Below are 57,671 nucleotides of genomic sequence, written 5' to 3'. Positions count from 1 at the left end.
ATAGATAAACGGCAGGAGCAAAAGCAACACCTTTGGAGTTAAACACTTCTGTCCCCACCTTTTCTATCGTTCTTCAAAATTGTCTTTTTTATATTTTGTTTATGTGTGTCTCTTAGCCAATTTCTTTATAAACAGTTAATTTAAGGTTAACGCATTCACAGCCACCACTACTGTACTTAGTGACATTAAAATTGCGCCAACTGCTGGACTTAAAATGAAACCAAGTGGTGCTAGAACGCCTGCAGCTAAAGGAATAGCCAAAATATTATATCCAGCTCCCCACCAGAGATTTTGAATCATTTTTCGTCTCGTTTGCTTGGCTAAATTTAAGAAATGCAAAATATCTTTAGGATCACTATTCGTTAAAACAATATCCGCGGAATCAATCGCAATATCTGTTCCTGCGCCAATTGCCATCCCAATCGTTGCTTTTGCTAAACTAGGAGCGTCATTGATGCCGTCGCCAACCATAATCACTTTTTTTCCTTGATCAAGATAGCTTTGGACAATCGCTTCTTTTCCATCTGGTAACAAACCACCATAATAGTCATTGATACCAAGATATTCAGCTACAGCTTGGGCCGCTGTTTGATTATCTCCCGTCACCATCACTGGTTTAATCTTTTGTTCTTTTACTGCTTGAATCAACGATCTTGCTTCAGGTTTTATCACATCACCCAATGCAACCATTGCAATTAATTTTTCTTCAATGACTAAAAAACTAATCGTATTTCCTTGTTCTTTATAGACGTTTAAACGAGTAGCATCAACTGTAAATCCTAATCTTTCTACTTCCTTTTCATTAATAATTTTAGTTTCTTTTTTTTCAACAAATGCTTCTAATCCAATGCCTGTTAAACTTTTTTGATCGTATGCTTGATAAGGAGTAATCTTTTTTTCTCTTAGCTCGTTCATAATACCAATTGCTAATGGATGATTGGCATTTGCTTCTAAAGCACCGATATATTTTAAGGCTTCTTCTTTAGTATAATTTTTGTTTAATACTTCGATCCCCGTCACAGTAAATTTCCCTTGAGTAAGCGTTCCCGTTTTGTCTAGCATAATGACGTCTAGTTTATTGGCTTGTTCCAGTGCCTGACGATTTTTTAAAAGTAAGCCATTTTTTGCGGCAATTGAAGTAGAACGTGCAACAACTAGCGGAATCGCTAATCCGAGAGCATGTGGACATGCAATGATAAATACAGTAACCATTCGTTCTAACGCTTCAGGCAAATTTGTTAAAAAAAACCAAAGAACGAACGTGATGATACCAACTGCTAAAGCGACATAAAATAGCCATTTTGCAACTTTATCGGATAAAAGCTCTAACTGAGATTTTTCTGCTTGTGCTTTTCGTACCATCGCCATTACTTTAGCGAGGTAACTATTCTCGCTTGTAGCTGTGACAGTGATTTCAATAGTGCCGTTACCGTTAATTGATCCACCAATGACTGAGTCACCTGTTTTCTTTTGAACACCTTTTGATTCGCCAGTCACCGCTGATTCATTGACAATTGTTTGTCCTTTGATGATGACGCCGTCTGTTGGCATCTGATCACCTGCACGTACAACCAAATCATCCCCCTCATTTACTTCTTTCAAAGAAATTGATTCTTCTGATCCGTCTTTTTTCAAACGTTTTACCGTTTCAGGTAATAATTCTGCTAATTTTTGTAAAGCATTGCTTGCATTAGAGACCGCACTCATTTCAATCCAATGTCCTAAGAGCATGATCACGATTAATGTCGCTAATTCCCAGAAAAAATCCATGACGTGCGCATGAGGGGTGATGAAATTCACTACAAAAGAATAAAGACTATAAATATAAGCGACGGTAATTCCCATTGCAATCAGGGTCATCATGGCAGGTCTTTTTTGTTTTAATTCCATTAAAGCTCCACTTAAAAAAGGTTGACCGCCATAAACAAATAAAATAGTTGCAAGAAGCAATACAAGCCAATTAGAACCGGGGAAAGTGACTTGAAAAGGAAATTTCATGCCCATCATAGGTGAAAAAAACAGAATTGGAAGCGCTAAAACAACTGAAATCCAGAACTTTTGTTTAAAATTTCCCATGTGCATGGAATGATCCATTCCATGCATTTTTCCATGTATGTGGCTGTGTTTCATAATTTCATGATTGCCGTGACTAGAGATAGGCAAATGTTCCAGCGGTTGTTGACTCATGTGGTTATGTGTAGAAAATTGTGCCGTTGGATGATTCTCCTGTTTATGCAAAGAGCCGTTAAAAACCAAAGAGCTTTCTTTTTGCTTCTTCGCTGACTTTTTTACAGATGTTTCCTTTTTATTGCTTTTATCTTCTTCGTTTGCTTCTTTTTTCATCTTTTTCATTCCTTTCTTCAGGGAATAATTATTTTATTTGGTTTCGATTCAAGCTTAAAGAATTTAAAAAAACGCTAACAGAACTAAAGGCCATGGCACCTCCAGCAAGGATCGGATTTAAAAAGCCAAGGGCTGCAAAAGGTATGCCAACTGTATTATAAATGAACGCCCAAAATAAATTTTGTTTGATCTTTTTTAATGTCGCAGCAGACAAAAGAATCATTTGGTAAATCGCACCTAAATTGCTGTTCATTAATGTGACGTCGGCTGTTTCCATTGCGATATCAGTTCCATTGCCCATAGCAATTCCTACATTTGCTAAAGCTAGTGCAGGCGCATCATTAATCCCATCTCCAACCATTCCTACTTGTTTGCCTTCTTTTTGAAGTTGTTGTACATATTTTGCTTTTTCTTCGGGCAATACTTCTGCAAAAATATGGTCAGGAGCAATGCCAACTTGTTTGCCAATTGCTTGAGCGGCTAAACAATTGTCTCCTGTAACCATAAAGACCTCAATTCCTTTCCCTCGTAATTGAGCAATCGCTTGTTTGGCATCTGCTTTGAGTTGATCGGCTACTGCAATCATTCCAAGAACTTGTTCTTCGTTTGCTAAAAACATCACCGTTTTTCCTTGCTGCTCTAATTCTACCGCTCGTTCTTGAAATTTATCAAATGAAAGGTTCATTTCTGCTAGACGTTTTCTAGTTCCAGCAAAATAAAGAACGCCGTTTATCCGCCCACTGATTCCTGCACCAGGATGAGCAGTAAAATCAGTCAATGGTTCAGGTGTGATTCCTCTTTTTTCTCCATAACTCACAATTGCTTTTCCTAAAGGATGTTCAGAACCATATTCAAGTGAATAAAAAAGCGGTAAAACGTCAGTATTTCCTACTACATCTGTTACTTCAGGTCTTCCTTGTGTAATCGTTCCTGTTTTATCTAAAATGATACTATTTAAATGAGCGGCTGCTTCTAATGCTTCTCCTCCTTTAATTAGTATGCCATGTCGTGCTCCTAAACCTGTTCCTACCATAATGGCTGTTGGTGTTGCTAGTCCAAGTGCACAAGGACAGGCAATTACAAGAACAGAAATACTATGGATACAGGCTAATTGCCATTCTCTAGTAACTACTCCAGTAATTAATAAAGTGCAAATTGCCAAAATTAAAACAATGGGTACAAAAATGCCAGAAATTTTATCGGCAATTTTTTGAATAGGCGCCTTGCTTCCTTGCGCATCTTCTACCATTTGAATGATTTGTGCCAATATAGTATTTTTCCCTATTTGAGAAACTTGCATTTGAATGAGACCGTTTGTGCTAATCGTTCCGCCAAAAATTCTGTCATGTTTATTTTTTTCAACAGGAATGCTTTCACCGGTTAACATACTTTCATCCATTGCACTGGAACCTGCAATGATCCAGCCGTCTGTTGGTACTTGTTCGCCGGGGCGAATCACTAAAATATCATTTACCTTTACCTCATCAATTGCTATTGTCTGTTCTTGACCGTTTTTTAAAATCTGAGCAGTTTTGGTTTGAAGAGCCATCAATTGTTTGATGGCATTTCCTGTTTTATTTTTTGCGCTGTATTCTAAATATTTTCCTAGTAAAATTAAGGTAATAATCATACTGCTACTTTCAAAATAAATATCTTGAAAATGATGAACAAAAAAACTGTTATAAATGCTTAACGTAAAAGCGGCAGTCGTTCCGGTTGCAACAAGAACATCCATGTTGGGGGCTTTTGTCTTTAACGCATGATATGCTCCTTTGTAAAAACGCCGACCGACATAAAATTGAATCGGCAGTGCTAACAACAATTGAACAATCGGTTGATGAAAAAAATAAATGATTGCTACATGACTTCCTAACATCATTGCAAACATAGAAAGCACAAGTGGCGAAGTCAAAACTATACTTAAAATTAGATCACTTTTTAATTTTTTTAAATAAGCTTGTTTTTCTTTCGCAATTTTTTGTTTGTGTGCTTCATCATATAAAATTGCGCCGTACCCAATTTTTTCAATGCTTTTTATCAATTGGTCTGCTGATGTATGGTTGTATTCCACCGTTGCTTTTTCAGTAGCCAGATTTACTGTAGCGGAAACAACACCGGATTGTTGGTTTAATTCTTTTTCAATTCGAGCGGCACAATTGGCACATGTCATCCCTGTAATCATAAATGAGTCCAATTTTGTTTTTGATTCCATCAAATCACCTCAGCTTGATAACCTAATTCATTGATTGTTTGACAGATTTCTTCTAGTGGAACACTTGTTTCATCAAATTTCACTAGTCCTTTTTCTTTTTTTAAGTGAATTTTCACTTTTTTCACACCTTCTAAATTCCTTAATGCTTCTTCTACTCTCGCTACGCAATGATTGCAGTGCATACCTTTAATTAAAAACTCTTGTTTCATTGATTGTTTCCTCCTAATTAAAATACTCTATATGTTCTTTACAGTCGCATTGTCCGGGAATACAGTTACATTCAATGGCTGTTGCTGGTTCTTTTTTCTCTAGTTGCTCTAAGATGTACTGAATATCTTCTTGTGTCAATGCAGCTTCTTCAATTAAATCAACAATCGTTGCACCAATTTTTTTAGCACAAATGTGTGAGAAAAGATTTTCAGTTGCACTTTTCACTGTTTTTCTTTCAGAAACTGCTGGGTGATAAATAAATTTCTTTCCTACTTGTTCCGTCCAAAGCGCTTCTTTTTTTACTAAACGTCCTAAAAGTGTTTTTACAGTTGCAGGTTTCCATCCCATAGAATTGGCTAATATTTGAGTAATTTCTTGAGCATTTACTTGATTTAATGTCCATACTACTCGCATAATTTCCCATTCGGCATCGCTAATTTTTATCGGAAAAGTTTCTTTCTTCACCATTTTCTCCCCTTTTGTTTACATGTGTAAATGAAACGTTGTTAATAGATTACAATTGTAAACATAAATTGTCAAATAGTTTGTTTTTAACCAATTGATTATCCTTGTTTACTAAAAGAACCCGACTTTTAACAGATGATTCAAATACCGCTTTTTAAAAACTCACGTTATTTTAACTAAAGAATACTTTTTATTCTTCCACTTCTGAAAATTGCTTTTTATTCATCTGACCACAAAATACAAAAAAGCGTGGAGCAAAAGTAAAGAATACTTTTACTCCACGCTCTAAACATAGAGAAATGGTGGAAACAGAAACAACTCCTTCGGAAATAAGCCGAAATTTACAAAAATTTGAAAAACAATTTTCATGAATTCTTTTTTATTCCTCGAAGTTAAACGCTTCTATTCCAGCCTCTTATCAACAAAATTTTGTTAAACTTCTATCGTTGGTTCGTTCACCTCTTTATTTTTATCCCGACGGGCGATAGCTGGTAAGATCATTCCTAATAAAATCAAAATAATCGGTGTAACTATGTTTAAAGTTAATTGGAACCACCAAGCCTTAGAATCTGTTGCATAATCCACTTTGGGTACCATTCCAAGGATGCAGGCAAAAGCTGTAAATGCAAAACACCAAGCCCCAAAAATAAAACCGACTTTCGGATTTTTCACGAATTTATATTCAGAGGTGAATTTTTTGTACGCTTTATTCAACATCATGTAAGCTAAGAATACCCATAAATAACGCATAGGCATTACTACTGAATTTAGATTCGTTAACCATTTGACTAGTTCATTCATGTCTTTAATACCAAAAATTGGTAATAAAATGATGATGCTTACTAAGATTCCTGTCAACAAGTATCCATTGACTAAAGTTCCTTTACGATTGCGTTTACGTAACCATCGTGGCACAAATTCAGGATCTGCATCTGCTAATAAAATCTTCAATGGCGCATCAATTGAAAAGGCCAAAGCAGAAATTTGTCCCACCATATTTGTTAAAGCATAGATAATCATCAATGAATTGCCAATACCGTAATAATTTCCTAATATTTGAAAGGCACTGTACGCACCATTTGCCATCAAGTCTTTTGGAATATTGTTGCTGGCAAATAGCATGCCCATTGCCACAGAACCTAAAACGGCACATACACCTACCATTGCAGCTAAGAAAATCATTCCTTTTGGAAACTCTTTTGCTGGGTTTCTTGTTGAATTTACATAAGGAGAAATTTTTTCTGCTCCACCTACTGCAAATACCAGCATAGAAACGGTTGTAAAATAACTAAAATCAAATTTAGGAATGTACGTTTTTACTTCATTCATGTGGGCAGTTGCAAATTCCATCGTTGAATTGATAAATGGAGCCGTCACTGCCAACAAAATAAATAATAGTGACATCACAAACATTGCAGTTCCTGCTAAACCGCCAATCACTTTCAAAGTAGATAACCCTTTAGTTGATAAATATAAGAAAGCTAAGAAAATAATTAAGGAAATAACGGCCACCATTTGAACGGTCATAGTATTTACAATATCACCATTTCCTTGAACTGCCCAGCCAGCAGCAATTAAAATAGCTTGAGGTTTTTGAGCAAGATATGGAACATGCACTACCCAATATGTCCAAGCAGCATAATACGCTAAGCGCTTATTAGACGTTGTGTTTTCTACCCATGAACTAACACCGCCTTTACTATCTTTAAATGCAGAACCCAGCTGCCCTACGATTAGCGCATAAGGAATAAAATAAATAGCAAGAATCAATAGCCAAGAAGTAACAACTGAAATTCCTTGCTGGGCGTAATTGTTTACGACGTTTCCCATGCCCCATACCATGTTAAAGGCAATGAGCGCCACGGTAAACCAACGTAATTGTTTATCGTTCATCTGTTCTCTCCTTTTACATTTTTTGTTTAATAAAACGATTATGTACATGTAATCATAAACAAATTCTTATTTGTTTACAATAGTTCGTTATTTTAATTGTGGATATTTTTACTCAATACACATTGTTTTTACATTTTTTTGCCATTTCTATCAGAAGGTCATTGGATGTAAAAGAAAAAAATATTTTCATATTTTTACACCATAGCAATTAACACTGAAAGTTCATTTAATGTAAATATATTGGAAACAAAAAAAACTGTAAACTTCATTGTCTTTGAGACTCCTAAGACAAAAAGTTTTCATTTATTCGTTTATTGAATAAATGAAAACTTTTTTTGTGATTCGCACACTTTGTTCATTTTAATGATACATTTACTGATGGTCTCCTATCAATAAATATAAAGCAATAGTCAAAAATTACCTTTCTACCTGTAAGCATCTCATTGCATTTAGTACAGCCAGCACGGTTACACCTACATCTGCAAACACGGCATCTCCCATAGAAGCAATACCAAACGCTCCCAAAACTAGCACAAGAATCTTTATTCCAATGGCAAAAATAATATTTTGTTTAACGATTTTTAGGGTTTTTCTTGACAAACGAATAGCTTCAGCAATTTTTGAAGGTTCATCATTCATAATGACTACATCTGCAGCATCAATTGCCGCATCGCTACCTAAACCGCCCATCGCAATTCCTACATCTGCTCTGGCTAATACAGGCGCGTCATTAATGCCATCACCAACAAACGCTACTTTTGCATGATCCATCAGCTGCTCCAATTTAGTCACTTTATCTTGAGGCAAAAGTTCACTATATACTTTATTCATTGCAAGTTCTTTTCCAATATGTGCAGCAACTTCTTTTGCATCTCCTGTAAGCATCATAGTTTGTTTGATACCCACTTTTTTAAGTTTTTTCAACGCTTCTTTTGCATCATTTTTTAATGTGTCAGCAATAATCAAACAGCCTACATACTTCTCATCAATCGCTACATAAATCAAGGTACCCATTGCGGTATTTATAGGAAAATCAATATGATAACGTGTCAAAAGCTTAGAGTTACCAACTAAAATCCTTTGATTATCTATAGTAGATCGAATGCCTTCTCCTAAAATTTCTTCTGTTTGATCACTCGACAACAGCGGTCCTTTATAGGCAGCTAAAATAGCTTGAGCAATCGGATGAGTTGAAAACTGTTCAACACTTGCTACATATTGCATAAATTGTGACTCATCCATTGCTGTTTCAACTTTTTGAACTGAAAAATCGCCTTTTGTTAATGTACCTGTTTTATCAAATACAAACGTATCCGTATGGGCTAATTGCTCAAGGTAATTGCCACCTTTTACTAATACGCCTATTTTACTTGCCCCGCCGATTCCAGCAAAAAAACTAAGCGGCACAGAAATCACTAACGCACAAGGACAGGAAATCACTAAAAAAGTCAACGCACGATAGATCCAGTCATAAAATTCTTTATTTGACAAAATCAATGGCGGAACAATCGCCAGTAAAACAGCTAAACCCACCACAACTGGTGTATAATAGCGAGCAAATTTTGTAATAAAGTTTTCTGCCGGCGCCTTTTTATTACTTGCATTTTCTACCAATTCGAGCAATTTACTAACGGTTGAATTTTCATAGTTTTTTTCTACTTTTATTAATAAGGGTTGCGTTTTATTGATAAAACCACTTAATACAGTTTCGCCTGCAATCACCTCCTTGGGAACAGATTCTCCAGTTAAAGCAGACGTATCAACTAATGATTGGCCTGTTATTACTTTGCCATCTAAAGGAACACGTTCACCGGGTTTAACCAATACTCGTTCGCCAATTGCCACATTTTCTGGTTGTGTCGTTACAATCCCCTCTTTTGTTTCTACATGAGCAACTTCTGGACGAATTTCCATTAAGGCTCGAATAGATTTTCGTGATTGTTTAACAGCAAAACTTTGGAAATATTCTCCTACTTGATAAAATAACATAACTGCAACTGCCTCTGGATACTCACCAATCACCATCGCTCCAATCGTTGCAACTGCCATTAAAAAATTTTCATCAAATAATTGCCCTTTTATGATATTTAGTCCTGCTCGCTTGATCACATCAAAACCAATTAATAAATAAATTAGCAAAAATCCTATAAAACGAATAGGCTCAACTGGTTCTCCTATAAACAATACCATCAAGCCAATTGTCGAAAAAACGATTCGAACAAGTTCTTCTTTTCCATCTTCCTTTTCTTCTGATAAATGGTTTCTCTCTTTTTTTATTTCTGTGACTTTTACTTCCGGTTCTACCTCATTAATGGCTTTCATTACTTCTTTTTCAATTGCTAAGCTATTTTTTTCATCAATTTCGATGGTTAACTTACCAGTCGCAAAATTCACATTTACCTGTTTTATACCTTTAATTTCATTAATTTTTTTTTCGATTTTCATGGCACAATTCGCACAGTCCAATCCAATCAAATGATAACTTTTCATCTTTCTCACTCCCTACTTAAACATATGAACAATTATTCATAAGTTATTATATATGAATAAATGATCATGTGTCAACACTTATAACAGTAAACATCTCATCGTGAAAGAAAATGATTCTCTAGAAATAGTCAATTCATTTTTCTATGTATTAAGCCTCTAATCTTTTCAAAAGAGACTGCTTTTTAAAAAAAAAAGCAGTAGGATACGCCAATAAACCAAATAGCCTTGAAAACATACTACATTATTTCCAGACCATTCGGTTTATTTTTGCACTAAGTATACTCTTTTTATGGTTCCATACAAATTAATCTAAAAATTAGTTCCTTCCCTCTCAAACAATCAGTTTGATGCAGTACTTTTTCCTTTATCTAACTCTACCATGATACTTTTCTCCTTTATCTCTAGCACAGACGAACAATTATAAAAATCTATTTAAACAAACTTTAAGAATCGCTCTCTTGGTAAGATTACCCATGTCCATTCATTAATCCTAAAATCATCTAATTTTTGCTTGTTTTTACTTGCATTCTTTCAATTGCTTATGGAGGTAATTTCTTAATAAGAGTTACACTAAATCTTTTTCTACTATATAAGTTTCCAACAGTTTTGGATCAGTTACAAAATCGCCCGGTATTCCAGATGCAGTGTAAACTTCAATTTTACTTCCTTGTTTGCCATCAAAAGCTTTATATACTCTAATTCTATCTTCTTCCTCTGATTTTTTTGCAGCATAATAAGCATGTCCACTATAAGTTTCAAACCAATATTGACCATCTACATAAACGATAAATCGTTCTTTGCTGTAAAATTGTTCCTTGCTTAAATTTAAATAGACTAAAGGTTGTTGGTCTTTTACACCAACAGAAAGTAACGTATTTTTTTGAGCATCAATATTTTTAAAAGTAGCCCAACCAAATCCTGTAGAAGCAAAACGAATAGCATAGGTATCTTCTATTTGATGCGTACTAAAAGTAAATACATATTTTTCCCAGCCATATTCATTATTATGAAAAACTTCTTTTAATGGATGGAATAATTCTCCATAATTTAATGTACCTAGTTCAACTTTTCCTGGATAAATTGCACTTGCAGCTACTTCATACGAAAAAATATATTGGGTATTTGGTTTTAACTTCAAAATTTGATGAATACTTTCCCCATCAGTTGATTTTACATAGCGTTCCCCATCTTCAGTTATTAGCTTTGGATTATTAGATCCAGGATTTGAAACAATCCAATAATCTAATCCTGAACTAAAATCACCATTTTTAATTATTGGTTCTTTGAAGACATGCGGATTCACAAGATTATTTAACACATCTGTTTGATTCATTATTTCTATTGCACCTACATTTACTGAAGTTCCTAAAAACATATATACTATACTTACTGTAACCCATTTTCCTAAAGTAATTCGTTTCATTTTATCCTCTCCCGTTATACTTTTTTTATGCTACATCATTAGTTTAGCGTATAGGAATATTTCTTTATATGAATCCCCTTACTTTTTCATAAATGTCTTAATTTAAATGTGATTTCTTATTTAAAAAAACTCATCTTATATTATTTTAATATATTTAATTAACCATTATTTCGGTTATACTATATAAAATAGAAAAAATCCATTACATTTTATTTATTTTTTAAAAAAATGTAATATTTTTTTAAATTTTTTATATAAAACTTCATAATAAAAAAGGAGAGCATTTATGAAAGATATTTTAACAATGAAGCAGCAAGTCCAATTAACCATTTTAGAGACTTTTATAGAAGAACAACAAGTGATGCTACAACAACTTGAAAAAAAAACTGGCGCTACAAAACAAACCATTATCAAATGGATAAAAGAATTAGAAAATCATACAACGTTTTTTCAAGTAAAAAAGCAACACAGCAAATGGTATTTACAAAGTAAAATGCGTATCAATCACCAAATCGTCTATAACTATTTCTATCAACATGCGATTCAATTGCAGCTAATCGAATATATTTTTCTTCATCCTTTTACAACAACAGTAAATATTTTACAAACTTTTGATTTGAGCTATTCAAAATTTCGGAATATAAAAAAGCAATTGATCAATGCTCTACGTCTTTACGATATTTCTATTTCAAATTCACCTTTTTGCTTTACTGGCGATTTTAACAAATTATGTCGATTTTTTATTCTTTTTCTTTCCGAAAAATATTATTTTGTCGATGAATATATTCTTCCAAAAGAACAAGTACTCATTGAACAAATTTTGCAAAGCTTTACCAGTTTACCACTAATATTTCCTAATCAGCAACAAGTGAAAAGCTGGATTTGGGTCATCATTAAACTGAGTGCTCATTTTCCAAAATTAATAAACGCTACAATGCCTTTTAATTCTGAGAATTGTCAGATCATTGTAAACTATGAATATTTTAAAAACGTGTTTAATGTATCCTACACGGGTTTAGTGCAGATGAAACTTGCAGAATTATATTCAACATTAAAAAAACCAATCCTTTCATCAAAAATGAAGCAAAAAAAAGAGGCTTTACGGGCTTTTTCTGTTCGAATTTATCAATTATTTGGAGAATCGCAAGACATAAAAATTCCTCCTATCATTGATCTAAAACTTGCCTTATATGAAGGAAGAAGTTACTTATTGAGCCCAGCAAAAAAACGTTTCATTCTTAAATTTTTTAAACAAAATAGCAATTTTCCATTAAATATTTCCAAGGCATTGCTAGAAGAATTAAGTATACTTAAAAAACGTCTCAACAATCGTCCACTGTTTTACGAATTACTTTATTTATTATTTATCTATGATCCCAATTTAACACAATTGCTTATTCAAAATCAGCAGAAACAAAAAGTCGCTCTTCTTTTTACTTACGGTAAAGCATACAGCAACATCCTAGCGACATTTCTCCAAAAAACGTTTAAAAATCTGTCAGTTGAAGTGCTGGATTATCAACAGACAACGCCAAGCAGTCTAGCATTGGACGCCTATGATTATTGTCTTACGAATCTCCCTACACTTACATTCAAACAAAATCGCTGTCTTCTTTTAGACATCTATCCTTCAGACCAAGAAATTTATTATTTAACTCAATTATTTCAATCTTCTAGTTTCATTCATTGAAAGATTTTAAAAAAACTTCTAATGAAAGCGTTTAATAAATCGGCACAAAAACTAATAAACATTGGTCATTGATTTCCTCCATTACATTCATGTCTTCAGTAAACTCAAACTCACGACTCTCTTAAAACAAAATGAAAACCAGTCCAACTCTATTTATTAAATTTACATCAAATTAGTAAAATAAATTCTTTGAAAAAATAAGAAGAAATTCACCGAAAATTTGAAAGATCATTTTCGGCAATTTCTTCTTATTTCTTGAAGCTAATTTTAATACACTCTAAAAATCTATATAAAGAATACAGTTTGTTCGTTTAACTGAAATAAATGAAGCAAATTGTTCATTTCAATCACAGAATTTATTTTACTTCAAATGTTGATAATACTTGCGAAAAACTATTTGAATAAATGACATCTCCCGGTTTACCGCCAACTAATTGAACAGAAAGTATGTTTCCGGGAAGCAATGAGGTGTCGTAAGTCAATTGAACGACGCCATTTTCTTTTTTAGCAGAAGCATAATAAGCTGTTCCAGCATAAGTTTCGGCGAGATACGAACCATTTTTACTAATGACCAACCGATTTTTTTGTTCAAACATTTGTTGATCAAGGGTTACAATTGCTTTCTTTCCTATTACTTGAATATCTTTTACGGCATCCGTTAACTTATCATTCGTTGTCATTAAGTCTTGATCGACTACAAGCGATTCAATCAACTGTTTATTCTCTGCACTTTCTCCTGGAATGCCAGATACACGGTAAACTTCAATTTTTTCTCCTTTTTTACCTTTAAAATCCCGATAAGCTTTCACAGAATCTTCGTCAATTTTTTCTGTACTCGAATAATAAGCTGTTCCAGCATAAGTTTCAAAATAATATTTTCCATCGAGATAAACGATGAAGCGTTCCTTGCTGTTAAATTGTTCTTTAGTCAAATTTAAATAAATATAGGCTTGATTATTTTCTACACCCACATGAAGCAAAGTATCTTCAATTGGCACTTCAGCTGATTGGATATCAATATTTCTAAACGTTGCCCAACCGCTCCCCGTAGATGAAAATCGAATAATGTATGTATTTTCTGTCTCTGGCGTAGTAAAAGTAAATTCATGTTTTTCCCACACATTATTACTATGCGTGTTTTCTTGTAGCATCTTAAATGCTTCACCTTGATTTAACGTACCAAACTCTACTTTAGCTGGAAAACCATCGCCTGACGCTACTTCATATGAAAAATGATATTTCGTATTTGGCTTCAACGCTACAAATTGATGGATATTTTCCCCATTTGACGCTTTAACATAACGTTTGCTATTTTCTGTAATAAGTGCTGGGTTATTCGCATTCGGATTAGAAACAATCCAATAATCTAAGCCAGCATGAAAATCCCCATTTTTAATCACCGATTGATCTTGAACGTTTTTACTTAAATGATTCGTTGCAACATAAGACTGACTATTCAATTCCGATGCACATACACTTACTGAAGCTCCTAATGACATACAGATAACACTTGTTGCAAAAATTTTTCTTAAAATTACTTGTTTCATTATAATTTTCATCTCCTAATTTAAAAATTTTTGTATAATTTGGTGCCTATTCATTAATTTATCTTAACTTAAACATCATTTCGACTAATTTCTGTAGTTTTCATGAAAAAATTATTTTAAGAACTAGTTTTTTTTTAAATAGTAAAATAACATTCCATACTTTCTTTAAGATTCTTTTTAACAGACAAATAATGATGTCAAAAAAATTATTTCTTTTATTTTTCAAATTTTTTCTAAAAAAATAAAAGAATAATATAAAAAAAAGAATTTCACTAGTACAATTTTATTAGATACAAATAACAAAAACAGGGGAGATATAACTAAATGCAAGAATCACTATCAACAAAATTACAAACATAATTGATTATTTTAGAGACTTTTTTAGAAATGAAATCAGTCACTCTTCAACAATTAGAGGAAAAAACAGGGACTTCAAAACAAACAATTGTGAAGCAAATCGAAGAGTTAGAAAAGCAACTAGTTTTTTTCAGACCACCAAACGAAAAAATACATGGTATTTACAAAAAAATAATCATCTCAATTACAGCACAGTCTATGATTACTTTTATCAGCATTCACTTCACTTGCAATTGCTTTATTTTATTTTTCTTCATCCTTTTACAACAACATCAGAGATTGTACAAACTTTTAATCTCAGTAAAACAAAATTTCAAAACATCAAAAAACAGTTAGTTACTGGTTTAGGTTATTATGGTTTCTCCATCACAGATTCTCCTTTTTGTTTTACTGGAAATTTCAATAAATTATGTCAATTCTTTGAAGTGTTCTTATCGGAAAAATTTTATTCTTTTAATGAATATATGCTTCCTAAAGAACAAGAATTAATTGAACAAATTTTACAAGGATTTGCTGACATTCCAAATTTTTCTGTTTTACAACAGCAGCAGAAATTAAAAAAATGTGTTTGGGTTATTATCAAGCTTAGTGCTCATTTTCCAAAAATAAAAAACACCAAAAAAATCGTTATGTTTAACAAACACTCGATTGTCATTGATCATTCACAGTTTAAAGAAGTGTTTCAACTTCCGTACTCTGATGAAATACAAAAAAAACTTACAGAATGCTATTTAGCGTTCAAAAATCCAATTCTTCCATCGAAAATGAAACAAAAAAAAGAGGCATTAATTACTTTAATCACTCATCTTTATGAATTATTTGGTCAATCAAAAAAATTTACGATTCCTCCTATGATTCATACAAAACTTGCACGCTATGAAGGCATCAGTTATTTGATAAATCATGAAAAAAAACGATTTATATTTGAATTTTTTAAACACAATGGAAATTTTTCTTTACATATTTCTCAATCCTTGCTAAACGAGTTGATTACTTTCAGAAATGCGATAAATGATGATTCTTTATTTTACGAATTGCTCTACTTATTACTTATTCATGACACTTATTTAACCAATTTAATCATCAACAAGCAACAAGTGAAAAAGGTGGGACTTCTTTTTACTTATAGCAAAGCACATAATTCTCTACTGGTCTCGCTCCTCAAAAATTTATTTCAAGAGTCATTAACGTTTGAGGTGCTTGACTTTTCTGATTGTACATCACCTCATCAGTTGTTCTTATCATTTGATTACTGTATCACGAATATGTCGGCTTATCGATCAACGAACAGTATCCTTTTAGATGCCTATCCTTCTGAATGTGAAATTCATGATTTAAATCAATTGTTTCAACACTCTCCATTCAAATCAATGCTGGAAGTGTTGAAAAAACCGCTTCCAAAAATATAAGTAAAAAACTCATAGCAAGTATAGACTCCGTGATTCAACAAAGTGAAACTAAAAAGCTTCCTTTATTTTTGGAGACTCTACAGCTGCTATGAGTCTTTTTTCTTTTGAATGTAACGCCAACGCACGTTTTTAATCTTATGGATAAATACGATTTAATAAACGTGGAAATGGAATGGCTTCACGGACGTGATCAATTCCGGCAATCCAAGTGACTGTTCGTTCCAATCCCAGTCCAAAGCCAGAATGAGGCACTGAACCGTATTTACGCAAATCAAGGTACCAAGAATACTCTTTTTCATCTAATCCGTGATTTTGAATTTGCTCTAATAAGAAATCATAATCCGTCGCTCGTTCACTTCCGCCAATGATTTCTCCATATCCTTCTGGTGCAATCATATCTGCACAAATGACCACCTCTTCACGTGTAGGATGTGGCTTCATATAAAAAGGTTTAATTGCTTTTGGATAATTTAAAATAAAGACAGGTTGTTCAAATGAATTCGCAATAAATGTTTCGTGTGGGGACCCAAAGTCATCCCCCCACTCAATATCATCAAATCCATTTTTCTTCAACAATGCAATGGCTTCATCATAAGAAATACGTGGAAACGGTAACTTCGTATATTTTTTTAATACCTCTTTGTCTCGTCCTAAAACATCTAATGCGTAGCCGCAATGATCTAGTACATTTTGCACTAAGAAAGCCACGTATTGTTCTTGCACTTTCAAACTTTCTTCTTGATGGGTAAATGCCATTTCAGGTTCGATCATCCAAAATTCAATCAAATGACGACGCGTTTTTGATTTTTCCGCTCGAAATGTCGGACCAAAAGAAAAAACTTTCCCAAAAGCCATCGCTGCAGCTTCCATGTATAACTGTCCACTTTGAGATAAATACGCTTTTTGATCAAAATAATTTGTTTCAAATAAATCGGTTGTTCCTTCCGGTGCAGAACCGGTTAAAATAGGTGGATCGATTTTAACAAAATGATGATGATTAAAGAATTCATAGGTTGCTCGAATGATTTCATTTCTAATTTGCATGATCGCATGCTGTTTGGAAGAACGCAGCCATAAATGACGATGATCCATTAAAAAGTCTGTCCCATGTTCTTTTGGCGTAATAGGATAATCACGACTTTCACTGACTACTTCAATTGTTTTGATGCCAATCTCATAGCCAAATTTTGAACGGCTATCTTCACGAATTTCTCCCGTTAAAATAATAGATGTTTCTTGATGGAGATTTTTAGCCAGCTGAAATACTTCTTCTGGTACTTCATTTTTGACAACTACTCCCTGAAAATAAGCTGTGCCATCTCTTAATTGAAGAAAAGCAATTTTCCCACTTGATCGTTTATTTGCGACCCAAGCGCCAATTTTCACTGTTTCTCCCACATGCTTTTTCGAATCGATAATTTGAATTGTTTCCACGTATAATTCTCCTTTGTTTTACCTTAATAATTAGGATTAATTTTGACTTTTACTCTCAATAAAATATGCCATCTTGCGTATAGCTTCTTCTAACGTTCCAAGATTCGTTGCATAACTTAGCCGAATATTTTCTGGTGCACCAAATCCTTCACCAGTTACCACAGCTACACCTGTTTCTTCTAAAAGATCCTCTGCCCATTTAGTTACATTCTCGTAACCGCACATCAACAGCGTTTCTTTTACATTTGGGAACAGGTAAAAAGCCCCTTGCGGTTTATTCAATGTCACTCCCGGTAAGCTTGAAACAAGTGGATATAAAAGATTTAGACGTTCGGCAAACGCATTGCGCATTTCTTCGACCGCCTCTTGGGTGCCAGTTAAAGCTTCAATTGCTGCATATTGGCTCACAGCAGTTGGATTGCTTGTTGACTGTGAAGCAATTGAAATCATACCATTGATAATTTCTTGGCTTCCTAAAGCATAACCGATCCGCCAACCTGTCATCGCATACGTTTTTGAAATACCATTGATGATGATCGTTTGTTTGCGAATCGCTTCAGAAATTGCTGCCATGGGAGTAAACTCATTGTCATTATAAACTAAGCGTCCATAAATATCATCTGCAACTATTAAAACATCATTTTTTACCGCCCATTCGCCAATAGCTTGTAACTCTTTTTTATCATAGATCATACCTGTAGGGTTAGAAGGAGAATTAATGATTAACGCCTTAGTTTTAGTCGAACGTACTTCCTCTAATTGAGAGACTGTCACTTTAAATGCGTTTTTTTCTTTTCCTCTCACAAAAACAGGCCGCCCTTGAGCTAGTTTTACTTGCTCGCCATAACTGACCCAATAAGGAACAGGGATGATTACTTCATCTTTAGGATTTAAAATCGTTTGAAAAAGAACATAAAGTGCAAATTTTGCGCCATCCGTTACAATCGCTTGAGAAGCTTCATACTGAATCCCATAATTTTTCTTAGTATAATCAACGATTGCTTGACGTAATTCCGGAATGCCAGCACTTGGCGTATAGTAACTTGCTTTTCCACTTTTGATTGCACGAATCGCTGCTTCTTGGATATTTTCCGGTGTTGCAAAATCTGGTTCGCCGATCGTTAAATTTAAGATGTCTTTTCCTTGTGTTTTTAATGCATTAGCCTTTGCTGCTGCTGCAAGCGTTACAGAAGGTTTTAAGTGTTGTATTCTTTCTGAAAGCTCCATCTTTATTTCCTCCTTTGCAAACTAGATTCCAGTGATTGTTTTTACTTCTTTTCCTGTTTCAAAAGAAAGAAGATAGTAATTTAGTTGCTCATTTGAATCTTTCCCTACAACTTCCCAGACGGCTTGATTCTCATACATGCCAAGAGCGATCTTTTCGATTTGAATTTCTGGATGGGTCTCCATGATTTTTTGTTTTGCTTCTTGTTCTGTTAAGCCACTTTTTTGATCTAAAACTTTTACCCTTTCTCCCGATTTAGGAATGATGACCGCAATAGCTTGCCCCTTTTCATTTTCACCCGTTAAAGAAAAGTACGTGTTTTTACGTGTAAACCAATAAAAGTGCTCTACTTTTTTAAGATCTGCATATTTTTTAGCTATTTCAATCGCTTCTTTTTTTGCTTGCATTCTTGGACGGCTAGAACGCAAATAAAAAATCGAACTAAACACAATAATCGCTAATAAAGTAATGATCAGCCCAAGCAATACACGATTAATTACTTTTTCTTTCACTGTTTCTTGCTCTTTTTCTGATGTTTGTTTCAAGGATCGTCGCTCCTTTTATATTAACTAAAGTTCATTATAACAGATTTTTTACATGAAAAAAAATTGTCAATAAAAGTCTATTCTTCACTTTTCTTTAAAAAAACATGAATTTTCTGGCAAATATCAGTTATTGGTTCTTCCTTGATTGTTAACTTTTTAGGCAGCGCCTGAATGATTCGCGTACTATATTTGGCTGAAAGAAAACGCCGGTCTAAAATTAATAAAATACCTTTATCTTCCTCGGAACGAATCAAACGTCCTAAGGCTTGCCGCAGTTTTAAAGCAGCTTTTGGTAAAGCTTCTTGATAAAATGGATTGATGCCTTCTGACTCAAGATAAGCATTTCTTGCTTTTACCATTGGACGTAAAGGATTATCAAATGGCAGTCGTGTAACAATTACAATTTGCAAAGCGTCACCCGGCAAGTCTACGCCTTCCCAAAAACTATCTGCACCAAATAGCACGCTCATTTCAGATAATGTAAATCGTTTCAATAATTTTTGACGACTTCCGCCAATTCCTTGTGCTAAAAGTTCCCTTCCTTGTTCCAACAAAGGCAAGTGAACTGTCTGATAGACTTTTTGTAAAATATCATGCGAGGTAAATAAGACTAATATTGGACGCTTTTCTTGTAAAATTAGCTGTGTCAACGTCTGAGATAAATACTCGACATATTGCGCAGTAGTGACTTGACTCACTTCAGGTGCTTCCTTTGGCACGTAGATTCTAGCTTGTTTTTCATAGTCATAAGGTGAAGCAATCACCTTCAACGACGTGCCTTCAATTCCTAAACGTTTAGCTAAATATTGGCGATTTGAACCTACTTTGAGTGTCCCACCAATATATAATATATGCGTGTAACGAGCATACCAGATTGTTGTTTTCAATAAAGCTGCATGAAAATCATGAAGATGAATCATCGTCTGTTGAGGCACTTTGTTAGGTACAAACCAATGAATTAAGTTTTCACGCCAATCTTCCAGCCATTTCTCCATAAAATCTGCTTGCTTTTGCATCTGTGCAAAAAATTGATAAAAAGCGGCTAAATCAATCCTCATCTGTTTCGTCCAACTTTCTTGGATGACTTCTAAACTTAAGCGCATTTGCGTTTGTAACTGCAAAATCTCACGATAAAACAAATGAAGATGATCAATCGCTCTACTTGCTTCTAAAGAAAGTTGGTCCAGTTTTTCTTGAGTGATCATTACTTCTTCTGGGTAGTCTTGCACTTTTTGCTTTACGGCAAACTGGTTTAAGCCTTCTACTAAAATGATTTGTGCTTCACAAAGTGCACGCAGCTCCTCTTGATAAATAGTCAACCAACGGCCCACTTCATGATTTTTTGGTAAATATTTCTTGATTCGATCAAATAAATTCCCAGATTCTTCAAACTGTTGAATTTGTTTATAAAATGTAAAAATACTTAAGCGTTGGTCGTTAACTTTTTCTGCAATTTCGGGCAAATGATGGGCTTCATCAATCAACAAATACGGACTTTTCGGAAGTAAGGGTCTTTTTCTTTGCGTCTCTTGAACTAAAAAAGCATGGTTGACAATCAAAAAATTACTTTGCTTTATCTTTTTCTCTAAAAAAAGTACAAAATCTTGTTCATAAAACGGTTGATTTTTAGCTAAAAAAGCTGGTCCTTGATGTGCAATTTCAGAGAAAAAAGGATGGTTCAAATTCGTCAAATGTAATTCATCTAAATCACCCGTTTTTGTTTGAGTTAACCAGACAAGTACAGCCATTTGATACAGCAAATACTGTTTTTGTTCTTTTGGCGTTTCAAGAGTAGCTTTAAACCTCTGTAAATCAATATAATGGCGATAACTTTTGATGATTGTTGCTTGAATTGGTTGATCAAGTAACTGATTTAACAACGGAATATCTTTTTCCATAATCTGTTGTTGAAGTACTAAAGAAACTGTACTGATAATGGCTGGCTTTTCAGGAGTCGCTAAATAACTTAGTGGAAGCAAGTAACCAATTGTTTTTCCCATTCCTGTTGCAGCTTCGATCATTAAATCTTTTGCCACATTTTTTGTAAAATGATCATATACCGCATTCATCAAACGATTTTGTTCTTTACGATACACCAATGTTTTTCCAAAAATCTTTTCTTTTGCTTGTTTTTTCCTCGGATAAACCGGCTCTTTATAATGAACACTTGTATAAAGAGCCACTTGTTTTTTTTGTAAAGCCAAGCCATCAACAATTTCAATTTCTTTACTTAAAGCCTTAGGATGCTCTTTCATTTCTTCGATCACTGTTTGAATAAATCGGCCAGTATCCATTCCCATTTGTCCACTTAAAGTAAAAATCGTTTCTAAGGTGATTAACGGTAAATTCTTCATTCGTTCTTCAATTAGTAAAAGAAGTTGAGCGGTTACTTCCGCATCACTGTCGGCTTGATGAGGATTTTCATGGATAAAGCCTAAACTTTCGGATAGATCAGTCAATCGAAAACTTGGTTCGCTTGGCAAAAAAATTTGAGCCAACTCTACAGTATCAATGCCCGGAATGGTTAATGCTGGCATTTGACAACGCAACAATTCCTGATTAAGAAACTTGTAATCAAAATAGATATTGTGCGCAACAAAAATTGTATCTGCTAAAAGATTATAGATGGTTGCAGCAACATCTTCAAAATAAGGTGCCTGTTGGACACGATGATTGGAAATTCCTGTCAAATGCTGGATTTTCTTAGAAATCTTTCGTCCTGGATTAATATCCATTGAAAAACGAGAAATAATTCGACCAGCTTCAATCATGACACACCCAAATTGGATAATCCGATCCTCTTTTGGATTTGTTCCAGTTGTTTCAATATCAACAACGGCATACGTTTTTGATTTCAACATAACTTCCTCTTCTCTTACCTTTAAATGTTCTCTTGCGATTATACTACAAACAACCAAAAATTTCTTAAATCTATCTTTTTATTTTAGGTATTCTATAAAGTAAAGCAATTCAAAATGTGGCGATTCCTGTTAGAATAATGTGCCATTTGTTTGCTTTTTCAAAATTTAAAATAGAACATTTATAGAAATAATAAGACTGATTTTGATACGTAAGGTGAAAATCAGCCTTATTTTTTTGAAAAAGACTTTCTAATTATAAAATATTCGAAATCTTTATCGAGTAGAACCTATTTTTCAAAAATAGTAAAAAAACATATTCTTAAAACAATTATTTAACTTTCTTCTTTAAATTTTCACCAATTAGAATTAAACTAATGATTATCATTAATATATCCATAATTAAATGATGCGTTCTTTTTTCCACTGCCTCAGTAGTAGTAAAAAAAGACAGCCATTTCAAATCCCCACTACTAAAAAAGATTTCCAATAGCCTTCTTAAATATCGTTTCATGAAATTCATCTCTTAAATAAAGAGCATAATTGTCTTTGTTACAAAATGAGCTATTCCTGAAGGTCTTCCAATTTTTCTACAAGCATTGTAAATAACATTTCCCAAGGAACCAGTGTAATGCTCAATTAATTGTAAAAAGCTATTCAACCCTGTATAAATAGCAATTACTTTTTTGATTTTTAGGGGATTTTTGTTTCATGTTATAAACGTTAACAAGACTTAATTCTACATTTCCATTATTTATAATAAAATTATCTCTGAGACAGGAACAACAATAGCATCAGTATAATACATTAAAACTGTAAAACATCCCTGAACTAACCACTTTTTAAATATTCATATTCTCTCAAAAATATATGTTATATTTAAATATCCATATAATAACATTTTATTTAAAAAAACTATGTTAATTCATATAAAAAGCAACAGATAAATCATAAAAAACAGTTAAATAATTTTAGTTATTTTATAGGATAATAAATAATGATGGTTTCATTGGTTATTTCTGGATACGTAAAAGCTTTTGTCCATTTAATTAAAAGGAAAAACTAAACAAACAAGAAACTAACATCAATAAGTCCAATTTTATTTTGCGTTTCAACATTTTTATTTACATAAAAAAAAACAAGCAAAGGTTGGTCTTTGCACTAATGAGTGTACTTCAAAAAAATTAAGAAAGTGCATAGAGAAAAAAGGTTCTCGCCATAGAAAGAATAAGACTGATTTTGATCTTATGTATCAAAACCAGTCTTATTCTTTTTAAAAGGTCTAATATTCTAACCTATTTTTAGATAAAAACTCAACACCCTTCTTTTTGCCTTTCATGTACGCAACGTCTTATTAAGCGACGTTTTTTTCGTACCTTACCACGTTATTTTTGATATCCTCAATAAGCACTGGATCTTTTATGCCAGTAACTTTTTGGATTAATTGTTTGAAGTTTTCTTTTGTTCTCATTTCTTGTAATTGACAGCTTTCTTCATCATTTGGATCATAATAATTAAAAATAATCCCCATCGTTGCAATTAAATGATAATATTCTAAATGGTATTTTTGCAATTCTCTCACGGGACGAGTAAATCGTTCTTGATACCCCAATTTTCTTAACGGCGTACGCGCTACCCGTGAAATAGCATCAGAAATATGTTTATTTTGGAAGCGCTGAATGATTTTTTCGATATATATTTCGTGTTTCTTCGTGTCAAATCCCCATTTTGTCACTAATAAACTCCCTGTCTCATGTAAGACTGCCTTTAACTGAGCAACTACTAATGAATCTTGCATTGCTTCATCAATCGTTTGATACCCCAACAGCGCACCAGTGTAAGCAACAGTGGCATGACCGGTGTTCACGCTAAATAATTTTCGTTCAATATAAGGTTCCAAGTCTTCAACGTATAATACACCTTTTAAGTTAATTTTTTTATTCTTTCTTTTTGGTTCTTCAATCACCCATTCTTTAAATGGCTCTACTTGCACAAACAATGGATCCACATGTGTTTGTTGTGGAACAATTCGATCAACCGCTGCATTTGGAAACCCAATATAACTTTCAAGAAAATCTGTACTCTTAAGATATTTACGAACTTCTTTTTCTAAAAATGAAGAACCATCAATCATATTTTCACAAGCAATAATATCTAAAAAGTTTTTGTTTCCCACTTTTTCTCTAAGTTGTATCCCATCTGCAATGAGATTTGCAATAAATGGTAAAATTTTGGGACCAATAGCTGTAGTGACAATATCTGCTTTAGCAATCGCTTGAACCACTTGTTCTGGATTCTTTTGACTGTTGATTCCACATACGTTTTCTACAAGAATTTGTTTTTTGTTGTCGTCTTCTAATTCAATCGTATAACTTTTTTTATCATTTAATTCACTGATCAGTTGATCATTGACATCAATAAATGTGAGTGCAAACTCATTTTCTGCTAAAACTTCTCCAATAAATCCCCGACCAATATTTCCTGCTCCAAAATGTACGGCTTTCATTTTTCTTCTCTCCTTAAACAATTGCTAGACTCTTTACTACTTCTTCTTTACTTGTTGCATCTGCAAGCTGAACGACATTATCCATATCGCTGCAATACAATGCAATTTGTTGAACGAGTTGTAAATGTTCATCACCGATGCCTGCAATACCAAATAAGACCGTGGCAATTTTTTCTTCCGTTTCTGTACCAAAATTAACTCCACTGGGAACTTGAACAACACAAATGCCTGATTTTTTCACATATTTTTTTGCTTCATCTGTTCCATGAGGAATTGCGATAAAATTTCCCATATAAACAGAAAGCATACGGTCTCTTTCAATCATCGCTTCAATATAAGCCTCTTCCACACAGCCTGCTGATACTAATTTTTTTCCGCAATAACGAATGGCTTCTTCTTTATTCTTAAATGACTGATTGAGTGCAACCATGTCAGTCGTCAATTTCAACATTTTTCTTCCCCCTTAAGCCGGTTTTTTTAAAGCAGACACAATCGATTCATATTTTTGCGGATTGACCATATTATGAAGGGTAACAAGGACGGCTCGTGGCGCTTTTTGTTGCACTTTTTTAGCTAAGTCACTGTTCGTTATAAGCAATAAACTGTCCTGATCGACTAGCTCATCGATATTTATTTTCTTCAAAGGAATCATTAAATCATTCTTGTTTAACAAATTCTTTAATACAGCTGTTCCCATCGTAGTAGAACCTTCATGCGTATCGTAAACCATTACAATTTCTTTGACTTTCTTAATACTTGTTAAATCAGTTGTTGGTTCTTCTGTAGTGCTTTTTTTATCTTCTGAAAGCTGCTGTTTATTTTCCTGACGTAGCGATTGAATGATTTCATCATATCTAGGAGAGTTAAGAAAATTTTCTACAGCAACAAAATGAGCTTCTGGTGCTTTTTGTTTTGCTCTTTCTTGTAGTTCGACTTGTGTCACAACCAGCGTATCAGAGCCTGCTGATAATTGACTAATCGCCTGATTGGTGACTTTTTGAGGTAGCCCCGCTTCTTTCACTTTTTTTCTCAAAATCGAAGCACCCATTGCACTAGAACCCATGCCAGCATCACAAGCAAAAATAATATTTTTTATGGAAGCAAGCGATGGGTCACCGGTTAAATGAACTCCTTTTGCTTTACGTTTAGCTGCTTGTGTTTCTCTGACTGATTGTTCAAAATCGCCCTCTTCTTCCTTCACATCTGCTTTTAAAATTACGGAAGAAATAGCAAAAGAAACAATTGCTGCAACAATGACTCCTAAAATTACTGGAATATAGGTAGAAATTGGCGTCATTGCTAAAATAGCAATGATCGAACCTGGTGAAGCAGGCGCTCTCAATCCAGCATTCATCAATTGGAAAATGAAACTACCGCTCATTCCTCCAAAAATCACTGCTAAAAACAACAATGGTTTCATCATGACATAAGGAAAATAGATTTCATGAATTCCACCTAGAAAATGAATAATCACGGCACCAGGTGCAGAAGATTTTGCTGCGCCTTTTCCAAATAAAGTAAATGCTAATAAAACGCCTAATCCTGGTCCGGGATTTGCTTCAAGTAAGAAAAGAATTGATTTTCCAGCCTCTGCTACTTGCTCTGTCCCAAGAGGTGTTAAGATGCCGTGATTAATGGCATTATTCAAAAATAAAATTTTGGCTGGTTCAATAAAAATACTCGTCAAAGGAATCAAATGAGCTTTAAGAATCACTTCAACACCTGCGGCCATCATTTGTGTTAGCGTATCCACAGCAGGGCCGATTGCCCAAAAGCCTAACAGCGCTAAAGCAAAGCCAATTAAGCCAGCTGAAAAATTATTTACTAGCATTTCAAACCCTGATTTGATATGTTTTTGAAAGAGCCGATCAAATTGCTTGATTGCAAATCCTCCTAAAGGACCCATAATCATTGCCCCTAACATCATAGGAACATCTGTTCCAACGATGACGCCCATGGTAGCAATTGCACCAACGACGGAACCTCGATCCCCTGCAATTACTTTCCCACCAGTGTAGCCAATTAATAATGGAATCAAATACGTAAGCATTGGGCTCACCATTGTGGCAAACTTTTCATTTGGAAGATAACCATCGGGAATAAATAATGCCGTTAACACCCCCCACGCAATCAAAGCGCCAATATTAGGCATCACCATACTAGATAAAGTACTGCCCAATTTTTGTACTTTTGCTTTTAGCAAGCTTTTCTTTTTTGGAATCGTCCGTTCCATATTTACATCCCCCTTGTTTTTTCTACAATTAAATTGTATTCGCTTACCATGAGAAGAAAAAGTCGTGTTTTGGCACAAACCATTGTGACAAAGCTTGAATAAACGCAAAACAAAAAACACTGAAAAGCACTCTGGTTCTTACAATGTTCCAGATTACTTTCAGTGTTTTAATTGTTTGATGTACTTTTTAAGCAACTATATCAATACACTTGTTAGAAATGCAGTCATTTTTCTTCCGTTAATTTTCACCTAGTTAACAGCTTTGTTTCATCTCACAACTAGCTCAATTAAATTTTCCGAATTATTCGACAACAATTAGAAGATTTCTGCCCTTTTTATGAGTTCTTCTACTTCTTCTATCGTCTGAGCATCGCTTAATGCCATTACTTGATCAATATCTGCACAAAGAAAGGATAATTCCTGTAAGACAGTTAGTTGTTGCTGTTTTTTCATCACTACGATAAACAAAAGAGTTGCAATTTTAGGTTCATCAACTGTACCAAAATTAACACCATCGGGCACTTGAATAAGAAAAACCCCTTCTTTTAGAATAAATTCATCCCCTGCTTTTGCGTGAGGCAAAGCCACAAAATTTCCTATATAAACGCTCATTAGCTGTTGCCGATCAATCATCGCTTGAATATAAGGTTCACGAATACATCCTCTTTCTAAAAGAAACAAACCAACCGTGTTTAATGCAGCTTCCCAATTTTTAAATGATTGATTTAACCAAATATTTTCTTTTTCAATAACAAGCATTTACTCACTCCTTTCTTTTTGCACTTCTTCAATTAGAATTTTAGAAAGTAATTGATAAATGATTTCTCGATTCCCTGATCGAAATATTTCTATATTGAGATCATTCATGATAATCGCACTACTAATTTTTCCTAAGAGTTTCCCTGTCTCTTCTTCGATAGGAGACGGCGCAAGCATTATCAACATTCTTGTCAATAAAATCTCTTTTTTATCCATACTTTCAATTTTTATCGGATGTTTCAAATCAAATATACAAAAAATTGGTTCAGCTACTTCAGTACTAGAAGTATGAAAAAGCCCCATATTTGTTTTGGGAATACCCACAGGAGATTGTTTATAACGATTAAGTAATCCCTGATAAACTTCTTTTTCATTTTTTATCCATTCATCAGGAAAATAAGTAAATAATTGTTTGAGAGTTTCTGAAATAAAGACAGGGTTTTTAATCGTTTGAATAAAAAACGAATTTAAAAGCTGCTGGATGCGATTGAACGTATGGATCGTTTGTTCATACGTATCTTTGAGTAAATTTTTAGTAGCCGGCGGCTCATCTTTAGACATCCGTTTCTTCTTTTCTAATTGTGTAAACTCCCTGCGTAATTGTTGTACTTCATCTTTTAATAGCAGTGGCGAAACTAAGACATATTTCCCTTTATATCCCGGTAAAACAGAGGTGGATAAAATCAAGTCATATTCTTTTTCGATCGTTAAACTTTTTAATTCTGCAATTCGATAAAAATGAATCTCGTCAAGAAAAGGGAAATAGTGCTTCAATCGCATTTCCAACATACTAGTAGAAGCCAGACCGCTTGGAGAAAAAACCGCTACACGAATTCTGCTCTTTTTAGGATTTTTTTCCAACGAATTAGCAAAATGAAGAACCATATAAGCGATCTCTTCCTCCGATAATTTTTTTTCTCGAAAAATTCTTTTCGTTGCTACTTGCAACGCTTCGGCAATTTCTTCATATTGGATAATAATTTTTTCTAAAATAGGATTAGTTAAATTTTTTTCTTGTAAAATAGCTCTTGAAAACACACCTGATAAATGCGTCAATAGCATTTTATACAACGTCTCATCTTCATAAAACGGAATCTTAGTTTTTTCACTGACTTCTTGAATCAATTGTTTGACTAAATAAGCTAAATTCGTGTCAAAGGTTTCTTCAAAAAAACGTTGATCAAAAGAATGGGAAAAATCATTAAGCAAACTGGCAAAAAATACAATTTCGTTAATCGGATAAAGTTTTTTGGTTTCTTTCCCAATTTTTAAAAATATGCGTTTGGCGATAACTAATAATTCTTTATTTACCAATCCAGTGTAAACTTCATTTGTAAGAACATCGTTGGTTGTCACACGATAAATTGTAATTGCCAGCACCAAAACAAGATGTTCAAGTTTACGGTCACTTAACTTGATTTGTGCTTGATTTAACTCCTCTTCAATCACCTTATGTGCCAAAGAAAGCTCAGGAACATCAATAAATTGAAAAAAATAGTTTGATGATTGACTGATATCGTTAATATAAAAAATTTCATATTCATTGATTTCTAATTCAAGAACATTAGCCACCAATAATCTACGGTATTTTTCAGGACCAGTAATCAAATAGCCACGATTGCGATCAATTTTTAACGGGAGTTGTGCCATGCTTTCTTCAATTTGTTTGATATCTGCATAAAATGTCGTATTGCTGATGAGATAACGCTCTAAAAAATGAGTTAAGCTAAGCGGTTTTTTTGTTAATAATAACTCCACTAAAATAGCGTGCTGCCGTTTGGTCGTGGACAGTTCATTGTTGATTTCATTTGACTCTTTTTTTAATTTTTCCATGACTTTTTCATCTGCTGCAATAGTAAAAGAGCCACGAGAAACTCTTCTTAAACTCGCATTTTCAGCTTTTAAGGAATTTTCTAAATTTTCCAATTCACGATAGACCGTTCTTTTACTTACTTCGAGTAAAGTCATCATTCGCTTAATCGTCACGGGTGTTGGACTATTGATGAGTTCTGTCATTAATTGTTTTTCTCTAGGTGACAAATACATCAGAGTCCTCTCCTTTCACTCTTCACTATTTTTTCGTATTCTTGATTGATAACTAAGTGATTCACCACGACTAAATTGGATACACTCTTTTGCAATTGATAGGCTTTTGATAATTGATGAGTAGCAATATAAAGCACTTCTTTACTAACAACAAGCTTTTCCACTGCTTCTTTTTGAATGACAAAACGTCTACCATTTTCCTTGGCTAACTGGCTCAAAATCGCTATCCCCATTGTTTGTGCGCCCCGTCTATTCTTTTCATATAAAAAAACAATCCTTTTCCATGAACCAAAAGAAGCAGACAACTCCTCTTTTGGTTTCTCATTTTTCGAAAGTGTTTTTTTGTTGATTCTATTAATAATCGCTAAGAAATAAGCCTCTATTTCTAAAAAATGAGTCACAGCTAATATCTCGCTTTTAGGAGCTGTCTGACTTGCAAGTTCCGCCAATTCCTGATGAATAATGACTAATTGATCGGAACGATCTTTTAATTTATAAACGGAACAATAATCCACAACAATCAATATTTTTTCAGCAGCTAACCGCTTTTTTAAAATCGCTGCCCCCATGGCACTAGAACCCATTCCAGAATCGCAGGCAAAAATAATTTGTTGAATGTCTGTGTTTTGCATAACCGGACTCCTCTTGATAAACATTTTGTTGTTTTCCTTTACTGAATCGCCTATCAACAACAAGGCGGCACATAAAAAAGTGATGGCGGTACTGATGAAAATGCCTAAGCTCACACCAGCTAATTGATTGCTTGGCGTTTGAAACAAAATCATCAATAATGAACCAGGAGAAATGGGTGCAGGCAACCCTGCGCCTAAATATTGGAAAGTAAACGTTCCGGTAGCTCCCCCTAATGTAACAGCAAACAGCAATTTAGGGTTCATTAAAACAAATGGAAAATAAACTTCATGAATGCCACCTATCCCTTGAATCATCATGGCACCTATCGTACTTGCTTTTTTGCTTTTTTCACCAAAAAAAGCACCTGCTAATAAGATGCCTAAACCTGGTCCTGGATTTGCTTCTAATAAAAATAAAATTGATTCTTTATGACTTTCGGCCATTTCAATTCCTAATGGTGTTAAAAAGCCATGATTCAATGTATTGTTAAAAAACAAAACTTTCAACGGTTCAACAATCGAATTGACTATCGGCAATAATCCTTTTTGGATCAGTAAAAGAACCAAATGAGTCAATTGTTGCGAACAAATGGTAACAAATGGTTGAACTCCTACAATTCCTACCACACAAAAAAGACTGCCGATTCCTCCTATCAGCAAATTATCTACTAACATCTCATAACCAGATCGAAATTTTAACCAGCAGTAACTTGCAACATATTTATAACTTATTCCTGCCGACGGTCCAACAATCATTGCACTAATGATTGGCGGAGTCTCCGCATTTACAATAATTCCTAAAGAAGCAATCGCACCTGCTACAGCTCCTTTTTGTCCACCCACCATTTTACCGCCAGTATAACTGATTAAGACAGGCAATAAGAGACAACTCATTCCATCGCAAATTTCTTTCAATGCCTGTTGCAAGTCGTAGTGAACCAAACGAACACTGAATGATAACAAGCCCCAAGCCATAAATATTCCTAAATGGGGCATAATCATGGCATTTAAGTAGTGGGTCAGTTTTCTTAAAGAAACACACGATGTTCGAGCAGAAAAAGAAAGCGAATTCATCACTCGTTTCATTTTTACCCACACCTTTCAAGCATTTTTAATTTGAATTCCTGCCTATAACTATTAAAAAACATGACACAAAAAAGCTCGATAGCTATCTCAAGACGGCTACCGAACTTTGGTTTTATATACGTTTAAATTATGCTTTCACAACGTTCGTTGCTTGAGGGCCGCGTTGACCTTCTTCAACGTCAAAGTTTACTGTTTGACCTTCTTCTAAAGTTTTGAATCCATCACCTTGGATAGCTGAAAAATGAACGAAAACATCGTTACCATTTTCTGCTGTAATAAAACCAAAACCTTTTTCTGAGTTAAACCATTTTACTGTACCTGTTTCCATGTAAAAATCCTCCTTGTGTTTCAACACATATTTTGCAATTACTTGAATGGCGTATATCTGGAAGATGTTTAATTGAAACAAGCTACCACAGATTACCGAACAAAAACTACATTTTTACTATAGCACACTGTTCATAAAATAGCCACTAATTTTTCTTTCTTTTTTTCCTTATTGAAGGGAATTTATGAATAAAAAGAAGCAACACACCATTCTTTGATTTTCCAGTCAAATCTGTCGATTGGAACAGTTCAGTCAATTAATAACGAAGAATAGCAAGCAAACTCTTCTCATCCGGCAGATTTTTTTGTTCAAGAATGGTGACTTGACCGCCATTTTGAATAACCTGATCGGCTAACTTATTTAATAATTGCCGTCGATCATATTCTACTTCCGGGTCTTCTCCAAAGCCATCCACTAAATTGGTGGTAGCGATAAATAAATGTGAGACTTTTCCTTCTTGGACAGCCGGTACAATATCTGGCAGTTGATCCATAAATTTTTTATCTAATAAGCGACTATATTCCCGTGCTTCTTTTGCCGCTAGTTCATTGGATAATTTTGCAGCATTTGCTTCAACTGCTTTTAAAGACAACTGAGCCGGTGAAGAAGAAATAGCTACTTCTGAACGGTAATAAGGATTTTTGGCAATTTTTTTAAACATCGTTTGATTTTCTGGCAAAGCAAACAAATAAATTGGTCGGTTCTCTGGGTTTTCAAATGAATTTTTTAAATATTCATCTACCGCTTGATAATAGTTCACCCAATCAATTTCTATTTCTTCATCTTTGGAATTTACTCCATGAAATGTTGCACCTTCGCTACCGTTTGATGTATAGTTTAATCCACCACCCGTTAATTCAGAACCTAAAGCCGTAACAACGTCTTTTGGTGCATCTTCTGGTAGCTTTACTTCTTTTACTTGTTTATTAACTACTTCATATAATTTCATCGAGTCACTTTTCAATCCTAACAAATAGTAGGAGTAATGAAAGTGGCTATTTTTGATAATTGCTAATAAATAAGGCAGATCACTTACATAATATTGATCATCTACAGGGATATTTAAACGCTGAATATACGTATGCTCTGGAGAAACAATAATCGCGACACTTGCAGTTGCACTCCGCCAAAACGAAGCATCTTCTAACAAGTCAGTTAGTTTTTCTTGAAACAAAGACCAATCATATTCTGCGTATTTTTTTTCAAAACGCTTTTTCGCTTCCTTTGAAAAATTTTTGAATTTGATTTGGTCTTTTTCTATATCTTGGTGTGCGACATGCGTATTTAGCATAATCGTGACAAATGGTCCATTTGCCTCTTTTGAAGTCAACTGCAACAATAACTCTTTCACCTTTTTCGTCATAACCATACCCCTCCTAAAAAATCATTCCTTTAATACCAGTCTACCACAACAAATTTTTTCAAGATAATAAAATGAATCTTAAAGCATAAACAGTTTCTTTTTATTTTTTGTTTCTTTAACTTTTTTCATAAAAATTCTGCATTTTTCGTAAAACCCTATCCATTTATGAACAAACATTTCATATATTTTTGTTATAATTTAAAAAATGAAAATATGATAATGATAAGCAAGCAGCATTAAGAAAAAATTTAGGCTAATAATGACTGATAGATTTTGTTTAGTACTTCAATAAATCAGAAATTTCCCCATCAAACTACGTCGTAGAAACAAAAAACCCCTTTGCTTGCATTTTCTGTAAAACAAACGTTTATAAAGTTTTTTTCAGAAACATTGAAACTCGCCTACCTCTTTGATAAAATTTTAATTCATAGGAATCATATTAGAAAATAAGGAGAACAAAAATGCTTCTAAAAAAACACGATTATTACTGTTGTTCACAAGTCTCATCTTGTGTATCGCTTCTTCTTTTTCCATGGTCAGGGTTGTTCACGCAGATGACTCATTTAAAATTCATGCTAAAGCAGCTTTTGCCGTGGATGCTCAAAGCGGTAAAATTCTTTACAATCAAGATGGTGAAAAAGCAATGGGCATCGCCTCCATCACTAAAATCATTGGCCTTTATATCGTACTCGACCAAGTAAAAAAAGGAACCCTCTCTTGGGATGAAAAAGTAGCTATTTCAGATTATGCTGAAAAGTTAAGCGTTGCTCCTGACTTATCGAATGTTCCTTTGCATAAAGAAAACAATTATACGGTCAAGGAACTTTTTGATTCTGCATTTATACAATCGGCTAATGCTTCTATGGTTGCCTTAGCTGAAAAAATTGCCGGCAGTGAAACAAAATTTCTCGAATTGATGAAAAAACAGCTAAAAGACTGGGGAATCACTGATGCAATTATCGTCAACGCCTCCGGACTAAATAATTCTTATCTGGGGCAAAATCGTCCGGATGGCACCTCAGAAACTCAAGAAAATCAATTGTCAGCCAAAGACGTCGCCGTCATTGCTCGCCACTTAATTTTAGAATTTCCTGAAGTTTTAAAGGTGACGAGTACGACAACTAAAATGTTTGGTGAAACTACCCAATCACCGGTAGAAATGGTTAACTGGAACTGGATGCTCTCTGGATTTGTTAACTATAAAGAAGGCGTTGATGGATTAAAAACTGGAACGACGGAATTTGCGGGTGCTTGTTTTGTAGGAACGATTAATAAAAATGGCAGACGACTCATCACTGTCGTTTTAAATGCAGAAAATCATGCTGCTAACCCAAGTGCACGCTTTGACGAAACGGATCGTTTAATGAATTATTGTTACGATAACTGGTCACTAAAAGAACTTGGAAAAGTGAATGCCGATATTCCAAATTTAAAAACTATCAAAGTCAAAGATGGAAAAGAAACTAGCGTTGCAGTTGCCTTAAGTAGTCCCGTCAAAGTTTGGGTTAAAAATGGGATGAACACTGGCAAGTTAACCATTCATCCTGTTCTTGATCAAAAAATAGACAACCATCATCAAATTGATGCACCAATTAGTAAAGGCACAAAAGTTGGAAAAGCAACGGTCACCTTAACAGATGATAAATTAGGATACTTGGAAGAAAATCAAGAACCAACAACGGATATCGTCACTACTCAATCCGTTAAAAAAGCAAATATTTTTGTCATTGGTTGGCGACACGTTACTGATTTTTTCAATCAATTGTTTTAATTTATTCTGATCTTCTGTCAAGAAAGACCATAAGTCTATCTGTATTTAGAGTGTGGAGTAAAAGTATTCTTTACTTTTGTTCTACGCTCTAAATTTTAGTTCAAAGCTAATTTTTACGAAAATACTTTAAAAAATACCATCAATAATGGAAAAATACATGTTTCTTTCAATGATTTGCTTCAAACAAAATACAACTAAACGAGAAAGGAATATGCTTTAAATCCCCCCGGCTAAGAAAGAAAAACGACAAGAATAATTAAGACTACTAACCTGCTAGTCGATGATTTCTAGTGTAGATAAAACACTTTTTCGTTAAAGAAATTACAACGTGGTTGCTATTGAATCTTTCATGATTGAAGCCAATAAAAAAACTCCTTTTGATAGTCACTTATTAACTATCAAAAGGAATTTCTTATTGCTAAAGTAGATATCTACGTATAAAAGCACATGCTTTGTTATTTTCCATATTTTATTAGTGAAACTAACTAAAACCATTACTTGAATTTAAAGATGATTTGATTTTGCTCTTCTTTTTTACTACTGTTTCCTTTACTTTTTTGATGATCTATTTTTTATACCAGCTTTTTTTAGAGATTTTGCTATAATAAATGGCATAAGTTGCAAAAGTATTGGTGTTTCTTTTCATTTTATCCACCTATTTTTTTAAACAAAACCAGTGTTCAAAAACTGAAAGGAGTTCACTCAATGAATCTGACAAGAGACCTTATTTTCTTTGTTGTCTATCTTTTAGGATTTTCAAGTATTTTTTATTGGCGAAAGCGTCAAAGTGATCCAGCCTTGTTCTTTTATTGTGGAACTTGGACATTTATGATGATGGTTACTTATTTTGTTATTTTAGAAATTTTTTATGCAACCTTTTATTTTTTGATTCCTTTAGCTTTTTTCAGTATTTTTGCTTTTTCTTATTTTAATGAAAAACGAAAGTTATTGAATGGCGTGTTGTTCAACCTATTTTTGATTAGTTTTGGCGGGTATTTGATAAAACTGCTGATTGAAACACAAAATGTCTTTATTGGTGGTTTAATTGCTTTACTTGCTTTTCCGGCTTTACTGATTTTACTCTTTGGCATTTATATTTTGATCGTCTTCTTGTTTTGGAATGGCCTAATTGTCTTAAAAAGGGAATCGCTTTCCTTAGCTAATCTTTTAACATTACTATTAGCTATTTTTTTAACCTTGTACATCATATTTCAAATTTTCTTCATTCAATACCTGCCTCAATGGTTTAATATTTTGTTTTCAGCAGTTCCACTGATTTTGGGTTATCTTTTTATCGTTTTTTATAATTTCATGACTGTTTCATTTTTATATCAATTTAATCGACCTAGATATAATCAAAATTACATTATTGTGTTAGGTGCCGGATTGCTTAATGGTGAAAAGGTATCGCCGCTTTTAGCCAAAAGAATCAATAAAGCTATTGCTTTTTATTGGGCGCAAAGTAAAGCGACCTTAAATCCTCCGATTTTACTAATGTCAGGAGGGCAAGGTGCTGATGAAAAAATACCAGAAGCAATTGCCATGAAACAATATGCGTTAGCTAAAGGAATCCCTGAAAGAGATATTTTAGTTGAAACCAATTCAAAAACAACCCTTGAAAATATGCGTTTTTCTAAAGAAATCATGGATCAACAAACAGATGGATCATATCGTGCTATTTTTACTTCAAATAATTATCATATTTTTCGAGCTGGACTTTACGCTCGACAAGCAAAATTAAAAGCAGACGGCATTGGTGGAAAAACCGCGTTGTATTATTTACCAAACGCTTTTTTAAGAGAATATATTGCTATTTTAGTCTTGCATAAAAAGCGCCACCTCTTGGTTAGCGGTTTGATCGTTCTTGGAGCTGCTTTATTTGCTATTTTAACTTTCATCGTTCATTAAGAGATCTGACCCAAAAGTTGTTTTCAAACAGCTTTTGGGATGCATATTATTTGAGTAAAGCAGACTCTTTATTTTTTTTTGTGCCATTCTTTTTTTTCCATACTCGGCAAAAAAAGAATGCCTTTTTTGACTTCAATTTTTTGAGCAGAATAAATTCCACTATTACCAGAACACATAAAACTAACTAAACATATCATAAAAAAATAACTTGCTGCTTGTCCGCCAAATAATTCGATTCCCATGATAAAACAAGCAATGGGGGTATTCGTTGCACCCGAAAATACTCCGATAAAACCTAAACCAGCTAAAAAAGGGATGGAAACATGTAACAAGGGGGCTAACGTAGCACCTAAAGTCGCACCAATTTCAAATAGCGGCGTCACTTCGCCCCCTTGATAACCAGCACCTAATGATAAAACAGTAAAACCTAGTTTCCCGATAAAGTCATAAAAATGAGCATTACCATTAAATGCGTCTTCTAATAAAGGCAAACTTAACCCAAGGTATCTTTGAGTATGCAAACTGATTGCTGCTACTATGACTACTACACCGCCAATAAAGTTTCTACGAACGGGATTGGATATTTTTTTGGTATACCATGCCTTTAAAAAGACAATCGACCGGCTAAACACCCAGCCGATGCTTCCAAAAGCGATGCCTGCAATGAATAATTTAAAGAAAAGTGCAAAGTCCCAGCTAGGAATATGGCCGATTTGATAATGATTATGTTTCACTCCGATGTGTTCAGTAACAAGGTTAGCAAAAAAGGCGGCAAAAAAGCTAGGGAAAAGAGCTTCTGTTCTTACTTTTCCAATTGCTAATACTTCCAAACCAAATAGCGTGCCGGCCAAAGGAGTACCAAATACCGCACTAAAGCCTGCACTGATTCCGCTAATAACTAATAGTTCACGTTCTAATTTATTTAAGCGAATCAAACGTGCTAAATTTTCTGCTAATGCACCGCCCATTTGAACAGCAGTACCTTCACGACCTACTGATCCGCCGAATAAATGGGTGGTAATCGTGCCAAATAAAGTTAACGGAATCAAGCGTAAAGGAATGTCTTCTTCTCCTCCATTGCCTTGATCAATTACTAAGTTATTTCCTCTTGCAGCATTTTTGCCATATGTAACATACAAATAAGCAAAAACCCCACCACTTATAGGTAGAAAAAAGAACAACCAAGGAAATGCAAGTCGAACATTGGTAACAATAGTTAAGCTATTTAAAAAAAAGGCGGACAAGCTGCCCATAAAAATGCCTAAAATAAATGTAAGAACCAGCCATTTAATCATATACATTAAGATTCTTATTGGTGCAAAAAAGCAATTTTTCACATTATTCCTCCTCAAAAAAACCTACTAAAAAAAGGGGCTTCCCAATTTTTAGTAGGCGTCATTCATTCGCTTACTGTTAAAAAGCGAACACTATCACCTGTTTACGTCACTCATAAATTAACATATTTTCATAAAAAATACAATGCAGGTGATTAAATAACCCCGTCCTCACGATCACGAAATGGCCGTTTCGCTGGCGCGACTTGTTTCTTTTGTTGATCGTCTTGTGTCTTCTTGCGTGCTTCTTCAGTTACTGCAGAAAGTGAACGTAAGGATGGACTTATATTTTTTTCGTCTTTAACAAGAGCAAGTGGCTGTTCTTGTGCTAGATTAAAGTATTTTGTTTTTAATAATCTTTGAACGTTTTCATAAAATCTTTTTCTATCAGGTTGTTCGATTTGATTTACTAGAATACGTAGAGCAGATTGTTTCATCTTTTCTTCTATAACTGACTTAACCATGCTCTCTTCTTTATTCTGGACAACATTGGGACGAGCATAAAACAAATCAGCATATCGTAAAGCTGCCAGTTCAGGTTTCATCTTATTCACACCTTAAAATAGCCGTTTTATTTTCATTAAATTTTTCAGCATGTTTTTCTTTCACATTTAAATAAGCAGCTACCGCCGGCTTAACTTCTGCCTGTTTCAGTCTTTCAACTAGCCGCCTCACCGCTTTTTCGCTTTCTTCGCCATCTTTTCGAAAATCAGCACTAATTATTCTTTCTTGCTTCTTTTCTCTCAACCGCTCAAAAAATTCCGCTTGATATTCTTTAGAGATGTTTTTCTCAATCAGATTTTTCCCTCGTTTTCTCAATGTTTCTGATAAATCCGGAGACAAATATTCCAAAGCAAGAGCCAAATCAGCAGATTGTGCGACATACGCCTCTTTATTTTTCCTATCGGAAATTCCCCATGCTACTAAGCGATCTTTTAACTCATCACTGCCGACTTCTTTTATTTGCTTTAAATAGTCAACGGTTTTTGTCAAACGTTCTTTTACTTCCATTCGCTCAGACATTTCTAATTGGGCAGCTTCTTTATATAATATCTTTTGCTGCCATTAAAGACATAGCAGGTTTGATTTTTTCGATATCGTTTACTTTCATTTGACTGTTTACAAGTTTGAACCAGAAAGAAACGATATCACGCCTTATAGGGTACTCCTTTTTCTTCATTAATTCTGCGGCTTCTTTTTCTAAGGGCTCCGGCAATACATACAATGTGTTATCTATTTTTTAGTTCACTACTGAACCAATAGCCTTCACTTCAATCAATGAAAAGAAATTAGTTTGCTTTTATAAATAAATAAAAAGTAAAAATACCGAAAACTTATTTGTCTTTTGAGCATATTTTTTGTAAAAAAAGAAACAATCCATCTTATTGATCGATTGTTTCTTGTAATTTATTTATTTCATTGAAATTTCTTTACCAAAATAGCGATGCCATCTTTGCTTCATTAAATTAGTCATTGGTTGAGCTGCTTCTTTAACGGCACAGTATTTATCGACAAAAGTGACGATGTAGCCCTCTTTATATTTTGGCGGAGCAATTGTTGCTCCCCACATATGTTTCAAAATAATATCACGCTCTAAATCTGAGAGTTCCGTGATTTTTTCGGCATTTTTTACAGCAATTCTCGGGTGAACATAAGCATGTGTGCCTTCATCAAATTTTGTTGTACGCCAATCATAGTAAAAAAGGTCGTGCAACAACCCTGCGCGAGCAGTTGCTTTAGCGTTACCGCCCCATTTTTTTGCTAATTTATAGCTATAATACGAAACACTAAGCGAATGTTCCAACCGCGTGGAGTGAACATGTTGCGTATAATTTGCTAACTTCTTCACTGCTTCTGTTTCTAATAGGTCTTCTATATAAGACATATATTCTTCATCTTCACGCCATTTTTCTGTCATAATAATGATCTGCCACCTTTTTAAATTTCATTTTCTTTGAAATTGATCCTAGTATACCACTGGCCTTTGGATCATTCTAGTGAGGTGAAAGCAAAATGTAAAAAATTAATAGTTCCTTAACCCTAAAGAGAAATGGTAAAGCATAATCCCTGCTGCTACTCCCACATTTAAGGATTCAGCTTTTCCTTGAATCGGTATATAAACGTTTTTATCCGTTAATGCAAGAAGCTCAGAACGTACTCCTTGACCTTCATTTCCCATAATAACGGCATAATCTGTAGGTACATTTACTTCATGCAATGCAACTGCTTTTTCATTTAGTTCTGTTCCGTATATTGTCAAACCATGTTCCTTTAAAAGGGGAACTATTTGTTCAAGGTTTTCTTGAATAATTGGAAGATGATAATTGCTTCCTTGCATACTTCTTAATACTTTCGTACTATAAATGTCGGCACAACCATTTCCAAGAATGACCCCAGATAAGTCAAAAGCGTCGGCTGTACGAATCATGGTTCCTACATTTCCGGGATCTTGAACGTTGTCTAATAACAACCATCCACCAGAAATTTTTGGCATTTTAATTTTTTCATAGATCATGACAGCCATGATTCCTTGAGGTGCAGGTAAGTCCGATACAGCGGCCATGATTTCATCGGTCACCATTATGCAAGGAATTTCTTGGTGAAGTTCAAGCCATGCAGACCATTCTTCCAATCCTTTTTGGGTGAGTAAGATTTCTTTGACTTGGGCATTAAAAGCAACCGCTTCTTCAAGTAAATGAAAACCTTCAAGTAAATATTCTCCCTTTTCTTCTCGATGTTTTTTTTTATGTAATTTTTTTAATTCTTTGATTCTTGGGTTTTTTGCTGATTGGATTTCTTTCATCTTTTTCACCTCACTTAATTATAGCATGAATTCAATCATTGAACTTGTTTCAATCTCAAAAAATCGTTATCATTAATTTAAAATTAAAGGAAAGAATGGTGAACGTGATGAATAAAATCAAAATGAATGTTCAAGGACGCGTACAAGGAGTCGGCTTTCGTTATATGACAAAACTTGTTGCGGATCAATTAGGTGTCACAGGCACGATTAAAAATGAAGAAGATGGTTCTGTTACTATTGAAGCAGCCGGTGAAGAGGAGACGATCAAAAAATTTATCGAAGAAGTAAAAAAATCCCCTAGTCCTAGTGGGCGAGTCCAATATATAGACTTGCAGGAAAACCCTCTCATGCAAGAACGAAAAAAATTTGATGTCATTGGTTAATGAGCATGATTGAACTTCTCAAGGCTAGTATTATAAGTGATTTCGACTAGTTAAAAGTCTTTGAACAAAACAGTTTTGCAAAAATAAAATTAACGTCTTAAAGGATAAGAAGGTTGCTACTCTTTGCTAAATAAAAGACAATCTATGATGTGTAAACATTTTTAATTATTGCCTATTCTAATAGATTGATTTTTACTCCTACTTGCTATTTTCGCTAAAGAAATTTTCACACATTTGTTCGAAGAGATATTTTTTCCCGTATTTTTTAAAAGCTATCGATTTTTACTTTTTTCTCAGTTTTTCTTCTAAGAAATGAGTTGGATTTTCTAGAAAGTTGATTGAATTATGAACGTTTTTTTAGTATAGTTAACTTTGTGTAAAAATTTTAAAAGAGGAAGTATTTTATGAATAAATGGAAAAATTGGTTACTGGGCTCTAGCCTTATGACACTCATGCTTTTCTTATCTGGCTGTGTACGCTTAGATTCAAATGGCAATCCTGATACATCAGGAATCATCTACCGAGTATTAGTTCATCCTATGGGACAAGCGATTACATATTTAGTGGAGAACTTCAACTGGTCTTACGGTTGGGCTGTTATTTTTATGACAGTCATTGTTCGGATCATTATCTTGCCATTAGGTATTAGTCAATCGAAAAAAACGATGATTCAGTCAGAGAAAATGCAAGCATTAAAGCCACAAGTAGAAGCCGCTCAACAAAAATTGAAATCTGCAACTACTCGTGAAGAACAACTCGCTGCTCAAACTGAAATCCAGCAAGTGTATCGTGAAAATGGCTTAAGTATGACAGGCGGTATCGGTTGTTTACCCTTGTTGATTCAAATGCCGATATTTTCAGCTCTTTATTTTACAGCTCGCTATACAGAGGGAATTCGTGAGTCTTCCTTTTATGGAATTGATCTTGGAAATCCTAGCTTGGTTCTAGTCGCAATTGCAGGTGTTGCCTACTTGCTTCAAGGTTACATCTCTACCATTGGAATTCCCGAAGAACAAAAGAAAACCATGCGTACCATGTTAATCATCTCGCCAGCTATGATTGTCTTTATGTCGATCAGTGCGCCAGCGGGTGTCACGCTTTATTGGGTAGTCGGCGGTATTTTTAGTTGTTTGCAAACATTCATTACCAACGTCATCATGAAACCCAAATTAAAAGCACAAGTAGCAGAAGAGCTTAAGCAAAACCCACCGAAACAAGTAGTCACACCTCGAAAAGATGTTACACCTGTTAGACAAGAGTCATCGAAAAAACAAGTACAGGAACCGAAAAAGACAAACGGGCGAAATGCTGGAAAACAGCAAAAACGTAAATAAAAAAATTCTTTTTTAGAACCACTTCTTAAAACAGAAAAAATACGATACACTCTTTTTTCTAAAAAACAATCAGCCAAATCATTTCTTTTTTATGGATGATTTAGTTGATTGTTTTTGTATTTATTTGATCCTAACTTCCTTTGCTCTGTATAACCCTCTCAAGTACTTGCTGTTGATAAATCTGTTTTGTTTTCACTCTTCTTTCCACGGAGCTTAACCATATAAAACGCCGTTAAATATAGTTCTACGACTTTTTTTGAACCACAGCATAAGCTTTCGCATCTACTATAATATTAAAAAAATTCTTTCACTTGCATTTTGGCTCTATGTTGCGTAAAAGACACCCGTTCGTAAGTATTTTATTCGATAACAAGTGCTTCGTTTTTTATTATTCATCTTTTTTTTTGACTATGAATATTTCCAAAAAAGGATTGGTTTTTGTGATCGTTGTAATAGCTAAATAAATCAAACTAGCAAACAAAAATTGGATAAGATTCGTGAAAATATTGCTAGCTAGATGACTTGTTAAAGCTCTAGTTGTTACACACATCACTAAGCCTGCGAGAATAAAAACTATAATTTTACGAAAATCAAATTTAAAACTCGTGTGTGCCAAAAAAGATTTCGTTCGAACAAATGTAACAAAGCATTCCGCCAAAATCGTTGAAATCACTACCCCGTAAAATCCAATGATTGGTAGCAAGCAAATATTCGAGACGATGTTGATGATCGCTCCAATGATCACGGAACGATTGTATTCTTTTACATGACCAATTGGCATTAAATATTGTCTTGAAATTGACATCCCCAATGGAATAACCACAATTAAAAGGGTAAAGTATGGGATAATCTGTATGACTGCGCTAAATTTTTCACCAAAGAACCACGGCACTAATTTATCGTAGACTGCTAACATCCCAAACATAATCGGAATGGAAAAAAATAATTGCAGATGAATCGTCTTTTCCATCGTACTTACAATTTTTGTTATATTTTCTTTGGCAAAAAAACTCGTCATGTGCGGCAATAAGACTAAATCAAGTGTAGTAATAATCGTAATGAATACCGTATTTAATTGCAAGGCATTTGTGAAATAACCAACTGCTACGCTACCTAGCATCATTCCCAAAATTGTTTTGTTCAAATTCGTATATAACATAATAGCAACCTGAGGAATAAAGTACTCAAAAGAACCTTTCAGATGCTTTAAACTGCTTTTTATCGTTACTTTTGTAAAATGGATGTATTGGGGAATAAAAAACCAAACGCTGATCTGTGAAAAAACCAGTCCTATCCCTTGAATCAATGCATATTTTAAAGCATCTTCCTCATTTTTAATAAAAAGCACGATCAAGAAAAATGTCAATAATTGAATGATTACATTAGAAATACTCGTTTTCTTAAAATCCTCAATCCCCATGAAAAACCATGATACGTCAAGCAATACGGCCAAAATTGCCAAAGATTGGATTAATAAGTAAAAACGATTTTTCAAAAATAAAACTAAAATCAAATAAAGGCTTAACGCAACTCCAGTTGTTAACATCTTAAACAGCAAAATTTCCCAAAAAACTTCTGATAAAGCTTCCTTCTTTCGATGTAAAATCAAGGTGATTTCTCGATTTCCATAAATCGTTACACCTAGACCTGCAAATAAAACAAAATATTGTGCAATCGAAAACGTATAATTATAAATACCGATTCCTTTTGGGCCTAATGCATTTGAGACAAGCGGTATCGTTGCAATAGGAATAATCATCTTAGTGAGTTGAAAAAGACTTTGATAAAAAAAATTTTTGGCTATATTTCTCATCTACTAATCCCGTCTAAAAATATCTCTCGTATAGACTTTTGCTGCCACGTCTTTCAAGTGATGATCCATACGATTAGAAACGATCACATCTGAGATCTTTTTAAATATTTCAAAATCTTTTACCACTTGCGAGTGAAAAAATTCTTTTGCATCTAGCGTTGGTTCATACACAACGACCTTAATCCCTTTTGCTTGTATTCGTTTCATCACTCCTTGAATCGAAGAATAACGAAAATTATCGGAATTTGCTTTCATTGTTAGCCGATAGATTCCCACTACTTTAGGATTCTTAGCTAAAATCTGCTCTGCAATAAACGTTTTTCTCGTAGCATTTGCTTCTACAATTGCACTGATGAGATTACTGGGAACGTCTTGGTAGTTTGCTTTTAATTGTTTCGTATCTTTTGGCAAACAATAACCGCCATAGCCAAAGGAAGGATTATTGTAATGAGAACCAATTCGTGGATCTAATCCTACACCTTCAATAATTTGTTTTGTATCCAACCCGCGCTTTTCAGCATAACTATCCAACTCATTAAAATAAGCAACCCGCAAAGCCAAATAAGTGTTTGAAAATAATTTAATAGCCTCTGCTTCTGTTGAATGCGTTAATAATACCGGAACCTCTTTTGCTAACGTATTTTGCTTAAACATGTTTGCAATTTCTTTGCCTCGAGTAGAACACTCTCCTACCACGATACGCGAAGGATAGAGATTATCATACAAGGCTTTTCCTTCACGTAAAAATTCTGGTGAAAAAATGATATTTTCCGTTTGATATTTCTTTTTTAATTCGACCGTGTATCCTACTGGAACAGTTGACTTAATAATAAAAAGTGCTTCTGGTCGAATCATTAGTGCTTGCTTGATCACTGATTCGATTGTCGAAGTATTGAAATAATTTTTCTTTTCATCATAATCCGTCGGAGTAGCAATCATTAAATAATCACCAAAAAGAACGGCTTCACGAAAGTCTTTGATAAATTCGATCGTTAAATCTTCTCTTTTAAGAAAATGCTGTACTTCCTCATCTTCGATTGGCGACTCTCTTCTTTGAAGCCGTTCAATCTTTTCTTCCAAAATATCGTAGGCTTTGACACACGCGTGCTGACTGAGCAACAAAGCATTAGCTAAGCCTACATAGCCAAGACCAAAAACTGATATGTTCATTAAAATCCACCTCTTTTAAATAAAATATGTTACATAAATTCTCTAAGTCAATCGACAGGAACCGACGTGTCATTCGTTTATTAAAAATTGTGCTATTTTTATCACGTGTACTTATATGTTATTGCACTGATTATTTCTATGGAATTTTTCCTACCCATTATCTTTTTGTGTTTGTACGAGTTAATTGAGCGTCATCTTTTAACAGCTTCCTAAGATGTAAGGAATAATAGTTGAAAATTTCAGAATTACGTAAAAAAGAATAAAATAAGCTACACCAAATAAATAAACGAAAAACAACATGAAGGAGTTCTCAATTTTCATACGGTAAAGTAGGACAACATCTGGGATGAGTAAAATTTGTATGACATCAAAAAAAATCGAGATTCTCTTAATAAATGGTGAAATAAAACCGGTAACGCCTAATAATAAGCCAATCGCAAGCATAGCAAAATAAAATTGATTCTTTTTGTTTTTCTCGGAATGAACGAGTTGAAAAAAAGAAATCCCCAAGAAAAGAATGAAATTAAAGAAAAATAAATAATTTGTTGTTGGTTCTGTATAATTGATGTATGCATTGTATCGCTCATCATTCAAGAAAAAACTAAGGAAGGAAAAAATCCATTTGTAGCTTACAATCGCTACTACAATACTGGATAGAATTAAGACAAAAAAACCTTTTCGAAGTTTTCTTTGTTCATTAATTAAAAAATAAATCGGTAGCATCACCACACTGCTGATATGAAATTGAGCAGCAATTAATACCCCTAAGAAAAAACGAAAAAATGAACGATTCAATAAGAATTTATAAGAATAAAAGATAATTGCTACGGCTAAACTTTGCCTCATGGTATTCAAACTAATCGGATAAAGAAGACAGAGATATAAGAAAAAGCTCATCCCTATTAATTCTTTTTTGACTAATGCCTTTAAAGCTAAGATAACAAATAACAACGTAAAAAAACTATATAAAAAAAGATATACATTAAAAGAATTTACTAAATTGCCTATAAAAATAAAAAGAGAATTTCCAAATTCTTTCCAACCTTCGTTTATGAAATGATCCATTAAGCTTCTATTTTGGTAAGAAGAAAAGACGGAATAATAAACAGGTGTATCTGTTCCCACTTGTCGAAACGTTGCAAGAATCACTGGAATACACAAACTAAAGGTGATTAAAATCGTTCCAAATCCCTTTTTTTGATCCATTCCAAGTTGAAGGAATAAAGCGGATAAACTAAATAGACAAAGCAAGAAGACAAAGTTGATTTCCATTAGATTCTCCTTTGATAATAGCTAGAATTGATTGGTACATTCGGTCATGCAGGAGGAATAAAAAATATTCTTAGGTTAGAAAAAACATCGTAAAATAAATTTCAGATTGTCTTTCTTACTTTTATGACCTACGAACAATTGATAGTTAAGTTTCATAGATTTCGACTATCTGTTTGATGACTACTCGTTCACTAAAATGTTGTATGTTATCTGAAGCACCATTGGAGTATTTCATTAAAGGTAACTCTCCAGAAAAAAAAGTGCAGAAAATTTTATGTAACTCTTTTGATTGATTGACGTCAAATAATTTTCCCGTCACCCCATCAAAAATCAAGTCTTTATTCCCACGTATATTCGATGCAACCACCGGCACTCCTACACTCATTGCTTCCATTATCGAAACAGGTAAACCCTCTCTTAAAGAAGGAAAAATAAATAAATCACTAATTTTCATCATTTCAATAATGTCCTTTCGATAACCTAATAACTTTATTTTTTCTTCGAGTCCTAGTTTTTTTATTTTTTGTTTTAATGCTTGTTTTAAAGGGCCCGTTCCACAAATAAAATATTGAAAATTTTGGTCTTTAAAATCTTTTAGTACTTCAATGACTTGTTCGTGATTTTTATTTTTATTTAATTCCCCCACAGACAATAAAATTTTTGTATTTGATTGACAAACACCGAGCTCATTTTTTTTCAGTTTTTCTTCTACTTGAATGTTCTCGTATGTTTCAACGGGTATACCAACACCGTTTATTAAATAAGTTTTCTCTGATGCAAATTTTTGCAAAGCAAGAAAATAATCTTCATGATTAATTGTAATCATTTTATTGGTGTATTTAGATAAATACTTTTCAATTGGATAGTAAGTGAGCCAATTAAACAAGGGGGCACCTTTATAAAAATGAAAGCCATGCGCTGTATAATAAATTTTTACAGCCATTTTTTTACAAGCAAGTCGTGTCACCATAGATGCAATGGGGGTATGAGTATGAATGACTTCTATGTGATTGTCTTCTACTACTTTTTTAATTTTTTTGTACGCCAAAAGATTATCTTTGGTTAAAGGTCGTCTGCTAAACGGTACTTGAAATACAGGAATGTTTTGCTCATAAAAATAAGGGGCAAGAGGTTGTTCAACGGCACACGCAACACTTACTTCATGTCCTGTTTTAATTAATTGATCGATGTGTGGGATTAAAAAAGCATTTAACGTATTTGAAATGGTCGTAACATATAAAATTTTCAGTTTGATTCATTCCCTTCAAACTTTTCACTTGTTGGACTAAAATTAGTGCTTATTCCTTCTTGCTTAAATACCTTATGAACCGTTTTAAGTAAAATACAACTATCTATTACAAACGAGTAATTTTCTACATAGAAACAATCATAATGAAACTTTTCTTTCCAACTAATGGTGTTTCTACCATTGACTTGTGCTAAGCCCGTAAGCCCTGGACGAATCACGTGACGTTTTCGCTGTTCTTCGTTATATAAGGGCAAATATTCTACAAGTAAAGGTCGCGGTCCGACAAATGACATGTCACCTTTAAAGATATTCCAAAGTTCTGGTAATTCATCAAGACTAGTCGCTCGAAGCAGTTGACCAAATCTAGTTAAACGAAGCACATCGGGAAGATATTGTCCTGTTTGATCTCGTTCATCTGTCATCGTCCGAAATTTATACATAAAAAAGATTTCTTCTTTCTTTCCCGGTCTAGGTTGTTTAAAAATAACGGGTGAACCTAATTTCAATTTAACTGCTCCTGCAATTACTAGCAGCAGAGGTGATAATAAAAGAAGTAAAATTCCTGAAAAAAAGCAATCACATGCTCTTTTTCCAAATCGTTGATAAAAGGTTTGTTTAATCATCATGCATCACTTTCCTAACTGTAGAAACGACTCTTTGCAACTCTTTTTCTGTCATTTTTGTATCTGAAGGCAAACACACACCTGTATGAAATAACCGTTCAGAAACTTTTTCACCAATGTAATCGTATGTTTTAAAAACTGGCTGTAAATGGAGCGGCTTCCAAACCGGTCGGGCTTCAATGTTATTTTTTTCTAATTCATCAATTAAAACAGCTGGAGAAATTTCTTGTAATAAAATCACGCTTAACCAATGATTCGGCTCGTTCCATTCATTTTCCGGCATAAACCTAAGATTAGGCAAATCAGACAATTTGTTTTTATAAAACTGATAGATTGCACGCTTTTTATCTATTCTTTTCGTTAAAACTTTTAATTGTCCTCTTCCGATTCCAGCAAGTATGTTACTCATTCGGTAATTATAACCAATTTCTAAGTGATGGTACTCACGTCTTTTCTCCCGAGATTGCGTCGCCCAAAATTTTACTTTTTCTATTTTTTCTTGCTGGTCGCAAATCAGCATGCCTCCTCCTGAAGTCGTAATAATCTTATTGCCGTTAAAGGAATAAACTCCATAATCCCCTAGTGTTCCAGTGTATCTCCCTTTGTAAATGGTTCCTAATGATTCAGCAGCATCTTCGATCAGTACTACTTGGAATTCTTCACATATCTGCATGATCTCTTCAAGATTAGCAGACAGTCCATATAAATGAACTACTATTACTGCTTTTGCTTTTGGGTGTTTTTCTAGAGCCGTTCTTAAGTGTCTAGGGCTCATGTTCCAAGTTTCAGGATCACTATCCACAAATACGGGGATGGCATCTTGATAGAGTATGGGATTGGCTGTAGCTGAAAACGTTAATGACTGGCAAATCACTCGATCACCTTTTTCAACTCCAGCGGCTTTTAATGCTAAGTGCATGGCTGCCGTACCAGAAGAAAGAGCTGCTGCATGTTTTACTCCTATATAATCTGCTAACTCTATTTCAAAACGATCCACATTGTTTCCTAGAGGAGCAATCCAATTGGTATCAAAGGCTTCTTTTATATATTGTTGTTCGTATCCTTCTTTACTCATATGAGGAGAAGCTAATAATATTCGGTTGCTACTCAAATGTCTCCCACCTTTCAATGATTCTTGCTGGAACACCTACACATTTAGAATTTTGTTGGATATTACGAATTACTACACTACCTGCTCCAATGATATTTTCCTTTCCGATCACGAGATTTTGAATGATCTTTGTACCAACGCCTACTTCATTTTTATCACCTAAAGTGACTTGACCAGAAATATTCACATTTGGAAAAATTGCATTGTAGTGACCAATCGTTGTATCATGACCAATGGTTGTACTTATATTAATCATGTTGAAATTGCCGATCGTTATGTCTGCCGTACAAGTAGTATAAGGCATCAAGATGTTCCCAATGCCAAGGCAAACGTTTAAGCCAATTAATGCACTTGGCGCAATCAAATTAGGAAAAATCAAATAAGGATTTTGTTTTAATAAATTATAGATTTGCTCCTTTATAAAAGGCGAAGCAATTCCTATAAACACAGCAATTTTCTTATTGATATGAAGTAATGACTTAATTGTTCCTACAATAGGTTTTCCTAAAACTTGCTTTACTTGTTTATGTTTTTCATCATCTACAAAACCGATCCATTCATATTCTTTTTGATTTTGTAGCAAAAAAGCGATTTCTTTTCCAAATCCACCAGCCCCTGCTATAATTGCTTTCAATTCATATCCTCCCGTCATCTGATTTAACTGCCAGCGTTAATCATTTAGCCTTTTTATAAGTATTTTCACTTACTCTCTTTTAATAAAGTTCTTACTATTTAATAACATCAAGAAAATTCTGCATTTTTTACCAGCTTCTTTAACTAATGATTTTCCTTATTTTTTCACTTTAGCACTTACTCACTGATTGGAAGCGTTCGCAAAACGAATGACTTCTCTTGCTAATTGCTTCTCTTCGGTTGGCAATTGATTGATAAAATCCAATACTTTTTGAAGCGAATAGCCGTTGATGTTGCCTACAAAAATTTTTTCATATACTGCTTCGTCATTTCTCTCCTTGTCTAACAGTAATTCTTCATATAATTTTTCTCCGGGACGTATCCCTGTTTCAAGTATTTCAATTTCATCTTCGTGGTATCCACTAAGTCGGATCATATTCTTTGCCAAAGTAACGATTTTAACTGGTTCCCCCATGTCTAGAATAAAGATTTCTCCCCCTTTAGCCAAAGCACCTGCTTGTATGACCAAACGACTGGCCTCAGGAATCGTCATAAAATAACGAGTCATATGAAAATCAGTAACCGTTATCGGACCGCCTTTGGCGATTTGTTCATGAAAAAGAGGAATGACACTTCCTCTAGAACCTAATACATTTCCAAAACGAACGGCTGAAAATTTTGTTCCTTGCGCTTCATTCAGACCAGTGACGATCAACTCGGCAATTCACTTTGTCGCTCCCATGACGTTAGGCGGATTATTTGCCTTATCAGTTGAAATCATCACAAAGTTTTTTACTTTGGCTTTTTTAGCTGCTTCAGCTACATTTTTTGTACCAAAGATGTTGTTTTTTACCGCTTCTTTTGGATTAAGTTCCATTAACGGGACATGTTTATGGGCGGCAGCATGGTAAACAATATCCGGCTGAAATTCTTTCATGATTTCAATCATTTTGTTATGGTCTTGAATGTCTGCAATAATTGGTACAATTTTTGTCTGATTTTTTTGCTCAGACAGACGTAATTTTCGGTCAATCAAATAAATTGAATTTTCTCCATGCCCTAAAAGTAAGAGTGTATCTGGAGCAAACGGCAAAATTTGACGGCAAATTTCTGAACCTATGGATCCACCTGCTCCTGTAACAAGAATAACTTTGCCTGTTAACTGACCTTTGATTGATTCAATCTCTAATTCGACCTCATCTCTTTCTAGTAAATCCACTACATCAATATTTTTTAGTTTGGAGATACTGACTTTACCAGAAGCAAGTTCTTCTATAGATGGCATGGTGGTGACTTTCACGTGGGTTGATTTCACCAATTGAAAGATTGTGCTTAGTTTTTTTTTCGGCAGAGAAGGAATAGCAATCGTAATTATCTGAACTTTATGTTTTTTGATCAAATTAGGTAAATCGTTGGTCGTTCCAATTATTTTTTTCCCTGAAAGATATGTATTTTGTTTATCGGGATCGTCATCAACAAAACCAACCACATGGGTATCGTTTGCTGTTGTTGATCGAAATAAGATATTATATAGAATTTTTCCACCTTCACCAGCCCCTACAATTATTGCCTTTTTAACATATTTTACCGAGCCTGTTTTTACATGTTGTTTTTCGATAAACTCCCTCCAAACTAAACGACTTCCAATAATTAATAATAAAGAAAAAATATAAGTAATAGCAAATAAGCGCAATGGATAAGGGAAGTGGATAAAAAATAAGACTAAGAGACTTGTACTTACTGAAAGAGACAAAGAAACAAAAATTGCCTCTATCTCTTTTAAATTTGTGTAACGATTAATTCGAGTAAAGACTTTAAACAAACTTCCATAAAACAAATAAAAACCACTTAATTCTCCCGAAGAAGCAAATATAAAATCCCTTTCTATATGAATGAAAGGCTTAAAAAAATCAATGGTGGCCATATTCGCAAAAATCAACAATAAGCTATCTATAATTATTAAGACACCGATTTTTCTTTTTCTTGTTAGCCTCAACACTTCTCTCCCCCCTTAAAAAAACCAAAATTTCTTTTTGTTGATCCATTCATACATTGGATAATCAATTGCTCTTTTATTAATCAAAGCTTTAGTAACTTGCATCATTTGTTTTACTTTTTCATTCCCAAAATCTTTGGCGATTTGTTCATAACATTCTTTTAAATAAAAGGGGCGTCTTTTGTTTCCATGAGCGTCTGAAGCAACCATTTGAACCAAATTGTGTTTAACCATTTTTTTTGCTGTTTTTTGGATGTCTTTGCCAAATCGTCCGATATAACTTGGTGCTGTAAGTTGCGCGAAACATCCCATTTCAAGAAAGGGGATTAAACGATTAGGGTCTTTTCTAAAATAAGCGTTCCGTTCAGGATGAACAATAACCGGTATTTTTTCTAGTTTTAATAATTCAAAGAAAATTTTTTCCGTATACAGTGGCACTTCTAATGTTGGAAATTCAATCAAAAGATACGTATCCTCTGAATCCGAAAAGAGAATTTCATCTCGTTGAATGGCTTCGATTAAATCGCCAGTGATACGAACTTCTTGTCCTGCCAATAACATTAACGGTAAATTTCTCTTTTCAAATTCTTTTTGCAAAGAGGCGACAAGCGAAAGCACTTTTTTTTTGGGATTGTTATATTTTCCATTATTATGATGAGGGGTACACAGAATATGAGTGATTCCTTGTTCAACGGCCTGCTCAGCCATTGCCAGACTATCTTCAAGCGTTTGAGCGCCATCGTCAACTCCCGGTAAAATATGGCAATGTAAATCAATCATTTCTCTTGCCTCCTTTATGCTAGTTTCCATAGTAATAATAACTAGCATCTTTACTTTGTTTTGCTCCGTTGTACACGATACCTAGCATATTAGCTTGAGCGATTTCCAATAACTTTTTTGCCTTAAGCAACGATTCTTTTCGTGAAGCACTCTCGCGCACGACAAGAAGGGTGCCATCTACTTTTGATGCTACAATTTGCGCATCTGTTACAGCAACTACTGGCGGCACATCAATCATCACGATGTCATAAAATTGTCTTACTTCTACTAGCAGTTGATCCATTCTTTGCGAACTTAGTAACTCCGAGGGATTAGATGGAGTTGGGCCACTAGGTAAAACAGATAAATGATCAATCGGCGTCTTTTGAATTCCTTCACTGATTGCTTCATTTGAACTGAGAATATTACTTAATCCGTAGCCATTATCTAATTGAAACGTTTTATAAAGTGCAGGTTTTCGCATATCAGCATCAATTACTAAAACTTTCTGACCTGATTTAGCAAATACTACCGCTAAATTTGCTACAGTAGTTGACTTTCCCTCTTCTGGTTCAGAAGAAGTAACGACAATTGTTTTTGTTTGCTGTCCATTAGGCGAGACAAATTGGATATTGGTACGAATTGTTCGATATTGTTCTGAAATTCCTGAAAAAGGATTCGTCACAGTAACTAAACCACTCGGCTGTTTCTGAGCTGCACGTCGTTTTATGATACGTTTCATCTTTCTCCTCCTAAATTTTCGAACGTTTTCTTCGAGAAGCTCTCGACTTTTTACTTGTTCGTTTCATCTGTGGCGTTATTTTTTCTTTTTGGCTGTTCACGTGGACATCTCTGGCAGTCATTTCAGATACTGTTCCTAAGATTGGAATGTCTAAAAGTTCAGACACATCTTTTTCATCTTTTATTGTACGATCCAATATCTCAAGGAAGAAAGAAAGAAGCATCCCCACAAGTAGACCTAAAACCAAGCCAATGGCTACATTTAATTTATTATTTGGCGAAACAGGAATTTTCTCCACAGCAGCGCCAGAAACAATTGATATTTTATCCACATTCATCACAGATTTAGCTTTTTTTTGAAACACATGCGCAGTTGTATTAGCAATTTGTTGAGCGACTTTAGGATTCACGCTAATCGCTTGAATCGAAAACATTTGTGAATTTTGAGACTGATTGACAGAAATTGCTTTTTTAATTTCTTCGGCTGACATGAATACATGATTTTCTGATTTCAATCGTTCTTTGACTGTATTTAAAACAACATCACTAACTACCATGTCTTTATAAGTATTGATCATCTGCAAATTGATATTCACATCATTTGCATTTGCTGCACTTGACTGAGGCAATTTAACAATCAATTGGGCTTGTGAACTAAATTTAGGAGGGATAATAAAGAATGTTACTGAGCTTGCTATGACTCCCCCAAAAATTAGTGAAATAACTATAGTCATGATATGTTTACGAAATATTTTGATGACTTCTTTTATGCTTATTGTTCCTTCCATTTTTCTCCACTTTCCTACTTCTTCTCTAGATTAATTATTACGCAATTTCCAATTGCATGGCTTTATTTTTAATGAAAGATACTTTGATATAAAAACTCGTCTTAACTGAAACCTTTTCCTTTTTGTATACGTAAAAAAATGGATGTAATGCTGTTCACTAAAAAAATTGTTTCATTTTTTTGCAACATTCATTTTCTCTTTATTTCAAGAATATGTACTACAGAGTAGTAATTGCTGTTTCTAGAAAATCTTGAAATTTTTTATCGTGTTTTTATACCTTTTACATTGGGTATTCTTATCTGATATTATCTGCTATAGGAACATTCTTACATGTTTACACACTCTTTTTAGCTAAGTCAATACACTTTTAACTCGAATAAAGCTACTAACCGTTGCTGTCAGGTTCATTTTTATTATAAAAATGAAGGAACTTTACTAGACTGCATTTTATTGAACGAGAAACCAAAAATAATACTATTTAGTACTTAACATAACAATAAACTCACTAAACACAATTATACCTAAATTTCTTTTCTAAATAAAGTATGTTTATAAAATAAATCCGTTAAAATAAATTTTATTATTTTATCAATCAACTGAATTTTTTAATAATTATTCCACTTCAGTTATTAAAAATTTTTTTATGTAAATGTTCCTTTTTTATCACTACATTCGTTTTCATCATCAATCATTTCATTTTCTACAATTAATACAATCATTCGTTCATTTCAATAAAAGAAAAAAACGGTATTTTCGTTTACAAAAAAGCTGTCATTTTTCCTATTTTTACTTATAAAAACAGCTAATACACTCACCTTTTTTGAAGCGTTCTTTTTTCTTTTTACTTTTTTCAATCTAAAAGCTGAAACTAACTTAAAAAAAGAGGGGAACACAGAATCGTCTTCCCTCTACTTTTGTTTTTCTCTTTTATTTAGTAATTAATTGATCAAAACTTGCAATTGAAAGAATCATATCAGCCATTTGTTTTAATTGTGCTAAACGGTTGTTTCGTACAGATGGATGATCAACCATCACCATTGTTTGATCAAAATACGCATCAATCAAAGGACGCAGAGCCACCAACTGTTCATAATTTTCTTCAATCGTTTGATTTTCAAATTGTTTGCGTATAGATTGTACAGCTTGATACAATTCTTTTTCTGCTTCATTTTCAAATAGTGAAGGATCAATTTCTGCCGGCATTTCTTGATGCGCTTTTTTCGCTAAATTAACTACGCGAGTTAAAGCTTCCATTGAAGGCTTAAACGTTTCATCCTCCACTTGTTCTTTAAACAACTGTGCCGCCGCAAAAATATTCGTTAAATCTTTTTGGTTGGCATTCAAAACCGCATCAATCACATCATGACGTATTTGTTTTGTCGTTAACAGTTGTCGCAAACGTCCTTTGATAAACTCAATCACTTCATTTTGTCCATTAGCTAATTCAATCCCAAAGCGTATCTTGTCCTCATTAATGACTCGATCAATTTCATCTTGTAAATGAATCAAAGGAAAAGCCCATCTTTTTGCTTCTATAATACGAACGATACCATACGCTTGTCGACGCAACGCATATGGATCATTCGAACTGCTTGGAATCATTCCTACCGTGAAGAATGAGAAGATACTATCTAGCTTATCAGCTATTGCAAGCACCGCACCAATATTTGTTTCCGGTAATTCGCCTTCACTTGAAATCGGTCTATAATGCTCTTTGATAGCAGTTGCTACAGCTGGAGATTCACCAGCTAATAACGCGTAATTTTCTCCCATGATCCCTTGAAGCTCCGGAAATTCTCCTACCATATTAGTCACTAAATCAAATTTGTAAATTTCAGCTGCTCGCTGTAAATTTGTTAATTCCGTAACAGTCAATCCTACCGATTCTCCTACAATACGTGCAATAACTTGTACACGCTGCATTTTTTCATAAATGCTACCAATTTTCTCATGAAAAGTGACCGTTTTTAATTTTTCGACACAAGCAGCAATTGGAATTTTGCGATCTTCGTTATAGAAAAATTCCGCATCTTCTAAGCGAGCAGTCAATACCTTTTGATTTCCTCGAATCACATTTTCTAACTTCACACGATCACCGTTACGCACAGAAAGAAAGTGTGGCAATAAACAGCCTTGATCATTTCTTACTTCAAAATAACGTTGATGTTCTTTCATAGAAGTAACTAACACTTCTTCAGGCACTGATAAATATTTTTCGTCAAAATCACCAGAAAAAACAGTTGGATATTCAACAAGATTAGTTACCTCTTCTAATAAATCTTCATCTAAGTCAAGATGCCAATGATTTTTTGTTGCTAATTCAATAGCTTGCTGTCTAATCATTTCTTTTCTTTTATAAGGAGCAGCCATGACAAATTGTTCTTGTAATTTCTCTTCATATTCCTTGACGTGCGAGAAACTAACTGCTTCTCCTAAAAAACGATGACCGTACGAATTTCGATCGGTTTTTAAGTCTAAAATTTCAAAAGGAATGACTTCATCATCAAGCAAAGCAACAAGCCAATGAATCGGGCGAATGTATTCAAAATCAAAATTTGCCCAATGCATGGTAACAGGAAAAGTCAAACTTTTCACTACCTCGGCAAGTCCAGTCAATACTTCTTTTGTTGGTTTTCCACGAGTATATTTTGTTACGTAAACATATTCCACCCCTTTTAATTCTTTAAAAGTAATGTCTTCCGTCGTCATCTTCTGTCCTCGAACAAATCCTTCCGCGGCTTTTGTCCAATTTCCTTGCGCATCTATCGCAATTTTTTTGGTGGGTCCCTTGATTTCTTCTTTACGATCTTCTTGACGCTCTGAAAGTTTTGTTACTTTAATTGCTAAACGCCTTGGAGTGGAAAACGTCTCAATGGATGCATATGATAATTGGTGTTCCTCTAAAAATTTTACTGTTTTTTGTTTCAAC

At 34.0% G+C, this 57,671-nt stretch carries 41 protein-coding genes and 3 pseudogenes (1 of these 44 only partly in view); 7 read left to right on the top strand and 37 right to left on the bottom strand.

From position 1 onward, the window contains the following. Nucleotides 1-135 precede the first annotated feature (135 nt). The 7 genes from RV14_RS04225 to RV14_RS04195 form a co-directional block, all read right to left on the bottom strand. Nucleotides 136-2,352, bottom strand: a complete 2,217-nt coding sequence (locus tag RV14_RS04225) for a heavy metal translocating P-type ATPase (protein WP_245785459.1) — start codon at nucleotides 2,350-2,352, stop codon at nucleotides 136-138. A 19-nt stretch (nucleotides 2,353-2,371) separates the two neighbouring features. Further along, the gene (locus RV14_RS04220) at nucleotides 2,372-4,555 is read right to left on the bottom strand and encodes a heavy metal translocating P-type ATPase (protein ID WP_071855056.1); all 2,184 of its coding nucleotides are present in this window, start codon (nucleotides 4,553-4,555) and stop codon (nucleotides 2,372-2,374) included. Further along, nucleotides 4,555-4,764 (bottom strand): copper chaperone CopZ, encoded by a 210-nt coding sequence (copZ, locus tag RV14_RS04215; RefSeq protein WP_071855055.1) that lies wholly within the window; start codon nucleotides 4,762-4,764, stop codon nucleotides 4,555-4,557. Before copZ ends, RV14_RS04220 begins: the two co-directional genes overlap by 1 nt. 13 nt (nucleotides 4,765-4,777) lie before the next feature. Then, entirely contained in the window at nucleotides 4,778-5,230 is a 453-nt protein-coding gene (locus RV14_RS04210) for a CopY/TcrY family copper transport repressor (RefSeq protein WP_071855078.1), read from the bottom strand. A 432-nt stretch (nucleotides 5,231-5,662) separates the two neighbouring features. Continuing rightward, entirely contained in the window at nucleotides 5,663-7,123 is a 1,461-nt protein-coding gene (locus RV14_RS04205; protein ID WP_071855054.1) for an APC family permease, read from the bottom strand. A 417-nt stretch (nucleotides 7,124-7,540) separates the two neighbouring features. After that, on the bottom strand, nucleotides 7,541-9,613 hold the full coding sequence (locus RV14_RS04200) for a heavy metal translocating P-type ATPase (protein ID WP_071855053.1): 2,073 nt from the start codon (nucleotides 9,611-9,613) through the stop codon (nucleotides 7,541-7,543). A 565-nt stretch (nucleotides 9,614-10,178) separates the two neighbouring features. Beyond that, a complete protein-coding gene (locus RV14_RS04195; RefSeq protein ID WP_071855052.1) occupies nucleotides 10,179-11,036 on the bottom strand; it encodes a carbohydrate binding domain-containing protein in 858 nt (285 codons plus the stop codon). A gap of 286 nt (nucleotides 11,037-11,322) precedes the next feature. On the opposite strand from RV14_RS04195, the gene RV14_RS04190 reads away from it, so the two are divergent. Continuing rightward, entirely contained in the window at nucleotides 11,323-12,726 is a 1,404-nt protein-coding gene (locus RV14_RS04190) for a helix-turn-helix domain-containing protein (protein ID WP_084650280.1), read from the top strand. Nucleotides 12,727-13,082: 356 nt separating this feature from the next. Here RV14_RS04190 and RV14_RS04185 read toward each other — a convergent pair whose 3' ends face one another. Continuing rightward, on the bottom strand, nucleotides 13,083-14,273 hold the full coding sequence (locus RV14_RS04185) for a carbohydrate binding domain-containing protein (RefSeq protein WP_071855051.1): 1,191 nt from the start codon (nucleotides 14,271-14,273) through the stop codon (nucleotides 13,083-13,085). 360 nt (nucleotides 14,274-14,633) lie between these two features. On the opposite strand from RV14_RS04185, the pseudogene RV14_RS12855 reads away from it, so the two are divergent. Further along, a pseudogene (locus tag RV14_RS12855) lies at nucleotides 14,634-14,744 on the top strand (HTH domain-containing protein); the annotation flags it as partial. 83 nt (nucleotides 14,745-14,827) lie between these two features. Further along, nucleotides 14,828-16,039, top strand: a pseudogene (locus RV14_RS04175) (helix-turn-helix domain-containing protein); the annotation flags it as partial. Between the two features lie 135 nt (nucleotides 16,040-16,174). Here RV14_RS04175 and asnS read toward each other — a convergent pair. The 12 genes from asnS to RV14_RS04110 form a co-directional block, all read right to left on the bottom strand. After that, complete coding sequence (gene asnS, locus RV14_RS04170) at nucleotides 16,175-17,473, bottom strand: asparagine--tRNA ligase (RefSeq protein WP_071855048.1); 1,299 nt, start codon at nucleotides 17,471-17,473, stop codon at nucleotides 16,175-16,177. 36 nt (nucleotides 17,474-17,509) lie between these two features. After that, on the bottom strand, nucleotides 17,510-18,700 hold the full coding sequence (locus RV14_RS04165) for a pyridoxal phosphate-dependent aminotransferase (RefSeq protein WP_071855047.1): 1,191 nt from the start codon (nucleotides 18,698-18,700) through the stop codon (nucleotides 17,510-17,512). A 21-nt stretch (nucleotides 18,701-18,721) separates the two neighbouring features. Then, on the bottom strand, nucleotides 18,722-19,243 hold the full coding sequence (locus tag RV14_RS04160) for a cell wall elongation regulator TseB-like domain-containing protein (protein WP_071855046.1): 522 nt from the start codon (nucleotides 19,241-19,243) through the stop codon (nucleotides 18,722-18,724). 77 nt (nucleotides 19,244-19,320) lie between these two features. Beyond that, nucleotides 19,321-22,101 carry a helicase C-terminal domain-containing protein gene (locus RV14_RS04155; RefSeq protein WP_174544632.1) on the bottom strand — a complete coding sequence of 927 codons (2,781 nt, stop codon included), beginning with the start codon at nucleotides 22,099-22,101 and terminating at the stop codon, nucleotides 19,321-19,323. Between the two features lie 1,354 nt (nucleotides 22,102-23,455). Continuing rightward, on the bottom strand, nucleotides 23,456-24,607 hold the full coding sequence (locus RV14_RS04145; RefSeq protein WP_071855043.1) for a mannitol-1-phosphate 5-dehydrogenase: 1,152 nt from the start codon (nucleotides 24,605-24,607) through the stop codon (nucleotides 23,456-23,458). A gap of 13 nt (nucleotides 24,608-24,620) precedes the next feature. Then, nucleotides 24,621-25,058 (bottom strand): PTS mannitol transporter subunit IIA, encoded by a 438-nt coding sequence (locus RV14_RS04140; RefSeq protein ID WP_071855042.1) that lies wholly within the window; start codon nucleotides 25,056-25,058, stop codon nucleotides 24,621-24,623. 12 nt (nucleotides 25,059-25,070) lie between these two features. Beyond that, nucleotides 25,071-26,840, bottom strand: a complete 1,770-nt coding sequence (locus tag RV14_RS04135; protein ID WP_071855041.1) for a PTS mannitol transporter subunit IIBC — start codon at nucleotides 26,838-26,840, stop codon at nucleotides 25,071-25,073. A gap of 315 nt (nucleotides 26,841-27,155) precedes the next feature. Further along, entirely contained in the window at nucleotides 27,156-27,599 is a 444-nt protein-coding gene (locus tag RV14_RS04130) for a PTS mannitol transporter subunit IIA (protein WP_071855040.1), read from the bottom strand. Next, nucleotides 27,600-29,645: a BglG family transcription antiterminator gene (locus RV14_RS04125; protein ID WP_071855039.1), complete on the bottom strand. Its 2,046-nt coding sequence runs from the start codon at nucleotides 29,643-29,645 to the stop codon at nucleotides 27,600-27,602. Further along, complete coding sequence (locus RV14_RS04120; RefSeq protein WP_071855038.1) at nucleotides 29,645-31,363, bottom strand: PTS sugar transporter subunit IIBC family protein; 1,719 nt, start codon at nucleotides 31,361-31,363, stop codon at nucleotides 29,645-29,647. Before RV14_RS04120 ends, RV14_RS04125 begins: the two co-directional genes overlap by 1 nt. A gap of 127 nt (nucleotides 31,364-31,490) precedes the next feature. Then, entirely contained in the window at nucleotides 31,491-31,691 is a 201-nt protein-coding gene (locus RV14_RS04115; RefSeq protein ID WP_005875554.1) for a cold-shock protein, read from the bottom strand. Between the two features lie 256 nt (nucleotides 31,692-31,947). Then, nucleotides 31,948-33,054, bottom strand: coding sequence for a baeRF6 domain-containing protein (locus tag RV14_RS04110; protein ID WP_071855037.1), 1,107 nt, complete (start codon nucleotides 33,052-33,054; stop codon nucleotides 31,948-31,950). Nucleotides 33,055-33,490: 436 nt separating this feature from the next. On the opposite strand from RV14_RS04110, the gene RV14_RS04105 reads away from it, so the two are divergent. Then, nucleotides 33,491-34,825, top strand: a complete 1,335-nt coding sequence (locus RV14_RS04105) for a serine hydrolase (protein WP_071855036.1) — start codon at nucleotides 33,491-33,493, stop codon at nucleotides 34,823-34,825. 705 nt (nucleotides 34,826-35,530) lie between these two features. After that, nucleotides 35,531-36,733 carry a YdcF family protein gene (locus tag RV14_RS04100; protein ID WP_071855035.1) on the top strand — a complete coding sequence of 401 codons (1,203 nt, stop codon included), beginning with the start codon at nucleotides 35,531-35,533 and terminating at the stop codon, nucleotides 36,731-36,733. 68 nt (nucleotides 36,734-36,801) lie between these two features. On the opposite strand, the gene RV14_RS04095 is transcribed toward RV14_RS04100, so the two are convergent. From RV14_RS04095 to RV14_RS04075, 5 genes are all read right to left on the bottom strand, one after another. After that, entirely contained in the window at nucleotides 36,802-38,034 is a 1,233-nt protein-coding gene (locus tag RV14_RS04095) for a voltage-gated chloride channel family protein (RefSeq protein ID WP_143139731.1), read from the bottom strand. Nucleotides 38,035-38,222: 188 nt separating this feature from the next. Beyond that, nucleotides 38,223-38,612 carry a hypothetical protein gene (locus tag RV14_RS04090; protein ID WP_071855033.1) on the bottom strand — a complete coding sequence of 130 codons (390 nt, stop codon included), beginning with the start codon at nucleotides 38,610-38,612 and terminating at the stop codon, nucleotides 38,223-38,225. Nucleotide 38,613: 1 nt separating this feature from the next. After that, nucleotides 38,614-39,090, bottom strand: coding sequence for a hypothetical protein (locus RV14_RS04085; RefSeq protein WP_071855032.1), 477 nt, complete (start codon nucleotides 39,088-39,090; stop codon nucleotides 38,614-38,616). A 388-nt stretch (nucleotides 39,091-39,478) separates the two neighbouring features. Then, on the bottom strand, nucleotides 39,479-39,985 hold the full coding sequence (locus RV14_RS04080) for an HD domain-containing protein (RefSeq protein ID WP_071855031.1): 507 nt from the start codon (nucleotides 39,983-39,985) through the stop codon (nucleotides 39,479-39,481). 105 nt (nucleotides 39,986-40,090) lie between these two features. Continuing rightward, the gene (locus RV14_RS04075) at nucleotides 40,091-40,870 is read right to left on the bottom strand and encodes a TrmH family RNA methyltransferase (protein WP_071855030.1); all 780 of its coding nucleotides are present in this window, start codon (nucleotides 40,868-40,870) and stop codon (nucleotides 40,091-40,093) included. Between the two features lie 107 nt (nucleotides 40,871-40,977). On the opposite strand from RV14_RS04075, the gene RV14_RS04070 reads away from it, so the two are divergent. After that, nucleotides 40,978-41,253 carry an acylphosphatase gene (locus RV14_RS04070; protein ID WP_071855076.1) on the top strand — a complete coding sequence of 92 codons (276 nt, stop codon included), beginning with the start codon at nucleotides 40,978-40,980 and terminating at the stop codon, nucleotides 41,251-41,253. Between the two features lie 404 nt (nucleotides 41,254-41,657). Next, nucleotides 41,658-42,587 (top strand): membrane protein insertase YidC, encoded by a 930-nt coding sequence (gene yidC, locus RV14_RS04065; RefSeq protein ID WP_071855029.1) that lies wholly within the window; start codon nucleotides 41,658-41,660, stop codon nucleotides 42,585-42,587. A gap of 388 nt (nucleotides 42,588-42,975) precedes the next feature. On the opposite strand, the gene RV14_RS04060 is transcribed toward yidC, so the two are convergent. The 12 genes and pseudogenes from RV14_RS04060 to glyS all read right to left on the bottom strand — a co-directional run. Next, the gene (locus RV14_RS04060) at nucleotides 42,976-44,400 is read right to left on the bottom strand and encodes an oligosaccharide flippase family protein (RefSeq protein WP_071855028.1); all 1,425 of its coding nucleotides are present in this window, start codon (nucleotides 44,398-44,400) and stop codon (nucleotides 42,976-42,978) included. 3 nt (nucleotides 44,401-44,403) lie between these two features. Continuing rightward, nucleotides 44,404-45,570 carry a nucleotide sugar dehydrogenase gene (locus RV14_RS04055; protein ID WP_071855027.1) on the bottom strand — a complete coding sequence of 389 codons (1,167 nt, stop codon included), beginning with the start codon at nucleotides 45,568-45,570 and terminating at the stop codon, nucleotides 44,404-44,406. A 198-nt stretch (nucleotides 45,571-45,768) separates the two neighbouring features. Then, the gene (locus RV14_RS04050) at nucleotides 45,769-46,842 is read right to left on the bottom strand and encodes an EpsG family protein (protein WP_071855026.1); all 1,074 of its coding nucleotides are present in this window, start codon (nucleotides 46,840-46,842) and stop codon (nucleotides 45,769-45,771) included. 145 nt (nucleotides 46,843-46,987) lie between these two features. After that, entirely contained in the window at nucleotides 46,988-48,085 is a 1,098-nt protein-coding gene (locus tag RV14_RS04045) for a glycosyltransferase family 4 protein (RefSeq protein ID WP_281245794.1), read from the bottom strand. Between the two features lie 2 nt (nucleotides 48,086-48,087). Further along, complete coding sequence (locus RV14_RS04040; RefSeq protein ID WP_174544630.1) at nucleotides 48,088-48,717, bottom strand: sugar transferase; 630 nt, start codon at nucleotides 48,715-48,717, stop codon at nucleotides 48,088-48,090. After that, nucleotides 48,707-49,825 carry a DegT/DnrJ/EryC1/StrS family aminotransferase gene (locus RV14_RS04035; RefSeq protein WP_143139730.1) on the bottom strand — a complete coding sequence of 373 codons (1,119 nt, stop codon included), beginning with the start codon at nucleotides 49,823-49,825 and terminating at the stop codon, nucleotides 48,707-48,709. Before RV14_RS04035 ends, RV14_RS04040 begins: the two co-directional genes overlap by 11 nt. Next, the gene (locus RV14_RS04030; protein WP_071855024.1) at nucleotides 49,818-50,459 is read right to left on the bottom strand and encodes an acetyltransferase; all 642 of its coding nucleotides are present in this window, start codon (nucleotides 50,457-50,459) and stop codon (nucleotides 49,818-49,820) included. The genes RV14_RS04035 and RV14_RS04030 overlap by 8 nt, the downstream gene beginning before the upstream one ends. A 180-nt stretch (nucleotides 50,460-50,639) precedes the next feature. After that, nucleotides 50,640-52,457, bottom strand: a pseudogene (locus RV14_RS04025) (polysaccharide biosynthesis protein). A gap of 12 nt (nucleotides 52,458-52,469) precedes the next feature. Next, on the bottom strand, nucleotides 52,470-53,234 hold the full coding sequence (locus tag RV14_RS04020) for a tyrosine-protein phosphatase (RefSeq protein WP_071855023.1): 765 nt from the start codon (nucleotides 53,232-53,234) through the stop codon (nucleotides 52,470-52,472). Between the two features lie 19 nt (nucleotides 53,235-53,253). Next, nucleotides 53,254-53,955, bottom strand: a complete 702-nt coding sequence (locus RV14_RS04015) for a CpsD/CapB family tyrosine-protein kinase (protein ID WP_071855022.1) — start codon at nucleotides 53,953-53,955, stop codon at nucleotides 53,254-53,256. A gap of 10 nt (nucleotides 53,956-53,965) precedes the next feature. Beyond that, nucleotides 53,966-54,742, bottom strand: a complete 777-nt coding sequence (locus tag RV14_RS04010; RefSeq protein ID WP_071855021.1) for a YveK family protein — start codon at nucleotides 54,740-54,742, stop codon at nucleotides 53,966-53,968. 927 nt (nucleotides 54,743-55,669) lie between these two features. Continuing rightward, on the bottom strand, nucleotides 55,670-57,671 hold the 3' portion of the coding sequence (glyS, locus tag RV14_RS04005) for a glycine--tRNA ligase subunit beta (protein WP_071855020.1). The gene runs 74 nt beyond the window's last position; only the last 2,002 of its 2,076 coding nucleotides appear in the window; its start codon lies off the right edge, out of view; it ends in the stop codon at nucleotides 55,670-55,672.

Source organism: Enterococcus ratti, assembly GCF_001886195.1.
GTDB lineage: Bacteria > Bacillota > Bacilli > Lactobacillales > Enterococcaceae > Enterococcus_B > Enterococcus_B ratti.
Note: the sequence above shows the minus strand (reverse complement) of the source record. Positions and strands in the feature narration are given on the sequence as shown.

Excerpts from the sequence above, each read along its gene's own strand:
- RV14_RS04225 (WP_245785459.1), bottom strand. The coding sequence starts at position 2,352 with ATGAAAAAGATGAAAAAAGAAGCAAACGAAGAAGATAAAAGCAATAAA.
- RV14_RS04220 (WP_071855056.1), bottom strand. The coding sequence starts at position 4,555 with ATGGAATCAAAAACAAAATTGGACTCATTTATGATTACAGGGATGACA.
- copZ (WP_071855055.1), bottom strand. The coding sequence starts at position 4,764 with ATGAAACAAGAGTTTTTAATTAAAGGTATGCACTGCAATCATTGCGTA.
- RV14_RS04205 (WP_071855054.1), bottom strand. The coding sequence starts at position 7,123 with ATGAACGATAAACAATTACGTTGGTTTACCGTGGCGCTCATTGCCTTT.
- RV14_RS04200 (WP_071855053.1), bottom strand. The coding sequence starts at position 9,613 with ATGAAAAGTTATCATTTGATTGGATTGGACTGTGCGAATTGTGCCATG.
- RV14_RS04195 (WP_071855052.1), bottom strand. The coding sequence starts at position 11,036 with ATGAAACGAATTACTTTAGGAAAATGGGTTACAGTAAGTATAGTATAT.
- RV14_RS04190 (WP_084650280.1), top strand. The coding sequence starts at position 11,323 with ATGAAAGATATTTTAACAATGAAGCAGCAAGTCCAATTAACCATTTTA.
- RV14_RS04185 (WP_071855051.1), bottom strand. The coding sequence starts at position 14,273 with ATGAAACAAGTAATTTTAAGAAAAATTTTTGCAACAAGTGTTATCTGT.
- RV14_RS04165 (WP_071855047.1), bottom strand. The coding sequence starts at position 18,700 with ATGGAGCTTTCAGAAAGAATACAACACTTAAAACCTTCTGTAACGCTT.
- RV14_RS04145 (WP_071855043.1), bottom strand. The coding sequence starts at position 24,607 with ATGAAAGCCGTACATTTTGGAGCAGGAAATATTGGTCGGGGATTTATT.
- RV14_RS04140 (WP_071855042.1), bottom strand. The coding sequence starts at position 25,058 with ATGTTGAAATTGACGACTGACATGGTTGCACTCAATCAGTCATTTAAG.
- RV14_RS04135 (WP_071855041.1), bottom strand. The coding sequence starts at position 26,840 with ATGGAACGGACGATTCCAAAAAAGAAAAGCTTGCTAAAAGCAAAAGTA.
- RV14_RS04130 (WP_071855040.1), bottom strand. The coding sequence starts at position 27,599 with ATGCTTGTTATTGAAAAAGAAAATATTTGGTTAAATCAATCATTTAAA.
- RV14_RS04125 (WP_071855039.1), bottom strand. The coding sequence starts at position 29,645 with ATGTATTTGTCACCTAGAGAAAAACAATTAATGACAGAACTCATCAAT.
- RV14_RS04120 (WP_071855038.1), bottom strand. The coding sequence starts at position 31,363 with ATGAAACGAGTGATGAATTCGCTTTCTTTTTCTGCTCGAACATCGTGT.
- RV14_RS04115 (WP_005875554.1), bottom strand. The coding sequence starts at position 31,691 with ATGGAAACAGGTACAGTAAAATGGTTTAACTCAGAAAAAGGTTTTGGT.
- RV14_RS04110 (WP_071855037.1), bottom strand. The coding sequence starts at position 33,054 with ATGACGAAAAAGGTGAAAGAGTTATTGTTGCAGTTGACTTCAAAAGAG.
- RV14_RS04100 (WP_071855035.1), top strand. The coding sequence starts at position 35,531 with ATGAATCTGACAAGAGACCTTATTTTCTTTGTTGTCTATCTTTTAGGA.
- RV14_RS04095 (WP_143139731.1), bottom strand. The coding sequence starts at position 38,034 with ATGTATATGATTAAATGGCTGGTTCTTACATTTATTTTAGGCATTTTT.
- RV14_RS04090 (WP_071855033.1), bottom strand. The coding sequence starts at position 38,612 with ATGAAACCTGAACTGGCAGCTTTACGATATGCTGATTTGTTTTATGCT.
- RV14_RS04085 (WP_071855032.1), bottom strand. The coding sequence starts at position 39,090 with ATGTCTGAGCGAATGGAAGTAAAAGAACGTTTGACAAAAACCGTTGAC.
- RV14_RS04080 (WP_071855031.1), bottom strand. The coding sequence starts at position 39,985 with ATGACAGAAAAATGGCGTGAAGATGAAGAATATATGTCTTATATAGAA.
- RV14_RS04075 (WP_071855030.1), bottom strand. The coding sequence starts at position 40,870 with ATGAAAGAAATCCAATCAGCAAAAAACCCAAGAATCAAAGAATTAAAA.
- RV14_RS04070 (WP_071855076.1), top strand. The coding sequence starts at position 40,978 with ATGAATAAAATCAAAATGAATGTTCAAGGACGCGTACAAGGAGTCGGC.
- yidC (WP_071855029.1), top strand. The coding sequence starts at position 41,658 with ATGAATAAATGGAAAAATTGGTTACTGGGCTCTAGCCTTATGACACTC.
- RV14_RS04060 (WP_071855028.1), bottom strand. The coding sequence starts at position 44,400 with ATGAGAAATATAGCCAAAAATTTTTTTTATCAAAGTCTTTTTCAACTC.
- RV14_RS04055 (WP_071855027.1), bottom strand. The coding sequence starts at position 45,570 with ATGAACATATCAGTTTTTGGTCTTGGCTATGTAGGCTTAGCTAATGCT.
- RV14_RS04050 (WP_071855026.1), bottom strand. The coding sequence starts at position 46,842 with ATGGAAATCAACTTTGTCTTCTTGCTTTGTCTATTTAGTTTATCCGCT.
- RV14_RS04040 (WP_174544630.1), bottom strand. The coding sequence starts at position 48,717 with ATGATGATTAAACAAACCTTTTATCAACGATTTGGAAAAAGAGCATGT.
- RV14_RS04020 (WP_071855023.1), bottom strand. The coding sequence starts at position 53,234 with ATGATTGATTTACATTGCCATATTTTACCGGGAGTTGACGATGGCGCT.
- RV14_RS04015 (WP_071855022.1), bottom strand. The coding sequence starts at position 53,955 with ATGAAACGTATCATAAAACGACGTGCAGCTCAGAAACAGCCGAGTGGT.
- RV14_RS04010 (WP_071855021.1), bottom strand. The coding sequence starts at position 54,742 with ATGGAAGGAACAATAAGCATAAAAGAAGTCATCAAAATATTTCGTAAA.